55 protein-coding genes and 2 tRNA genes (1 of these 57 cut by a window edge) are annotated in these 57,353 nt (G+C 44.0%); 37 read left to right on the top strand and 20 right to left on the bottom strand.

The window, feature by feature from the left end:
• From G458_RS0104970 to G458_RS0104980, 3 genes are all read left to right on the top strand, one after another.
• A protein-coding gene (locus tag G458_RS0104970) for a sodium-dependent transporter (protein ID WP_026950925.1) crosses the window boundary here: on the top strand, nt 1-779 show its 3' portion. Its footprint begins 607 nt before the window's first position; only the last 779 of its 1,386 coding nucleotides appear in the window; the start codon falls outside the window, past its left edge; the stop codon is at nt 777-779.
• Between the two features lie 96 nt (nt 780-875).
• Nucleotides 876-1,247 carry a response regulator gene (locus G458_RS0104975; RefSeq protein ID WP_026950926.1) on the top strand — a complete coding sequence of 124 codons (372 nt, stop codon included), beginning with the start codon at nt 876-878 and terminating at the stop codon, nt 1,245-1,247.
• 70 nt (nt 1,248-1,317) lie between these two features.
• Nucleotides 1,318-1,917, top strand: coding sequence for a porin family protein (locus G458_RS0104980; protein ID WP_026950927.1), 600 nt, complete (start codon nt 1,318-1,320; stop codon nt 1,915-1,917).
• A gap of 60 nt (nt 1,918-1,977) precedes the next feature.
• On the opposite strand, the gene G458_RS20225 is transcribed toward G458_RS0104980, so the two are convergent.
• The 6 genes from G458_RS20225 to G458_RS0105010 all read right to left on the bottom strand — a co-directional run bounded on the left by G458_RS20225 (nt 1,978) and on the right by G458_RS0105010 (nt 10,346).
• Nucleotides 1,978-4,485 (bottom strand): WD40/YVTN/BNR-like repeat-containing protein, encoded by a 2,508-nt coding sequence (locus tag G458_RS20225; protein WP_084438826.1) that lies wholly within the window; start codon nt 4,483-4,485, stop codon nt 1,978-1,980.
• Between the two features lie 91 nt (nt 4,486-4,576).
• Nucleotides 4,577-5,854: a hypothetical protein gene (locus G458_RS0104990; RefSeq protein ID WP_026950928.1), complete on the bottom strand. Its 1,278-nt coding sequence runs from the start codon at nt 5,852-5,854 to the stop codon at nt 4,577-4,579.
• A 52-nt stretch (nt 5,855-5,906) separates the two neighbouring features.
• The gene (locus tag G458_RS0104995) at nt 5,907-6,968 is read right to left on the bottom strand and encodes a DUF6340 family protein (RefSeq protein ID WP_245579230.1); all 1,062 of its coding nucleotides are present in this window, start codon (nt 6,966-6,968) and stop codon (nt 5,907-5,909) included.
• An 85-nt stretch (nt 6,969-7,053) separates the two neighbouring features.
• Nucleotides 7,054-7,758: a gluconate 2-dehydrogenase subunit 3 family protein gene (locus tag G458_RS0105000; RefSeq protein WP_026950930.1), complete on the bottom strand. Its 705-nt coding sequence runs from the start codon at nt 7,756-7,758 to the stop codon at nt 7,054-7,056.
• 3 nt (nt 7,759-7,761) lie between these two features.
• Nucleotides 7,762-9,504, bottom strand: a complete 1,743-nt coding sequence (locus G458_RS0105005) for a GMC oxidoreductase (protein WP_026950931.1) — start codon at nt 9,502-9,504, stop codon at nt 7,762-7,764.
• A 155-nt stretch (nt 9,505-9,659) separates the two neighbouring features.
• Nucleotides 9,660-10,346, bottom strand: coding sequence for an arylesterase (locus G458_RS0105010; protein ID WP_026950932.1), 687 nt, complete (start codon nt 10,344-10,346; stop codon nt 9,660-9,662).
• A gap of 250 nt (nt 10,347-10,596) precedes the next feature.
• Between G458_RS0105010 and G458_RS0105015 the strand changes: the two genes are divergently transcribed.
• Genes G458_RS0105015 through G458_RS0105025 form a run of 3 tightly spaced genes read left to right on the top strand, consistent with a single transcriptional unit; the run spans nt 10,597 to nt 14,305 of the window.
• On the top strand, nt 10,597-11,274 hold the full coding sequence (locus G458_RS0105015) for an ABC transporter ATP-binding protein (RefSeq protein WP_026950933.1): 678 nt from the start codon (nt 10,597-10,599) through the stop codon (nt 11,272-11,274).
• Entirely contained in the window at nt 11,267-13,792 is a 2,526-nt protein-coding gene (locus G458_RS0105020; protein ID WP_026950934.1) for an ABC transporter permease, read from the top strand. The genes G458_RS0105015 and G458_RS0105020 overlap by 8 nt, the downstream gene beginning before the upstream one ends.
• A gap of 33 nt (nt 13,793-13,825) precedes the next feature.
• Complete coding sequence (locus tag G458_RS0105025) at nt 13,826-14,305, top strand: hypothetical protein (protein ID WP_026950935.1); 480 nt, start codon at nt 13,826-13,828, stop codon at nt 14,303-14,305.
• An 18-nt stretch (nt 14,306-14,323) separates the two neighbouring features.
• Here G458_RS0105025 and G458_RS0105030 read toward each other — a convergent pair whose 3' ends face one another.
• The 4 genes from G458_RS0105030 to G458_RS0105045 all read right to left on the bottom strand — a co-directional run bounded on the left by G458_RS0105030 (nt 14,324) and on the right by G458_RS0105045 (nt 16,954).
• Complete coding sequence (locus tag G458_RS0105030; protein WP_026950936.1) at nt 14,324-15,508, bottom strand: ATP-binding protein; 1,185 nt, start codon at nt 15,506-15,508, stop codon at nt 14,324-14,326.
• 224 nt (nt 15,509-15,732) lie between these two features.
• Nucleotides 15,733-15,816 (bottom strand) — tRNA-Leu (locus G458_RS0105035).
• A gap of 71 nt (nt 15,817-15,887) precedes the next feature.
• Nucleotides 15,888-16,184, bottom strand: a complete 297-nt coding sequence (locus G458_RS0105040; protein WP_026950937.1) for a putative quinol monooxygenase — start codon at nt 16,182-16,184, stop codon at nt 15,888-15,890.
• Entirely contained in the window at nt 16,184-16,954 is a 771-nt protein-coding gene (locus G458_RS0105045) for an SAM hydrolase/SAM-dependent halogenase family protein (protein ID WP_026950938.1), read from the bottom strand. The genes G458_RS0105040 and G458_RS0105045 overlap by 1 nt, the downstream gene beginning before the upstream one ends.
• A 104-nt stretch (nt 16,955-17,058) precedes the next feature.
• Between G458_RS0105045 and G458_RS0105050 the strand changes: the two genes are divergently transcribed.
• The 12 genes from G458_RS0105050 (at nt 17,059) to G458_RS0105105 (ending at nt 28,463) form a co-directional block, all read left to right on the top strand.
• Nucleotides 17,059-18,048, top strand: coding sequence for a PhoH family protein (locus G458_RS0105050; RefSeq protein ID WP_026950939.1), 990 nt, complete (start codon nt 17,059-17,061; stop codon nt 18,046-18,048).
• Nucleotides 18,017-18,451, top strand: coding sequence for a GNAT family N-acetyltransferase (locus tag G458_RS0105055; RefSeq protein WP_026950940.1), 435 nt, complete (start codon nt 18,017-18,019; stop codon nt 18,449-18,451). Before G458_RS0105050 ends, G458_RS0105055 begins: the two co-directional genes overlap by 32 nt.
• A gap of 32 nt (nt 18,452-18,483) precedes the next feature.
• The gene (locus G458_RS0105060) at nt 18,484-19,062 is read left to right on the top strand and encodes a DUF3575 domain-containing protein (protein ID WP_026950941.1); all 579 of its coding nucleotides are present in this window, start codon (nt 18,484-18,486) and stop codon (nt 19,060-19,062) included.
• 85 nt (nt 19,063-19,147) lie between these two features.
• Nucleotides 19,148-21,001: a ComEC/Rec2 family competence protein gene (locus G458_RS21340; protein WP_051287041.1), complete on the top strand. Its 1,854-nt coding sequence runs from the start codon at nt 19,148-19,150 to the stop codon at nt 20,999-21,001.
• 99 nt (nt 21,002-21,100) lie between these two features.
• Nucleotides 21,101-21,880 carry an enoyl-CoA hydratase/isomerase family protein gene (locus G458_RS0105070; protein ID WP_026950942.1) on the top strand — a complete coding sequence of 260 codons (780 nt, stop codon included), beginning with the start codon at nt 21,101-21,103 and terminating at the stop codon, nt 21,878-21,880.
• Complete coding sequence (locus G458_RS0105075; RefSeq protein ID WP_026950943.1) at nt 21,881-23,803, top strand: RecQ family ATP-dependent DNA helicase; 1,923 nt, start codon at nt 21,881-21,883, stop codon at nt 23,801-23,803.
• A complete protein-coding gene (locus tag G458_RS0105080; RefSeq protein WP_026950944.1) occupies nt 23,796-24,389 on the top strand; it encodes a hypothetical protein in 594 nt (197 codons plus the stop codon). The genes G458_RS0105075 and G458_RS0105080 overlap by 8 nt, the downstream gene beginning before the upstream one ends.
• Before the next feature lies 1 nt (nt 24,390).
• Nucleotides 24,391-24,942 (top strand): NUDIX hydrolase, encoded by a 552-nt coding sequence (locus G458_RS0105085; protein WP_026950945.1) that lies wholly within the window; start codon nt 24,391-24,393, stop codon nt 24,940-24,942.
• On the top strand, nt 24,942-25,376 hold the full coding sequence (locus G458_RS0105090) for an acyl-CoA thioesterase (RefSeq protein ID WP_026950946.1): 435 nt from the start codon (nt 24,942-24,944) through the stop codon (nt 25,374-25,376). The genes G458_RS0105085 and G458_RS0105090 overlap by 1 nt, the downstream gene beginning before the upstream one ends.
• A 79-nt stretch (nt 25,377-25,455) precedes the next feature.
• Complete coding sequence (locus tag G458_RS0105095) at nt 25,456-26,124, top strand: tetratricopeptide repeat protein (protein ID WP_051287077.1); 669 nt, start codon at nt 25,456-25,458, stop codon at nt 26,122-26,124.
• Nucleotide 26,125: 1 nt separating this feature from the next.
• Entirely contained in the window at nt 26,126-27,082 is a 957-nt protein-coding gene (locus tag G458_RS0105100) for an L-threonylcarbamoyladenylate synthase (RefSeq protein WP_026950948.1), read from the top strand.
• A 181-nt stretch (nt 27,083-27,263) separates the two neighbouring features.
• Nucleotides 27,264-28,463: a phosphoglycerate kinase gene (locus tag G458_RS0105105; protein ID WP_026950949.1), complete on the top strand. Its 1,200-nt coding sequence runs from the start codon at nt 27,264-27,266 to the stop codon at nt 28,461-28,463.
• A 107-nt stretch (nt 28,464-28,570) separates the two neighbouring features.
• Here the strand turns inward: G458_RS0105105 and G458_RS0105110 are convergent, their stop codons facing one another.
• Nucleotides 28,571-29,419, bottom strand: a complete 849-nt coding sequence (locus tag G458_RS0105110) for an endonuclease/exonuclease/phosphatase family protein (protein WP_026950950.1) — start codon at nt 29,417-29,419, stop codon at nt 28,571-28,573.
• A gap of 150 nt (nt 29,420-29,569) precedes the next feature.
• On the opposite strand from G458_RS0105110, the gene G458_RS0105120 reads away from it, so the two are divergent.
• Entirely contained in the window at nt 29,570-30,463 is an 894-nt protein-coding gene (locus tag G458_RS0105120; RefSeq protein WP_026950951.1) for a flavin reductase family protein, read from the top strand.
• 129 nt (nt 30,464-30,592) lie between these two features.
• On the opposite strand, the gene sppA is transcribed toward G458_RS0105120, so the two are convergent.
• Nucleotides 30,593-32,359 carry a signal peptide peptidase SppA gene (gene sppA, locus G458_RS0105125; RefSeq protein ID WP_026950952.1) on the bottom strand — a complete coding sequence of 589 codons (1,767 nt, stop codon included), beginning with the start codon at nt 32,357-32,359 and terminating at the stop codon, nt 30,593-30,595.
• A gap of 66 nt (nt 32,360-32,425) precedes the next feature.
• On the opposite strand from sppA, the gene folK reads away from it, so the two are divergent.
• Nucleotides 32,426-32,911 carry a 2-amino-4-hydroxy-6-hydroxymethyldihydropteridine diphosphokinase gene (folK, locus tag G458_RS0105130; RefSeq protein WP_026950953.1) on the top strand — a complete coding sequence of 162 codons (486 nt, stop codon included), beginning with the start codon at nt 32,426-32,428 and terminating at the stop codon, nt 32,909-32,911.
• 28 nt (nt 32,912-32,939) lie between these two features.
• On the opposite strand, the gene fabD is transcribed toward folK, so the two are convergent.
• On the bottom strand, nt 32,940-33,815 hold the full coding sequence (gene fabD, locus G458_RS0105135) for an ACP S-malonyltransferase (RefSeq protein WP_026950954.1): 876 nt from the start codon (nt 33,813-33,815) through the stop codon (nt 32,940-32,942).
• Between the two features lie 52 nt (nt 33,816-33,867).
• A complete protein-coding gene (locus G458_RS0105140) occupies nt 33,868-34,794 on the bottom strand; it encodes a LysR substrate-binding domain-containing protein (RefSeq protein ID WP_026950955.1) in 927 nt (308 codons plus the stop codon).
• A 69-nt stretch (nt 34,795-34,863) separates the two neighbouring features.
• Here G458_RS0105140 and G458_RS0105145 point away from each other — a divergent pair, with 69 nt between their 5' ends.
• Entirely contained in the window at nt 34,864-35,826 is a 963-nt protein-coding gene (locus G458_RS0105145) for a sodium-dependent bicarbonate transport family permease (protein WP_026950956.1), read from the top strand.
• Here the strand turns inward: G458_RS0105145 and G458_RS0105150 are convergent.
• On the bottom strand, nt 35,823-36,242 hold the full coding sequence (locus G458_RS0105150) for a thiol-disulfide oxidoreductase DCC family protein (protein WP_026950957.1): 420 nt from the start codon (nt 36,240-36,242) through the stop codon (nt 35,823-35,825). The two genes, G458_RS0105145 and G458_RS0105150, sit on opposite strands and share 4 nt — an antisense overlap.
• Entirely contained in the window at nt 36,239-39,019 is a 2,781-nt protein-coding gene (locus G458_RS0105155) for a T9SS type B sorting domain-containing protein (protein ID WP_026950958.1), read from the bottom strand. Before G458_RS0105155 ends, G458_RS0105150 begins: the two co-directional genes overlap by 4 nt.
• Nucleotides 39,020-39,336: 317 nt before the next feature.
• On the opposite strand from G458_RS0105155, the gene G458_RS0105160 reads away from it, so the two are divergent.
• The 7 genes from G458_RS0105160 to G458_RS0105190 all read left to right on the top strand — a co-directional run bounded on the left by G458_RS0105160 (nt 39,337) and on the right by G458_RS0105190 (nt 46,520).
• On the top strand, nt 39,337-40,017 hold the full coding sequence (locus G458_RS0105160) for a succinate dehydrogenase cytochrome b subunit (RefSeq protein ID WP_026950959.1): 681 nt from the start codon (nt 39,337-39,339) through the stop codon (nt 40,015-40,017).
• A gap of 14 nt (nt 40,018-40,031) precedes the next feature.
• Nucleotides 40,032-41,966, top strand: a complete 1,935-nt coding sequence (locus G458_RS0105165; protein ID WP_026950960.1) for a fumarate reductase/succinate dehydrogenase flavoprotein subunit — start codon at nt 40,032-40,034, stop codon at nt 41,964-41,966.
• Nucleotides 41,967-41,995: 29 nt separating this feature from the next.
• On the top strand, nt 41,996-42,745 hold the full coding sequence (locus G458_RS0105170) for a succinate dehydrogenase/fumarate reductase iron-sulfur subunit (RefSeq protein ID WP_026950961.1): 750 nt from the start codon (nt 41,996-41,998) through the stop codon (nt 42,743-42,745).
• Nucleotides 42,746-42,931: 186 nt separating this feature from the next.
• Nucleotides 42,932-44,359, top strand: coding sequence for a sodium:solute symporter family protein (locus G458_RS0105175; RefSeq protein ID WP_026950962.1), 1,428 nt, complete (start codon nt 42,932-42,934; stop codon nt 44,357-44,359).
• Between the two features lie 3 nt (nt 44,360-44,362).
• Nucleotides 44,363-44,803 (top strand): GNAT family N-acetyltransferase, encoded by a 441-nt coding sequence (locus G458_RS0105180; protein WP_026950963.1) that lies wholly within the window; start codon nt 44,363-44,365, stop codon nt 44,801-44,803.
• A gap of 1 nt (nt 44,804) precedes the next feature.
• Complete coding sequence (locus tag G458_RS0105185; protein WP_026950964.1) at nt 44,805-45,881, top strand: alanine racemase; 1,077 nt, start codon at nt 44,805-44,807, stop codon at nt 45,879-45,881.
• 60 nt (nt 45,882-45,941) lie between these two features.
• Nucleotides 45,942-46,520 (top strand): porin family protein, encoded by a 579-nt coding sequence (locus G458_RS0105190; protein WP_026950965.1) that lies wholly within the window; start codon nt 45,942-45,944, stop codon nt 46,518-46,520.
• 44 nt (nt 46,521-46,564) lie between these two features.
• Here G458_RS0105190 and G458_RS0105195 read toward each other — a convergent pair whose 3' ends face one another.
• The 3 genes from G458_RS0105195 to G458_RS0105210 form a co-directional block, all read right to left on the bottom strand.
• Complete coding sequence (locus G458_RS0105195) at nt 46,565-47,668, bottom strand: SO2930 family diheme c-type cytochrome (RefSeq protein WP_026950966.1); 1,104 nt, start codon at nt 47,666-47,668, stop codon at nt 46,565-46,567.
• A 4-nt stretch (nt 47,669-47,672) separates the two neighbouring features.
• Nucleotides 47,673-48,968, bottom strand: a complete 1,296-nt coding sequence (locus G458_RS0105200) for a parallel beta-helix domain-containing protein (RefSeq protein WP_026950967.1) — start codon at nt 48,966-48,968, stop codon at nt 47,673-47,675.
• A 134-nt stretch (nt 48,969-49,102) separates the two neighbouring features.
• Complete coding sequence (locus G458_RS0105210) at nt 49,103-49,666, bottom strand: Crp/Fnr family transcriptional regulator (protein ID WP_026950968.1); 564 nt, start codon at nt 49,664-49,666, stop codon at nt 49,103-49,105.
• A gap of 71 nt (nt 49,667-49,737) precedes the next feature.
• On the opposite strand from G458_RS0105210, the gene G458_RS0105215 reads away from it, so the two are divergent.
• A complete protein-coding gene (locus tag G458_RS0105215; RefSeq protein WP_026950969.1) occupies nt 49,738-50,286 on the top strand; it encodes a porin family protein in 549 nt (182 codons plus the stop codon).
• A 32-nt stretch (nt 50,287-50,318) separates the two neighbouring features.
• Here G458_RS0105215 and ruvC read toward each other — a convergent pair whose 3' ends face one another.
• Nucleotides 50,319-50,894 (bottom strand): crossover junction endodeoxyribonuclease RuvC, encoded by a 576-nt coding sequence (gene ruvC, locus G458_RS0105220; RefSeq protein ID WP_026950970.1) that lies wholly within the window; start codon nt 50,892-50,894, stop codon nt 50,319-50,321.
• 21 nt (nt 50,895-50,915) lie between these two features.
• On the opposite strand from ruvC, the gene G458_RS0105225 reads away from it, so the two are divergent.
• The 8 genes from G458_RS0105225 (at nt 50,916) to G458_RS0105260 (ending at nt 57,273) form a co-directional block, all read left to right on the top strand.
• Entirely contained in the window at nt 50,916-52,022 is a 1,107-nt protein-coding gene (locus G458_RS0105225; protein ID WP_026950971.1) for a glycosyltransferase, read from the top strand.
• Between the two features lie 34 nt (nt 52,023-52,056).
• A complete protein-coding gene (locus G458_RS0105230; RefSeq protein WP_026950972.1) occupies nt 52,057-52,308 on the top strand; it encodes a hypothetical protein in 252 nt (83 codons plus the stop codon).
• A gap of 2 nt (nt 52,309-52,310) precedes the next feature.
• Entirely contained in the window at nt 52,311-53,522 is a 1,212-nt protein-coding gene (locus tag G458_RS0105235) for a PP2C family protein-serine/threonine phosphatase (protein WP_026950973.1), read from the top strand.
• A gap of 3 nt (nt 53,523-53,525) precedes the next feature.
• Nucleotides 53,526-54,152 (top strand): polysaccharide deacetylase family protein, encoded by a 627-nt coding sequence (locus G458_RS0105240; RefSeq protein WP_026950974.1) that lies wholly within the window; start codon nt 53,526-53,528, stop codon nt 54,150-54,152.
• Nucleotides 54,149-55,258, top strand: a complete 1,110-nt coding sequence (locus G458_RS0105245) for a glycosyltransferase (protein WP_026950975.1) — start codon at nt 54,149-54,151, stop codon at nt 55,256-55,258. Before G458_RS0105240 ends, G458_RS0105245 begins: the two co-directional genes overlap by 4 nt.
• Nucleotides 55,255-56,031 (top strand): TatD family hydrolase, encoded by a 777-nt coding sequence (locus tag G458_RS0105250; RefSeq protein ID WP_035467813.1) that lies wholly within the window; start codon nt 55,255-55,257, stop codon nt 56,029-56,031. Before G458_RS0105245 ends, G458_RS0105250 begins: the two co-directional genes overlap by 4 nt.
• A complete protein-coding gene (locus G458_RS0105255) occupies nt 56,028-57,095 on the top strand; it encodes an asparaginase (protein WP_026950977.1) in 1,068 nt (355 codons plus the stop codon). The genes G458_RS0105250 and G458_RS0105255 overlap by 4 nt, the downstream gene beginning before the upstream one ends.
• Nucleotides 57,096-57,185: 90 nt before the next feature.
• Nucleotides 57,186-57,273 (top strand) — tRNA-Ser (locus G458_RS0105260).
• The last annotated feature ends 80 nt before the right edge of the window (nt 57,274-57,353 follow it).

Here is a 57,353-nt window from a genome sequence, read left to right on the forward strand (position 1 = left end):
ACTTTTCTAAAATCAATGCGACAGTAGTTTTGCAAGCCTTGGGTCAAGCCTTTTTCTCCATGTCTGTAGGATGGGGTTTGATGATCACCTTTGGTTCTTATTTGCCTAAAAACTCCAACATCATTCAGTCTTCCGGATGGATTGCCGGGATGGATACCGCAGTTGCCTTGTTGGGTGGCTTGATGGTTTTCCCAGCGCTATTTGCACTATTGCCAGGTAAAGATCCTGCTGCAGGACCTGCTTTGGTATTTGATGTATTGCCAAAAGTGTTTGATGCGATGCCAGGAGGAAATATCATCGGGGGCTTGTTCTTTATTCTCTTGATGGTGGCGGCATTGACTTCTACCATTTCCATGTTGGAAGTACCAGTAGCTTATTTGATTGATGACAGAAAATGGAACCGAAAGAAAGCTACTTGGACTGTAGGTATTGGAGCGATGTTGCTTTCAATTCCATCGGCACTTTCATCAATTGAAGGAAATTTCTTTGCTGAAATCCGGTTTACTTTCCTGAGCAATGAGTTGGTAGGATTCTTCGGAGCCATGGACTTTATTTTTGGAACATTTGCAGTAATCTTGATCTGTTTGATGCTTTCCCTTTATACCGGTTGGGCTCAGAAGATTTCCGAATATGCGGATGAATTGGCCTTGGGTGCTCCAGGTTTCAAAGGAATATATCGCACTGGTTGGGCCTTCTTTATCAAATGGGTTTGCCCAATTGTAATTATTCTGTTGATCCTAAATATGATAGGGCTATTTGGGGCGCCACAAGCCGCTTAAATAATAAAATTTGGAAAAGGGAGCATTTTGCTCCCTTTTTTTATTTCTATTAAAGAATAAACCGTATCTTAATTAAGTAACTAAGGTTTGGAATACATGAAAGTTCTTCTGGTAGATGATGATCTTATTCACCTGACGATTTTGAGAAGGATATTTGAAAAATCCAATGATGAAGTGGTTACGGCCCGAAACGGGAAAGAAGCCTTAAGATGTCTTGAGTTTGACCCTGGTTTTCAGGTGATCTTGACGGATATCATGATGCCGGAAATGGACGGTGTGGAACTATTGGAGCACATCAGGGAATGTGATTCCACCAAGGATATTCCGACCATCGGCTTTACTTCCGGAGATGTGGAATTTTTTAGAAAACAAACCTCCGAGCATTTTGATCAATTAGTGGCCAAGCCGATGGATTTTTATGATTTATATGCTTTGGCCAGATCCAGTGCCCGTGCAGCCATAAATTAATCGGACTGTTTGGCAAGGGAATTGTGAAAAGAGCGTTTACACATTGATGAAACGCTAAACCACAATTACCATGAAAAAACTCTTTTTAGGCTTGATGCTAGTGCTAGGCACCACTCAGGCATTCTCCCAAAACGGAATCGGAATCAAAGCAGGTCTTAGTAGCACCGAAATTGATTTTAAAAGTAAAGAATTCGTCCCCGCAGATGCGCAGACAGGATACCATGTCGGTTTGTTTGGAAGATTTGGAGGAGCGGGATTTTTTGTTCAGCCAGAATTATTGTTTACCCAAACCAGCGGGAAATTTGCCTTTGTTCCTGGTGGTGTCAGTGGAGGCAATCCTCCAGAAGATTACAAAGCTGAGTTTAACCGCTTAGATATCCCGTTGATGATGGGGATTAGAATGTTTAAGGTAATCCGTCTGATGGCTGGTCCCATTGCCAGTGTAAACATCAATTCCAAACTTGAGAACTCAGCAAATACCGTAAGAGAGGCAAACTTTAAGGAGGCGACTTTTGGATACCAAGCTGGATTAGGAGTGGATATCGGTAATCTTTCAGTCGAAGGAAAATATGAAGGAGGACTGTCCAAAGTCACTGAAAATATTGGTCAATACAGCACTGACAACAGAATCAATCAATGGGTTCTTTCAGTGGGTTTTAGACTGTTCTAAGTCTAAGCGTAACAAAAGAAAAAAGCCTCAGAATCTTAATTCTGAGGCTTTTTTGTGAGATTAATTTTCCATGACTTTCGGACCCGGCACGGCCCATTCGTGAATTTGTTTCAAGTCGATGACATAGACACTTCTTCCGTGAGTACCTACTACGAGATGATTTTCTCTTGGCTGTATCACCATGTCATATATGGCTAAATTCGGAATTTGTCCTTGGAATAGATTCCAGTTTTTGCCTTCGTCAAGACTTACATAAAGGCCATGATCTGTACCTAGATAAAGCAGATTAGGGAATTTTTGATCTTCAATGATGATGTTGGTCGATTCTTCCGGAAGATTGGATTTGATCGAAGTCCAGGTTTTTCCATAATCCTCACTCATGTACACATAGGTGTTGAATTCATCAAACCTATAGCCATTGAGCGTGATGTACACACGTCCTTCTTTATATCGGGAAGGAGAAATGCTGCTCACCCATCGATCTTGAGGAAGGCCAGCATTAAGGCTGATCCAATTGCCCCCGTTATTACGCGTGATCCAGACATTTCCGTCATCTGTACCTGCATAAATGGTCCCAAATTCCAATGGAGATTCCTCTACCACAGTCAAGGTGGCGAAAGGGACATTGCCGCTTTTCTTGTTTTTGGTCAAATCTGGAGAAATGGTCATCCAGGTGTTTCCTTGATCCAGAGATTGATACACGTACTGAGAACCCATGTACACAATATCTTGATTGTGATAACTCAATTCAGCTGGAGTTCTCCAGTTCCAACGATTTGGAGCATTGCCTATGTCATGTCCTGGAGTGATTCTTCTGCGTTCTCCGGTCTTTTTATTGATTCTGAAATAGCTTCCGAACTGAGAGCCGGTGTACACGACGTCATTGTCCCGAGTATCTACCGCCACGACCATTCCGTCTCCTCCCATAAGGGGTTCCCATCGATCTTCAGGTTTATTGGTGGACTTACCATACCAAACTCCATTGTCCTGCATGCCCCCATAGATGTTATACGGAGTGGCATTGTCAACCATAATAGAGTAGAATTGAGATATCGGCATTTGGGTATTTAAGTGGTCCCAAATCGCACCCCCACCATAGCTACGGTACAGGCCTCCGTCATTGCCCAACAAGATATGCTTGCTGTCTTTTGGGTTGATCCACATCGCTTGGTGATCCGAGTGAGGGTCTCCGATGGAGTCGGTTCTGGAGAAATTTTTACCTCCGTCTCTGGAGACCAATAGTGGCACACCCAGGACAAATAGTTCATCCGGATTGCTAGTGCTTACCCGAATTTCTCCAAAGTAATAACCGTACGTATTGTAGAGATTTCGAATGTCTGATTCCGAAACCAACTTCCAGCTTTTGCCTGCATCTTCTGAGCGATAGACTTCCGCACCTTTGATCGGCTGACCAAACATGGCCGCATTGGCATCTACGGCTCCACCGTTGTAGTTGGCAATTTGGGTCGTGGTAATTTTGCCGATTTTGAGCTGACGTTTGATTTCCGCAGCATCGTATTTGGTTGAGAATTGATTTCTTCTTAAAAAGCCGTCGAGTTTTTTATCGTCCAACCCGAGAGCTTCTTCCAAGCTCATAGTCTTGAAGCTTTCAAATGTCAGAGGGTTTTCTTCCTGCTGCTGATTGCCTCTTCTTCGAGGTTCTGGAGTCGGTTTATCAGATTTTCCCTGGTTGTCTAAAAGAGCATAGACTACATTTGGATTGCTCTGGGCAAAATCAAATCCGATTCTTCCGACAAATTCATCCTGAGGGAAGCCTTCTATGGCTTTCTTCCAGGTGTTTCCGCCGTCTTCGGATCTCCAGATTGCGGAGCCTTTTCCATTTCCTACGAAATCATGTGCCTGACGGAATCTTTCCCAGCTGGAAGCCAATAAAATATCCGGATTGGTCGGATGAACTTTGATGTCAATGATCCCGGTATTGTCGTCAATGAAAAGGACTTTTTTCCAGGATTTCCCTCCGTCAGTAGTTTTATAGAGTCCGCGTTCTTTGTTTTTTGAATACAAAGAGCCCATAGAACCCACCCATACAATGTCCGGGTTGGTCGGATGAACCTGGATTTGTCCGATATGGTGGGAGTGGAGCAAGCCCATCATTTCCCAAGTTTGACCTCCGTCCGTGGACTTATAGACGCCGGCACCGGCATAGGTGGAGCGGCTGGAGTTGTTCTCTCCAGTTCCCACCCAAAGAATGTCGTTATTGGATTTGGAAAGGGCCATAGCCCCAATTCCCAAGGCGCCCTGATGGTCAAAGATGGGAGTGAAAGACTGTCCGTTGTCTACAGTTTTCCATACACCACCTGAGGCGGCGGCGACGTAATAGATATTTGGGTTGTTTGCGACTTCGATGTCCACGATTCTGCCGGACATATTGGTAGGGCCTACATTTCTGGCTTTGAAGTCCCGAAGGGGAGTGGAGGTGAAAAGCGCCTTGTGTTTTTCTACAGATTCCTGCAGGGCTTTTTCTGGGGTGGGTTTGATGTCTTGCGCAAAGGATCCATAGGAAATCAGGCCGGCAGCGACAAGAATAAAATAAGAGGAGTTTTTCATGTGGAATTTTTTGATCAGAAGGGAATATAAGCAATCGCGGGGAAAGTCATGTGGCTTTGCTTTTGATCGGAAAAGGGAAGATTCGGATGGTTTATTTTTGGGTAATTTTCAATTCAAATATCAAAAGTCCTTCCGGTTCCGAATCCAAATAATCCGAATTTGGAATTGCCCAAATCCTTCCTTTGGAATCGGATCGGACTATTTTGTATTTAGTACCAAGCTGTTTTTCGGGAGTAAATTCACCGTTTTTCGTTTGGAGAATCCAGAATTCTGGGTTTCTGCGATTGACTTCTTTTCGGAACTCATATCGGTCTTCAATTCCGACAGGAAATCGATCCCTTGTCAGCCCTTTCTTAAATACAATCATATCCAATCCCCCAGCTTGATAAACTCCTTGAATACTTCCTGCCAAAGGACTTCTTTCATCCGGTGTGTTTTTGGAGCCAAATGGGTAACCTTTTTCCAAAATAAAACCTTCAATGGGTAAAGCTTTTCGGCTTGGTTTAAGATCAAAACTAAAAAGATTGACCTCGTAGATACTAGGCTCCAAATGATAAGCATAGGTTAGTCGATTGCCCCTTACTTTAAAATGCGTCACATAATAGTCAAAGCTTGCATTCGCTTTTGCCAAATAACTGGATGGCAAAAGTGGAAGAATAGGCTGAAGTTCCCCTTTGTTGAATTCCAACCATTCCAGGGAGTTGAACTCTTCATAATGCTTTGGAGAATTGGTCGGAAAGTCGTTTTTGGCTAATCCTGTAAATACCAAAATCCCCTCATTCCCCTGAATTTTTGCTGGGGCTATGTTATCTCCACCGCTGATGACTGTCTGGCCAAGAAACTTTTTGGGGTATTTGCGCTTGAAATTCAGACGGAGGTCAAATTCATAAATTCCCTGCATCCCCTGCACAAATATAGATTCTTCGGAAAATATGGCTCCTGAGCATACCCCGCCATATCCGTCTGGAGCATCTTTGGGCTTTTGGTGCTGAGCCAAGATTTTTCCTTTTCGATCAAAAAGAAGCAGCTTTTCTCCCATGATTCCTTCCATCAGAAGAAACAGATCCTGACTTGGATGGACTGAAAGCAAAGTCAATATTCCATTGCTTGGGATAAACACAGAGTCGACAAGGCTTAATTCGAAGTCCTGTTCAGGTTCAGGATCCACTTGTTCAAAAGAATCATGCTGAGATTCACTTTTCCTACTTTCTGAGGGGACAGAATCCTGGGTTTTCAGAATAAGCCCTGTTTCTTTGGTCTCTTCGGAATTGGTTTTGGGGCTTGCGCAAGAGAAAAACAGGACCGAAGAAAAGCCCAAAACAAAAAAGTAAAGAATAGTTGAAAAGTAATTCATAAAAGTATTTTTCATGAATTAATCAATTAGAAAATTAAAAAGCAATTGCTTTTAGTGCTTTTGAGAATTATCTGGAAAGTTGTTGTTCCAAAATCTCCTGTTGTCCGATCAGGTTTTGTAGGGTTTTGACATAGGAACGGCCCTTTTTCAACCCAAAATCCGTGTAGGCCATCCCTGCCCATTCTTTGGCAAGCTCCAAGGAACCCAAAACTTCGTAACCAACGGCAATATTGTAAGCGAGCATTCCTGCGCTTTTTTCATCCGCTTCGGGAATGGCAGCTCTCCATATTTCTATAGCTTCTTCCCATCGATCCACTTCCGCAAGCCTGGCTCCTTTGGCCACCAAGGGCTCGGTTTTGGATTTTGGGAAAAATTCCCGGTTAATTTCGGCAAACATCGGGGCAATTTTGTACGCATATCCAGCTCCGGCCATTTCGCCGACAATTCTGGCAGCATCTGCTTTGGTGATCAGCAGGGCAAGGGCTTGAGCTTTGGTTTCTCCTTCTGCTGACCAAAGATTTCTTTTTTCAAATCTTTGCTGATCAACAATGCTTTTTCCCTTGGGATCATATAGCCGAAATCCCGCACTGACAGTAGAAACTCCTTCTACATAAAATCCAGGAACCTCAATCTGTCGGGTGGTATTCCCTTCTCGGATGGTTTTCTTGATAGTTCTTTGCTGGTCGGAGATGACAAAATCAGAGCTGAAGTTTTCCAGCGAAAGTACCGCGTCTGCCGAGTAGCTTTCAGCAAGTTGGTTCACTGTATTCCAGTCCAAAGGATTGGGGAAAACTTGGCCAAAAAATCCCCCGGTCAAACGCTCATTGGCTCTGACAATCTGATATCTTGGAGAGGAATTCAGAGTCATCTGGAGGGAGGCCAAAGTAGCTTGAATGGAGTTTCTGACTTCAAAGGGAAGTTCTCCGGTGATCAAACCCTCCAAAATGGCAAATCCACCGCTTTGGGGCTTGGTTCTGTCCACCAGCACTATTTTTTGGATATGATTGGGTACGCTTACAGGTGCAGGTACCAATCTGTTCATGGTTACATTTTTGGAACAGGAAGTAAAACATGCCAAGAAAAGAAAAGCCAATAGTATTGATCTGTTGGGAAGGCTTTTGTTCATCATAGAGGGTACTTTTGATTTTAAACTGGAAGTAAAAAAAAATCCACTGTTTATACAGTGGATTTTTATTGAAAAGGCTTTACGAGTATTATCCGATCAGGTTTCCTTCTTCGTCCCATTCCGCTACTTTTCCCCGATCCTCAGGTTTTAAGTAGATGCTGAGGTATTTTTCTGGATTAGAAAGACCGTGTTTTTCAAGGACATTCTGTGGTACGCCGTCCCAGGCATTGGGTTTGTTTCCCATATAGCCCATATATTTCCAGCCGGCTTCCGTGGAGAAATATCCTGAGCAAGTAAGGTTTCTAAGCATGTTAAACCAACGCACCGCACCTGAGTATTCCGGCGTGGCTTTTTCGGGCCAAGCAACCAAATCGACAATTTTGATGACTTCCTCTTGAGAAAGCTCATTGAATTTTTTTCCAAAAAGCTCATCTGCTTCAAAATCCAACCACATCAAACCACCTCTCATCGGTGTCTGCATTCCGGGTTGGTCTTTCATTATGAATTCGATAAAATCGGTCACTTTCAGCTCAGTGGCAGAAGGAGACTCAGAATCTGCAGGCATTATAATGTCCACCAAGGTGTCCAGTTTTTTCCTTTCATCCTCTGTCAAAAAAGTCTCAGAAAGCAACTTGGCGTCACGGGCTTTTTCCTCTTCGGTTCTGCCTCCAGGGGTTCCTCCATTGATCAGCTGACCTTGAACGGCCACTTGCTCGGGTTCGCAGCCAGTCAACAATAAACCAGCACCCACAGAGCCGGTAAAGAGCAATTTTAGATTTTCTCTTCTGTTCATGGCTTAGATGTTTTTTTGTTTCAATTGATCCACAATGTATTCAGAAGTTCTCCAGGACAAGGCCAAAATGGTCCATGTTGGGTTTTTGTCTGCCTGAGACACAAAAGGTCCTGCATCAACCACAAACACGTTTTTACAATCATGAGCCTGGCAGTTGGAATTGACCACGGAAGTTTTTGCATTGTTGCCCATTCGGGTTGTTCCTACTTCGTGAATGATTCTTCCTGGTGCAGCAAGCCCGTACATGGATTCTGGACCTGGTTTGTTGCCCAGCAAAATAGCTCCGGCATTGGTCAGAATTTCTTCGAAAGTGTCCTGCATGTGCTTGGCCTGCTTAATCTCCTGATCAGTCCATTTGTAATGGAATCTTAAGACCGGGATACCATATTTATCGACCACATTCGGGTCAATCTCGCAATAATTGGTGTATTGCGGGATACTTTCACCTCGTCCGGACATGCCCAAAGTGGATCCATAAATCCTGCGGATGTCTTTTTTCAGTCCTTCTCCATAGCCTCCGTTAGGGCTTGGGTTTCCAAATTCATCCTTGAGATATTTTCTCATGGAATCCATGCTTCCTCCTGCTCCGTAGGCTGGCTGACCCATTCCACCCCAGTACTCGATATGGTATCCTCGGGCAAAATCCAATTTTTTGTTATCACCCCACCATGGTGTGTACATATGCATTCCGCCCACACCATCTTCGTTGTACCGCTCACGGTCTATCAGATCAGGAAGAATTCCCATTCTGTCAGCTCCGGTAGAATCATGGAGGTATCGACCCAAAGCATCAGAATCGCCTCCGATTCCGTTTGGATGGGATTTGGATTTAGAATTCATCAAAATACGCGCAGACTCACAGGCGGAGGCACCTAGTACCACCACTCTGGATTTTAGCTTGTATTCTTTCATGTCTATTTTGGACACGAATGAAACTCCAGTTGCCACTCCTTGGTCGTTAGTGGTTACTTTTCTTACCATAGAATAGGTGTAAAGATCCACTTTGCCTTTTTTCATGGCTGGATGAACCAAGCAAGTTCCTGCAGAGAAATCGGCATAAGCCTGACAGGCTCGGTTACATTGGGCGCAGAAAAAGCAGACTCCCCGCTCATTGTTGATTGGTCTGGTCAACATGGAAAGTCGACCTGGGATCATTGGAATTCCTGCTTTGTCAGCTCCCTTTTTGAGGAAAAGTTCGTGAAGTCTAGGTTTCGGAGGGGGAAGGAAAAAGCCATCCGGCTCATTGTAGATACCTTCTTTGGAGCCAAAAACTCCGATTAGCTTATCTACTTTATCATAATAGGGCTTCAGATCTTCATAGCCAATAGGCCAATCGTCTCCCATGCCATCTATGCTTGCTCTTTTGAAATCATTTGGGCCAAATCTCAAAGAAATCCTTCCCCAGTGGTTGGTTCTTCCACCTACCATTCTGGATCTAAACCAATCAAATTGGGTTCCGTCTTTTCGGGTATAAGGTTCTCCATCAATATCCCAGCCACCGATGGCCTGGTCAAAGTCCCCAAAAGGACGAATTCTTGTGCCGGCTCCTCGGCGAGGAGATTCCCATGGTGGTCTCAGCTGAGTTCGGTCTTCATCTTTGGCAGGATCAAAATCTCCCCCTGCTTCAACTACAGCAACACTTAGGCCAGCTTCAGAGAGGATTTTGGAGGCCATTCCACCGCCTGCTCCGGAACCCACGATGATCACATCATAGGAGTCTGGAGTTTCTTTGATTTGAAAGCTCATTTTCCAAAATTTTTAATTAAGTCGAAAATATAGAGTAAAAAATTCGAGTATGGAAAGGAATTATTGCCGGAATTGGAATTTCAGGCGAAGAATCTAGAAAAAATAATATTTGGTAAACCAGGAGAGTTAAAAAAAACAAAATGCCATAATAAGAATTATAATAATATTTTGGATTCGATATAAGGCCAGACAGTTTCAAACACAATTTTGTGCCCTTCCTCAGTAGGATGAATTCCATCGGGCAGGTTGAGTTCTGGGTTTCCGGCTACTCCTTCCAAGAGGAAAGGTATCAAGGTTACTTTCTTTTCCTTCGCCACAGTGGGGTAGATTTCCTTAAACTCCTCAGTGTAATCGGTTCCCATATTGGGTGGAATTTGCATTCCTGCGAGGATGATCTTTGTGTTGGGGTATTTGGTTTGAACTTTATCGATAATGGCAAGAAGGTTGTTTTTGGTTTCACTGAGTTGAATTCCGCGAAGACCGTCATTTCCTCCTAATTCCAGGACAAACAAGTAAGGCTCTTCCTCTAAAAACCAATCCAGACGACTCAGCCCACCAGCGGTGGTTTCACCGCTAAGGCCTCCATTGATTACCCGGTACTCCATTCCAAGACTGTCCAGCCTTTGTTGTGTCAAGCCTGCAAAAGCATCCTCAGGATCAATGCCGTAGCCCGCTGTCAGACTGTTTCCGAAAAACAGGATGGACTTTTGATCATTCTTGGGGGATTGAACTTCAGTGTTTTCGGACGTTTCCTGCTTCTTTTCAGAAGTGGTGCTGCAGGCAGCAGCCAGGATAAAAAGCGATAGGGTAAATAAACTTTTGGCGAAAGAGCTGAATTTCATATTTATTTTTTTTCTACTAATGCATTTACAGGCAAAAGGTTCCGGTAAATTGTGAAATTGTATAAAATCAGGACCTTTTGCCCTTGATTTTTAAGTTGGTCGACCGAATTGCCTCCTTTGTCGAGTGTCTTTGGCGAAGCATGCTAAATTTTATTTCTTTACTATCCTTTGGAAGTCAAACCCATCCTCCGGTTAACATTTGATTCGCTGAAGGCGTTTGACTTTAGAATTCCTAACCCACAAGCTTTCCATGAGCATCTTATCCATTCGCAAGTTAAGTAAAACCTATCAGAGCGGTAGCCGCAAGCTGACCGTTTTGGAAAATGTAAATATTGATATCAAAGAAGGGGAAATGATTGCCATTGTAGGTCCTTCCGGAAGCGGTAAAACCACTCTTTTGGGCCTTTGCGCAGGTCTCGACTCCGGCACTGAAGGTTCGGTAGTTCTGAATGGCCATCCTCTGGAAAAGCTCAATGAAGACCAGCGTGCATCAGTTCGGAACAAAGATGTCGGATTTATCTTCCAAAACTTCCAACTCCTTCCGACTCTTACAGCTCTGGAAAATGTCATGGTGCCTTTGGAACTAAAAAAACGGAAAGATGCCAAAGAGAAAGCTCTGGAACTATTGGAAAAGGTGGGACTGAAGGATCGTGCGACACATTATCCCACTCAGCTTTCCGGTGGAGAGCAGCAGCGGGTGTCTATTGCGAGGGCTTTTGCCAATGAACCCAAGATACTTTTTGCCGATGAGCCAACAGGTAACCTGGATACTGAGACGGGGGAAATGATCGAAAAATTGATTTTTGACCTAAACAAAGAAAAAGGAACCACTTTGGTCTTGGTGACCCATGATCTGGAGTTGGCTGCCAAAACCCAACGAATCATTCATATTAAAGGAGGAAAAATCCAGGAGGATGCCCATGCCTGATTTTAATTGGATTCTTAAAATGGCCATCCGGGATTTCCGGAAAAACCTCTCCCGCCTACTTTTATTCGTTTCCTCCATTGTAGTCGGGATTGCAGCTTTGGTGGCCATAAGTAGCTTTGGGGAAAATCTGGTCAAAGACATCGATAACCAAGCCAAAGAGCTCTTAGGAGCCGATTTGGTATTGGAAAACAACAAGCCTTTGGGCGAGCAGCAAGTGGATTCTATGGCGATCCAGATTGCCTCCGAGGTTAATTTTGCTTCCATGGTGGCCTTTCCCCAGACGGGTGCCAGTAGGCTGACTCAGGTAAGAGCGCTGGAGGGCGATTTTCCTTTCTATGGAAAATTGGAAACCATCCCGGCCTCAGGAGATGCTGATTTCAGAAGCGGCGGCCAAAAAGCCTTGGTAGAAAAGACCCTGATGGCGCAGTTTAATGCCGAAGTTGGTGACTCTATCAAAGTCGGAGCTTTGAGCTTTGTGATTGTAGGTGAGCTTCAGAAGGTGCCCGGCCAGACCGGAATCACCGCAACGGTGGCACCTGCCGTGTATATTCCCTTGGAATATCTGGAAGGAACTGGCCTAGTTCAGTATGGGAGCCGAGTAGAATACAATCGATACCTCCAGTTTACTCCTGAAACCGATGTAGAAGCACTGATCAAGCCTTTCGAGGATCAATGGGAAATTGACCGGGTGGATGCGGATACGGTAGAAGACCGAAAAAGATCTACGGGCCGTTCATTTGGAAACTTGTCCAACTTCCTGAGTTTGGTAGCCTTTATCGCCTTGCTTTTGGGATGTGTGGGTGTGGCCTCTGCAGTAAATGTTTTTGTCAAGGAAAAATTGGCCTCGGTGGCTGTCTTACGTTGTCTGGGTGTTGCCTCCAGAGATGTGCTTTTGATATACCTGTCCGAGATCATGGTCATGGGTTTGGTAGGAGCGGTTTTAGGGTCTTTCTTAGGGACCCTCCTGCAGTTTGTCCTTCCTGTGGTATTCTCCGATTTTCTTCCGGTGGAAGTCACCGTGGGAATTTCATGGAAGTCAGTGGCCTTTGGAATTATTACTGGTCTTTTTGTCTCCGTTCTTTTTGCCCTATTGCCACTTCTTAAAGTAAGGAATGTTTCTCCGATGGCGACTTTGCGTCCTGAGACAGCCGATTCCACCTTGATCAAGGATCCAGTTCGCTGGTTGGTGATGTTAGGCATTTTGCTTTTTATTTTCGGATTTAGCTGGTATCTCCTCAAGCAAGTGACTTGGGCCGTAGGGTTTACAGGATTTGTCTTGGTGGCCTTTGGGGCCCTTTGGGGTGTTGGCAACTTGATCATGTGGGCAGTGAGGAAGTTTCTGCCGATTTCCCTGAGTTATCCTTGGCGCCAGGCTTTGGCCAATTTGTACCGCCCGAACAACCAGACAATTTCGCTGATTGCTACTATAGGTCTGGGCACGGCGATGATCAGCACTTTGTTTTTTCTCCAAAATCAACTCCTCGAAGAAGCGAGGTTTGCCGATAAGGAGGATCAGCCCAATATGTTGATGTTTGATATTCAAACCGCTCAGCTGGACGCTGTGAGAGGAAGAGTTACCAACCGAAAAATGCGGATTATTCAGGAAGTGCCTATCGTCACCATGAATCTGAACGAGATCAATGGCATCGACAAGCGAGAAAATGAGGAATTGCCTGATGAGGAAAATTACAGCCGCTGGCTTTACAACCGGGAGTTTAGAGTGACTTACCGGGATACCTTGATTTCCTCAGAGACTTTGACTTCCGGGGATTTGATACCGCTGGGAGCCAGAGGAGACAGTATTTTTGTTTCTCTGGAAAAAGGTTTTGGAGAAGGAAATGGCTTGAAGATCGGAGATGAATTGGAATTTAACGTCCAAGGTCGCCCGATCAAAACCTACATTGGTAGCTTCCGGGATGTGAAGTTTAATCAAGTTTCTACCAATTTTCTGGTACTATTTCCAAATGGAGTGTTGGAACAAGCCCCCAAATTCCATGTGATCATCACCAAAACCAAAAATGACAGAGAGGCGGCCGATGTGCAGTCGGAGATTGTGCGGGAGTTTCCAAACATTTCCATCATCAATCTTGGTACTATCGTAGAGACTTTGGAAGATATTCTGGGGAAAATCAGCTTTGTGATTCAGTTTATGGCATTTTTCTCTATAGCCACAGGCCTTTTGGTTTTGATCAGTTCTCTGATCATCAGCAAATACCAGCGGATGCGGGAGAGTATTTTGTTACGCACTTTGGGTGCCAGCTCTAGCATTGTCCGTCTAATCAATACTTTGGAATATTTCTTCCTTGGTTCCCTTGCTTCCCTGTCCGGGATTCTGTTGTCCTTTATGGCGACATTTCTATTGGGTGAGTTTGTCTTCAATATGGATTTTAGCTTGGCCTGGAAAGAAGGTTTGGTAATCTATTTAGCCTTGACAGGACTAACAATCGTGTTGGGTTGGCTCAATGGCCGCAGAATTATCAATCAACCTCCGATGGAGATTCTCCGCGGGAATGGGTAAAACGAAATAAGCCTCCGGAAGGGGGCTTATTTCATGATCTTTCGCTATGTTTCTGATATGAAGGCATATGTCAAGTATCTTTTGGAAGATATTCAGGCAGCATTTAGGCCTGATGATTTTTTCAAGTCGGAAGAGAAAGATAGTTCCCGGGATCCCATGGAAGCTCATTTTGCAGAAATTGAGCGTTGGCTGAATCAGGATTCAGAGCCGACTTTTGGGAGTTTCTGCGGGCTAAAAAGAGAGGATTTTCCCCCAATAGAATTCTACACTTACAGGGAGTTGAGGGCTGTAGTGACTCTTTTTGAGAAAATGATGTTTTCGTGGAATCTTACTTTGGATGTTCCTAAGAAGCTACCTATTACCAGAAAATATGAGTTGATGATGGGTGTGCTAGATACCCCAACCCTGATTGTGGAAGATGGATTTGTGGGATTTGATTATTGTACCGGAAATCCTGAAGGCTGTGAACTGAGGGAATACTGCTCATGTATCAAGTTTTGGGAAGAAAAGTGATCTACTATTCTTCCCGGTTTATTCCTTTGTCAAGCTCAAAAACTCGATCAAACCAATCACTTCCGTTTCATTTTTGATCGGGAAACGCTCCTTTTCTGAGTAAATAACCCATTTTTTGGTGGCGCCGATATCCTCACAGGCATTATGAAAGCCTGCAGAAAGCGAAGGTGCTATGGATCTTTTTACTTCAATTGCCCACACCTCCTGGTTGTTTCTTTCCAAGATCAAATCAATTTCGGCTTGGTTGCTCGAGCGATAGTAGCTTGGAGTCCAGGTGGAGGACATCGTGTTCAGGATATTTTCTATCACAAAACCTTCCCAGCTGGCTCCTAGGATCGGATGACCATGCAGCTGGTCGAAATTTTGAATACTTAGCAGGCCATGAAGTAAGCCCGTGTCTCGAATGAAAATTTTTGGTGTCTTGACCAGCCTTTTTTTGATGTTTCCTGACCAAGGCTGCACTTGTCTTACCATAAAGAAATCCTGAAGCGTGTCCAAGTACGTTTTGACAGTGGTATGACTCACGTCCAGACTTTTGCCAATATTGCTCAGATTGGCCTGCTGACCATGAAAGTGGGCTAACATTGTCCAAAATCGCTTCATCCGGGTGGCAGGAACCTGAGGTCCAAATAGCGGGATATCTTTTTCTACATAAGTGGTGATAAAGTCCTGTCTCCAGTTCCAGCTTTCCTGATCGCTTTCAGCCAGATAGCTATCCGGAAATCCTCCTCTAAACCAAAGTTTCTCCACACTGAACCCTAGAGGATCATTTTGTTGGAGTTCAGTGGCGGTGAAGGGAGTCAGTTCCAGGTATCGGATTCTCCCAGCCAAAGTCTCAGATGACTGCTGAAGCAATTCTTTGGAGGCAGAGCCCAGAAGTAGGAAATGTCCAGCCTTTTCTCCTGCCCGTTTTCGGATATCGACAAGGCCTCGGATAATTCGAAAAAGGTCCGGCTTACGCTGCACCTCATCGATGACCAAAAGTTGATTTTCAAATTGCCGAAGGTAGCTTTCCGGGTCATTCAACTTGGCTAAGTCGGAATCCAACTCCAAGTCGAGGTAATGAATAGGTTTATCCAAAAGAGGCTTGGCAAACTCCAAAGCCAACGTAGTTTTGCCCACCTGCCTAGGTCCCAAAATGACCACCACAGGCATGGATTTCAGGCCTTGGATAAGCTTGTTTTCAAGAGCTCGGTGGATCATGGGATTCTGGATTGACTTTCAAATTTCAAGAAAATTAATCAAAAAGTATGTAAATTGAAAGTTTAACTTTCAATTTACATGGTTTTTTTATCCAGAAAGTATGAAATCTGAAAGTTTGATGCTCAGCTCAACAAAACTTTTCCTAAGATTTAAACTTTGGAAAAGCTTCTGCCAGCAAGAGGCTGAAAACAAAAAAAGCCCGCATTCCTGCGAGCTTTACGGAGTACCCAGGGCCGGAGTCGAACCGGCACGAGTGTAACCTCATTGGTGTTTGAGACCAACGCGTCTACCAATTCCGCCACCTGGGCATTTCAATTATCTCCGTTCCTTCCTGAACGGGCTGCAAATATGAAAACATTTTCTTTTCCCTCCAATACCCTTACTTCACTTCTTGCAATTTTTTTGTGCTAAAAGCCATAGGTTTTTCTGCAAAAAGGCTCTTGGTAAAACCCCAGACCGATTTAAATAACTCAGAATCACGATACTTATTCAGTGCTTCCTCGCTTTCCCAAAAACTATAGGTCATAAAAATATTTTTTTCAGAATGGTCCTGCCAAAGCTCCAAATGCCGACAGCCGGGGAAATTTCTGATGGAATTTTTATGTTCCTCGAAGTTTTCCAGAAAAGCATCCACCTTTTCGGGCTGAAAAGTCATGCGGACAATACGGATCAACATCAGGATTCAAAGTTTATATAGATCACACTGTCACGCTTCAAGCCCAGCAAGTTTCCTGCATGGCCATGGTGAATGCCAATTTCCAATAAATTCAGGCTATTGAAGAATGCATAAGCATCTCCTGCTTCCACTTGATCATAGCCGGTTTGAAGTTTGGAGACCGTTTCCCGACCGAATTGCAAGGTGAATTTTCCGGGATTCAGCTTGTCAAAAATATCTTTGTGGATATTGGTGATGAAATTCCCATAGCGATCGATTCGGATCACATGCCCGATGATATGTTCTTTGGTCGCTTTGGCCTGACGGGACATTAGCTTTTTGAAATTAGTCAATGGGCCACCAAAATCATGGATAGCGGCACCTGAGGCTACCTTTGCGGCAATTGGGGCCAAAATATCCTTGGTAGGAAAAGTAGTGTCACGCAGATGGATGTCAGCAAACTGAACCATTATCCCGGGATCATGATCTGCCAGCAGGCTCAAAATTCCATTATTGGGTCCGACAAAAATATGGTCCTCCAATTTGACACCGATATAGCCTTGAGTCATGGCTCCGGTGGTGTTGATCCCGACTAGATGCACGGTGCCTTTGGGAAATTCACGGAAGGAATACCTCAGCACAAAAGCTGCATGCTCCAAATCATAGGGCTCAATTTTATGGGAAATATCAATGATGTTCAGCTGTGGATTAATCGAAAGCATTTTCGCCTTCACCGCTGAAACGTAATAATCTTGATCCCCAAAATCCGAGAGGAAAGTAACCAATGCCATACCAGCAAGTAGATTAAAATTGTGTAATTTTGTTTGAGTGGGGCGAACAAAAATAGAAATTTTATCCTTTTGCCTTCAAGGTTTCATTAAATCAAAAAATAAGTTTGGTCGAAAAAATCATCACCTTAGAAAATGTCCCCTTGGCTGAGTTTTTAGGAACAGCCAATGAAAATATACGGCAGATTGCGCAGGCTTTTCCTCAGAGCAAAATTGTCTCCCGGGGAAACGAAATCCGGATTCAGGGCGGTGCACCCGAGATTCTCCGAATCAACGATCTCATTAATCTCCTTCTGGAGCACTTTGACCGATTTGGCCATTTGACGCCTGAAAATGTCAAAGACTACCTGGACATTGAGGGAATTCCTTTCGAAGAAGCCAGCAGGGATCAGGTCATCGTTTTTGGCAACAAGGGTCTGGTGATCAAGCCCAAGTCTCCCAACCAGCGCAAATTGGTGGAGGCAGCCATGAAGAATGATTTGGTTTTTGCCCTAGGTCCCGCAGGTACAGGAAAGACTTACATCGCAGTTGCCTTGGCAGTACGAGCACTGAAAAACCGTGAAGTAAAGCGGATCATCATCACCAGACCAGCTGTGGAGGCCGGAGAAAACCTGGGGTTTTTGCCTGGAGATCTTCAGGAAAAACTCGATCCATACCTAAGGCCAATCTATGATGCCTTGGCTGATATGGTTCCGCCAGAAAAGCTCAAGTATTATCAAGAAACCCGAGTTATCGAAATTGCACCTTTGGCGTATATGCGTGGCAGAACCCTGCATGATGCCTATGTGCTGCTCGACGAAGCCCAAAATACGACAAGTGAGCAGATCAAGATGTTTTTGACCCGAATGGGCCCTAATTCCAAAGTGATCATCACAGGAGACCAAACTCAGGTCGATTTGCCGGTGAGACAAAAGTCCGGCTTGTCAGAAGCTCTGAGAATCCTTAAGGACGTGAAAGGGATTGGGATCGTCAGCTTGAGTGGTAGAGATGTAATCCGGCACAAATTGGTCAAGGCCATCATCGAAGCCTACGAAAAAACCGAGCAGGAAAAAGATCAAAATAGAAATGACGCCAACAGCAGAAAAAATAACGGATAAGGAGTCCCTTCAAAAGGCCTTCAAAATCCGTGAGACTGTGTTTGTCGTAGAACAAGGAGTAGATTCCAGAGATGAGTATGATGGGTTTGAGGAAAGCTCTTTCCATTTTCTGGCCAAATTGAATGGAAAAGCTGTTGGAACAGCCCGTTGGAGATTCACCGATAAAGGAATCAAATTGGAGCGTTTTGCAGTCTTGAAAGAAGCCCGTGGAAAGGGTGTCGGGCAGGCTTTGGTAAAAGCGGTTCTTGAGGATATTTCTTCGGTTCCTGAGTCAAAAGGGAAAACGAAATACCTTCATGCACAACTGGATGCTGTGCCCCTCTATTCAAAATTCGGCTTCGAAAAAGTCGGAGAAATGTTCGAAGAATGTAATATCAAGCATTTCAAAATGGAATTGGCTTAATCCTTGACCTATCAGTATTAAATGAATTACCTATGAAAAAAATAATCTTAACCCTATCCTCGATTTGTGCCATTTCTTTAATGTCTTTTGGCCAGCAGGTGATTTCTTCTTCCTCCGGGAATACAAGCAATCCCTATATCAGTTCTTTTGACAATGAGGTTAAAATCAACTTTCTAAACCTCATCATGCAGGGCTCTTTCGAAGTGGGATATGAAAAATTTCTAAGCGAAAGCCATTCCATAGAGATCCAGGGGCTTTTTAATGATCGATTTGGATACAATAGTGAGAGTAGTGGGAAAAAGTACAAAACCAATTCAGTCCAGGCCGCAATGCATTTCTACTTTGGAAATAATCTGAATGGCAGGTATCATGTTTTCCCATTATTGAAATTCAGGGTAGGAGATTTTGAGGAAGTCGTCAACGGAGCGATCAAGACCACAGATATGACGGCCTTTATTCTTGGTGCCGGATTCGGGTACAAGTGGGAGGTTTCTGAGCATTTTGCTTTTGGACCCTATGTTAGCATTGCAAGAGGATTTAGCGAGCAGGTAAATCAGAGATTCTCTGAAATTGAACTTAATGGAGGATTCAGCCTGGGTTACAGGTTTTAAATCTATTCCTTCCTAATTCTAGAGCCTTTCGAGGCTCTTTTTTTTGCCCAAATCTTTTTACCTTAAGGTTTAATTTTTTTCAGTCATGAGGTTCTCTGATTTTCCATTTTTAAGGTATTTGCCGTTTTTCATCCTGGGGATATTATCAAATTCCTATTTCCATATATCCTGGTCTATTGGGCTACTTATTTTGGGGGTTCTTTGGGGAGCATATTGGCTTTTGCTTTTCCTAAAAAGTAAGGGCTCTACTTTTCTTCAATCTTCGCTGGCTTATCTGATTTTGGTGATTTTGGGATTTTGGATTTCCTCATTCCAGGAAGAAGTCAAAAGGACTCCACACCGCTTACAAGAATCCAAAGGGTACTTCGCAAAGGCATTACGGTATGATATTCCAAAGCCTAATTCCCGGGAAAATCTTCTGGAAGTCATCGCCTATCGAGACAGCTTGGGCTGGAATAGGGCATCAAACAAGGTAATTCTGTACCATCAGGCTGAGCTCAAGCCCGGCCAACTTTTGTTTGTGGGCCAAAGTCCAGAGCAAATTGATCCTCCCACTTTTCCGGGTGAATTTGACTACCGGGCTTTTCTGGCCAGAAAGGGAGTTCATTACCGGCAGTTTGTCCGGAAAGGACCGACTATTCTGGGAATAGAAGCATACAATTCCATGGAGTTTTGGATTTTGAATCTCAGGAAATCGCTGAGTCAGGTTTTGGAAAAGTTTATGGAAATTCCTGAGTCCAGGCAAATAGCATCAGCGCTTTTATTGGGAGAAAAAGAAGCTTTGGACCGGGAGGTGAGAAGGGCTTATTCCGAAACCGGGACGATGCATATTTTGGCGGTTTCCGGACTTCATGTAGGTATAATTTATGCCATTTTGCTGTTTCCGCTCAAGCGGGTAAAGACCAAGTCCAGAATCAGAAAAGGCAATCTCTTGGGGGTGATTTTGTTGATCTGGATTTATGCCTTGCTGACAGGATTTTCCCCTTCTGTAATCCGAGCTTCGTTTATGTTCACTTTGTTTTCTTTGGGGCAAATGCGGGAAAGAAAGCCTTCAATTTGGAATATCTTGGCTTTTTCGGCTTTGGTCATGATTGCCATTAATCCAGAGGTGATGTATGAAGTTGGTTTTCAGCTTTCCTATACGGCAGTAGCGGGAATTGTAGGATTGCAACCGCTAATCGTCCGATGGTGGGAGCCGCAAAGTCGAGTATTGGAATATTTCTGGCAGCTGGCAGCAGTAAGTTTGGCAGCCCAACTGGCTACTTTCCCTTTGACGTTATATTATTTTCATATTTTCCCCACTTACTTCCTTTTGGTCAATTTGGTAATCATTCCGATGGCCTTTGTCGCCATGATTTTGGGATTGGGTTTGTTGAGCCTAAGTTGGATTCCGGGTGTAGGAACTGGCTTGGGGTATGTTTTGGACCATTGGATTTTATCCCAGAATTCAGTGAACTCCTTTTTTCAAAACCTGCCGGGAGGGGTACAGGAAAGACTCACCATTTCCCTATTTGCTATGGTTTCTGTATGGGGGATGTTGTTGATCTGGGGAAATTGGGAATGGGGAAATCGGAGAAGGTTGATGTATTTTGCGGCGATTCTTTTGGGACTCTGGAGGCTGGAAGCGTTGGTTTGGGAAATTTCAAAGCCAAAGGATGAAATCCTGATTTTTTCAAAAGGGGGCAAGACATTGATTCAATCTCAGGTTGGGTCTCATTACTTGGTTTGGAATCAGGATTTTCCACCGGAACAAATCAGCTTTTCCCTTGACCCTCTTCGGATCCAGCAGGGAATTCCCAAAATGCCTGAAATCCTCCGGGGTATTTCAACTGAAACAGGGGTTTGTTTTCCCGGTTTGGGCTTTTCTTATTCTTTACAGCAAAAAGAAATTCTACTAGACTCCGAAAGCAATTTTCAGATTCGAAAATTTGGAAACTGATCCCAGCTTTTTGCTGACTTAATTTATTCAGATTTGTGAGAGGAGGTTTGGCGATCCTACCTTGATGATCTAATTTACTCTATCGAAAACCCGTTTCTGATGCAAGAATCTATCATACAAACCCAAATAATTGACCGAGTGGGCTTTATTACTTTAAACAGGCCCGAAAAAAGAAATGCGCTAAACCCTAATATGGTCAGGGAGTTGGGAAGGGCTTTTTCCGAATTGGAGACCAAGGAGGAGGCTAAAGTAATTGTGCTTCGTGCTGAAGGAAAAGCCTTCTGCGCCGGGGCTGATTTGGATTATATCCAGCAGCTTCAAAATTTTTCCTATGAGGAAAATCTTCAGGACAGTCAAAACTTGAGAGCTCTTTTTCAGCAGATTTACGAATATCCAAAGGTAGTGATAGCCCAAGTTGAAGGACATGCCCTTGCAGGAGGTTGTGGTTTAATGACTGTTTGTGATTTTACATTTGCAGTTCCGGAGGCACTTTTTGGCTATACCGAAGTGAAAATCGGCTTTATTCCCGCTTTGGTTTCAGTCTTTCTTCAGGAAAAAATCGGGACAGGAAAAGCTGGAGAACTATTGCTTTCCGGGGAGGTTTTTTCAGCCGAGAAGGCTTTTCAATACAAATTGCTTACTGAGGTGAAAGAGAAAGATCACATTCAAAGCGCGGTTATGGAATTCTCCCAATTGCTGGTGCATAACAATTCTGCGTTTTCAATGCAGGAAACCAAAAAGCTTCTTCGGTCCATTGGAAAGGCCGAACGGGATCGTTCACTGGATTTGGCAGCTCAACTCAACGCGAAGGCAAGGGCTCATGAAGATTGCCAGCGGGGAATTGCCGCATTTTTATCCAAGACCAAACCAGCCTGGTAAATGGAAAACAGGCTCAGGGAAATTCTGAAGCAGGTTTTTGGGTTTGATGATTTTCGTCCTATCCAAAAAAAGGTCATCGATTCAGTCATGGCAGGGAACAATACGCTTGCTCTTTTGCCTACCGGCGGAGGGAAAAGTTTGTGTTATCAGATTCCCGGATTGGCCAAAGAGGGGATCTGTTTGGTGATTTCACCTTTGATCGCCTTGATGAAAGACCAGGTAGATCAGCTTAGATCCCGAGGAGTGAAGGCCGCTGCGATTTTTTCCGGAATGAGCCACCGGGAAATAGATACTACGCTGGACAATTGTATTTATGGGGATTTTAAGTTTTTGTATGTGTCTCCAGAGCGGTTAAAAACTGAACTTTTTATTGAGCGTTTTCGGCAGATGAAAGTCAACCTAATCGCCGTGGATGAAGCTCATTGTATTTCCCAATGGGGCTATGATTTTCGTCCGGCCTATTTAGAAATTGCACAGATCAGGGCATTTCATTCAAAAGTAAATGTGCTGGCTTTGACTGCCACGGCTACCCCTAAAGTAACTGAGGATATCTCGGAAAAACTTGAAATGAAGTCCCCTCAGGTATTCCAGCAGAGTTTTGCAAGGGAGAATCTGAGTTTTAGCGTGAGAAAGGTGGAGAACAAACTCGAAAAGGGAGTGGAAGTACTTCGAAGGATTCCCGGAACAGCCATATGGTATGTCCGAAATCGTCAAGCCACTCACCATATTTCAAAATCCTTAGTGCAAATGGGGATCTCTGCAGCGCCTTATCACGCGGGACTTTCGGCAGAGGAAAGATCCAGTAGGCAAGATGCTTGGAAATCCAATCAAGTGCGTGTGATGGTCAGCACCAATGCATTTGGAATGGGAATAGACAAACCGGATGTCCGGGTGGTAATCCATAGTGACTTGCCAGAAAACTTGGAGAATTATTACCAAGAAGCCGGTCGGGCTGGAAGAGACGGGCAAAAGGCTTTTGCTGTCCTGATCTGCAATGAACAGGATTTTGAGCAGGTGTTGAATAGGGCGGAGCTGGTGTATCCACCCACTGACTTTCTCAAAAAGGTGTATCAGTGCCTGGCTAATTATTATCAGTTGGCGGTAGGGACGAATATGCTCAGCAGCTTTGATTTTGATATTTCAAACTTTGGAGACACCTACAGTCTTCCGGTTTTGGAGACTTTTTATGCTATGAAAGTTCTGGAGGAGGAGGGATTTTTGGAGCTGAATGAAAGTTTTTTTGCTCCATCCAGATTCCATTTTCGAGTGGACCCGAGTCATTTGTATGAAATTCAAATCAAATACGCTAAGCTGGATCCAGTCATCAAAATCCTGTTGCGAACCTATGGCGGGAATCTTTTTTCGGAATATCTCAAAATTCAGGAAGGAAAGCTTGCCAAAAGTTTGGGGATTCCTGAGCGGGAATTCATTCAGGCCCTAAACCAGCTTGTCAAGTTGGAGGTGGCAGACTACGATGCCCGAAAGGATACTCCGCAACTGACTTTTCTGACACAGCGATACGATGCAGGAAAGCTACCGCTCAATTTCAAGCGAATTGCGGAAAGAAAGGCACTCACCGAGTCCAAGGCAAAATCGATGGTAGAATATGCCACTCAGAGCAGGATTTGCAGGACGCAGTTTATCCAGGAATACTTCGGGGAGAGTACGGACCGGGAGTGTGGAGTCTGCGATATTTGTCTTGAAAATAAAAAATCCAAGCAGCCTGTGGCTACTGAGGACAAGCTGAAGAAATTAATCTTGGAAACTTTAGCCCAAGGGGATGAGTTAACAGAAAAGGAATTGTTTGACCGAATCCGAAAGCCTGCTTCTTCTAAAAACCTGGCACTTCTGAGACAACTGGTCGACCAAGGGCAAGTGCAGTTAGACAATTCCGGACACCTTAAACTTATCTCCAATGGGTAATTTTCTCGATGATTTGTTCAAAAAAGTCTTCAAAAGTGAGACTAAGCCTGAAGTAAATTTCAAGGAGAATTACACCTACAAAGAAGAGGATTGGCAAGAAGCTGAAATGTGGGCGGAATCCCCAGAAGGACAGGAATTGTTAGCTGTTGTTTACCGAAATTACCATTTGAAGCGAACCCAAATTCTTGAGCTTCCGGAAGTTCATGTTTTTAGTTCTCCTTATGCAAATGGTTTTGCACTCAGCTATGATCCACCTTTGGATGCCAAATCTTTTTTGAATCTTTTCTTGGCATTCAGCCGGCGAATTTTAGCTTTGGGTTATCGTCAGGTGAGTTTGGATCGAAAATTCGAAGAAATCAACGATCAGGTTAGGCTTACAGAGAAGTTTTATTTCAAGCCACCTTTGCAGGCTTTGGAGGAAGGAAGTTTAATTTCCCAGCTATTTGGGAATATTTCTTTGGAGAAAATTTCAGTTAACAATCAACCCAGCTATATTAAACTTCTGGCGACGGTATATTCCGATCGTCTGTATCAAAACGCCGGATCCTTTGATGACCTCATGGATAGGTTGTTTGAAACAAATTAGCATGAACAGATCTACACTAAAAAACCAACTACAAGTTTACCGAACTCCTTACGAAGAGGAGGCTGATTTCATCCCGGATTTCATCGAATTGACGGAAGATGAGTTGGCTTACAAAAGAGAAAGGCTGGAAGGTCATTTCACGGCTTCCGCTTGGATAGTAAATAGGAAGCGAACCCACACGCTTTTGACCCTTCACCGCAAGCTGGGCAGATGGCTTCAATTAGGCGGACATGCCGATGGGAATGAAAACCTCCTTGAGGTAGCCCTGACAGAAGCCCGGGAGGAAAGTGGTCTTCAAACCCTCAAATTGGTAGATTCGACCATATTCGATATTGATAAGCACATCATTCCGGAGCGCCCCCATGTGCCGGAGCATTTTCATTATGATGTTCGCTACCTGCTGGAGGCAGATATTCAAGAACCCCTTCAAATCAGCAATGAGAGCATTTCTTTGGCTTGGATTGCTTTTGATTCTGTGGAGGACATGATTGGCTATAATCCTTCCATTCTCCGCATGCTGGAGAAAACCAGTAAATCCGAAATTTTGCTTTAATGCAAGCACTAGACCCCGAAAAACTGAAAGAAGATTTTCAGTTTTCCACACCTATACAGCTTCGATTCTCCGATATCGATGGATACCTCCATGTGAATAATGGAGTTTATTTCAACTATTTTGAGCACGCCCGGGCGGTTTATCTTTATAAGGTCTGCAAATGGGACATCATGAAAGTGGGCACTGTTGTGGGCAGGATCGAAATTGATTACCTCCGTCCCATTCACTTGACGGATCAAGTCGAGGCTTTGGTGAGATGCTCTAAAATCGGCAATACCTCCTTTCATTTGGAACAAATTCTCCTTGGGAAAAGCGAAACAGGCGAAAGTCTGATTTTTGCAAAATGCACCTGCATCATGGTCTCAGTAGACATGCGGTCGATGAAGCCGGTCCCAGTACCAGAGGAGTATCGGGAAAAGTTAGCCGCCTCCTAATTCACAATTCCCTATCTTTGCCGAAAAAATTACCCTAGTGAGAAATCTTTGGATTCTTGGCTTGCTATTCGTAAGCCTCATGTCATGTGCTCCCAGCGAGGAGGAATTGCTTCAAGCAGGAATTGAACAAATGGATGCACAGGCCTGGCCTCAGGCTGTCAAAATTTTTGACCAATTGCTGGAAAAATACCCCTCCAATCCCACCGCCTTGAACGCTAAAGGTGTGGCGCTTTTTCAACAGGGTAAAATCAATGAGGCGATTACAGTTTTCGACATGGCCATTCAGGCCGATTCTACCAGCTATAAACCTTGGTTTAATCGGGGAAATGCCAAAATGGAAGAGGAAAACTACAAAGCTGCTTTGGCAGATTTCAACATTGCTTCGGCCTTAGATCCTTCCCAAACTGACATTTATTTTAACCGGGGTACCGCTCTTTTGAATATGGAAGAGTATGAAGACGCGCTTCTAGACTTTCAGACTGTTCTTCAATCCAATCCAAATCAGGCCGAAGCCCAGTTTCGCAAAGCCAAGGCTGAATTGGGAATGAATGACCCCTTACACGGCATGGAGTCCCTGACCAACACCGTCAATCTGGATCCCAATAATGCAGAGGCTTATTACTTGCTGGGGATTACCCGAATGAGTGCCTTGGGACAAAAAAATGAGGGTTGTGCTGATCTAAAAATGGCGCTTTCTCTTGGTTATTCTCAAGCCGAAACCTGGATCAAAGACTTCTGCGAAAACTAAAATGGCGCAAATCGGCAAAGATATTCAACAGGCAAAAGCCTTTTTGGAACATGGGCAGCTCGTGGGAATACCCACAGAAACGGTCTATGGACTTGCCGGAAATGCTCTCGATCCGGAAGCGGTGGCTTTGATTTTTGAGACCAAAAACAGACCGAGTTTCGATCCGCTGATTCTTCACACCTCCTCTCTGAAACGGGTTGGGCAATTTGCGAAAGAAATCCCCGCACCTTTGGCCAAGCTGGCCAATCAGTTTTGGCCTGGGCCCTTGACATTATTGTTACCAAGAAAAGCCATAGTCCCGGATTTAGTAACCTCAGGTTTGGAAAGAGTAGCAGTTCGCGTTCCTAATCATCCGCTGACCTTGGCGCTTTTGGAGAGCTTGGAATTTCCCCTTGCCGCCCCGAGTGCAAATCCTTTTGGCTATATCAGTCCTACTCAAGCCTCCCATGTGAATGCCCAGTTGGGAAGTCAGATTCCGTATATTTTGGATGGAGGTTCCTGTGAAGTGGGGTTGGAAAGTACGATAGTGGGGATGGAAAACGAGGAAATAGTCATTTATCGCCTAGGGGGATTGGATATTCAGGAAGTGGAAAAATTGCTTGGGCCGGTCAAAGTCAAAGACTACAGTTCCAGCAATCCAGCGGCTCCCGGACAATTGGAAAGCCATTATGCTCCCCGGAAGCCTTTTGTCTTGGGAAATCTCAAGGACTTGATTGCCGACAAAATCGAAAAGGGAGAGGACTTCGGGGTTTTGAGCTTTTCTGAACATTTTCCGGAGGTAAAAAATCAAATTGCACTAAGTCCTGAGAAAAATCTCCACGAGGCCGCAAAGAATTTGTTTGCAGCAATGCGAACCCTAGATGAAAGCGATGCTGAACTTATTCTCGCCGAATTGATGCCTGAAGAAGGCCTAGGGAGGGCGATAAACGACCGGCTAAAACGCGCGGCCGCAAAGTAAATCGGGGTAAAGAAGATGCAATCGGAAGTTTCATCGCAGGAGATTTAAGACAAGCCTTTCGCACTTTAAACAATAAGTAAGGGATTTTAAACTTTGAACTTTTCCGTTCCCTTTTGGCTGAAATTGCCTTAACTTGAGGCTCGCTTTTAAAAACCAATCATAAATCTATTAGACTAAAACCATGAGTTTGAATGTAAAAAACGTGGATAGCCTGAATTTTTCAGGTAAAAAGGCCCTGATTCGGGTAGATTTTAATGTTCCTCTAGGAGAAAACTTAGAGGTAACGGACGACACCAGAATCCAAGCGGCTGTCCCTACGATCAAGAAAATCCTAAAGGATGGAGGTTCTGCTATTTTGATGTCCCACTTGGGCCGGCCAAAAGGTGGTCCCGAGGATAAATATTCCTTGAAACATATCATCTCGGCAGTGGAAGCTGCTTTGGGTCAGAAAATCAAATTCGCCGTAGACTGTATCGGTTCAGAAGCGGCTGAATTGGCAGCTGGACTCGGTGCGGGTGAGGTGTTATTGCTTGAAAATCTCCGTTTTTACAAAGAAGAGGAAAAAGGTGACAAAGAATTTGCAGCCAAATTGGCCAAGCTTGGGGATGTTTATGTAAATGATGCCTTTGGAACAGCCCACAGAGCGCATGCTTCTACGGCTGTGATTGCTGAGAATTTTTCTCAAAAAGTGGCAGGATACCTGATGGAATCCGAATTGACCAATGCGGATAAAGTCTTGGGAAATCCGGAAAGACCTTATACTGCGATCATGGGTGGAGCTAAGATTGCCGATAAAATTCTGATTATTGAGCGATTGCTGGAAAAGGTTGACAACCTGATTATCGGTGGAGGAATGTCCTACACTTTTGCAAAAGCTCAAGGAGGCTCTATTGGAACCTCTTTGTTGGAAGAAGACAAACTTGATTTCGTTTTGGAATTGATGGCAATAGCCAAAGCCAAGGGCGTAAATCTGGTGCTGCCGGTAGATACGGTGATCGCCGATAAATTTTCCAATGAAGCTGAGCAGGGTATGGCCAACAGTGGAGAGATTCCAGACAACTGGATGGGATTGGACATCGGGCCTAAAACACGAGAACTATTCGGCAAAGTGATTTTGGAATCCAAAACTATCCTATGGAATGGTCCAATGGGCGTTTTTGAAATGGAGTCCTTTGACAAAGGAACCAAAGCAATTGCTGAATATGTGGCAGAAGCTACTCGAAAGGGTGCATTCTCACTGATCGGTGGAGGTGACTCTGCAGCTGCCGTCAACAAGTTTGGCTATACAGACCAGGTTTCCTATGTCTCTACTGGAGGTGGCGCCCTTCTGGAGCATATGGAGGGAAAAGTACTTCCTGGAGTAGCTGCTTTGGCAGAATAAAACTCAATAGGATTGTAAAAATGAAGGCCGGCTTAATAGCTGGCCTTTTCTTTTTGAGCGTTTTACTTTTCCAAAGTTCAAAACTTTAGAAAAGTTTAATTTTTATTTCAAAAGCTCAACTCAATCATCACCGGAAAATGATCTGAAGGGTACTTTTTACCATAGTTGTCAGTCAGAATTCCATGTCGGACGACATTAAGATTTCCTTTCACAAAAATATGATCGATAATTCCCTCGGGCATTTTTTCCCAATCAAATCCTGTGAAAGTTCCAGCAGGTCCATAGGCAGGTATTTTGGAAACTAAGCGGGCATCTTTCCAGAGTGAATCAGAAACAATCGTCAGGTAAGCAGGATTGTCTGGAGTGACATTAAAATCTCCCATCCAGACGACTGGAAGGTTTTCGGAATTGATTTCTTTGATTTTTATCGCGACTAGTTTGCTACTTTCTTCTCGGGCTTGCTGCCCGATGTGGTCGTAGTGGATGTTGAAGACATAAAATCGTTTCCCTGAAAGATCTTTAAATCTTCCCCAAGAGCAAATTCGATTAAGAGCTGCGTCCCAGCCTTTGCTGGGCTTTTCTGGGGTGGGAGAGAGCCAAAAGGTCCCGGATTCCTCCAGTTGATATAATTTGGGATCAAACAGGATAGCAGTGTACTCCCCTTTTTTGGCTCCATCATCTCGGCCGACACCTAGGTATTCGTACCCCAGTCCTTTACTCATTTCTTCTATTTGATGAGTGAGTCCTTCTTGAGTGCCAAAGAGGCCGATTTGGTGAAATTGGATAAGCCGGATCACATGAGGAGCTCGGTCTTTCCAAAGATTCCCCAAGTCATTGGGATTGTCCCAGCGGATATTGAAAGTGGCAAACCGATGGCTTTGGGAATAACCACTCCCGAATAGAGTGAAAATTAATGGGAGGGCGAAGAAGATTTTTTTCAGGGTCTGAAATCGCATAAAATCTGAACTAATTGGTGAAAAAAGGCTTATTGTTTCTAAAAATGCATGCTATTTTGATCAAATGAAATGTCAAGACCAAAAACTTCCATTGAGGAAACATGATTTGATGGACATTTCACTGGATCAAGTACGTATAGAACTAAACAGATGAAAACCTTTTACCCCAAAGACCTACCAACCCCAAATCTTCAGGCTATCCTACAGAGTGTGATTGTTCCCCGACCAATTGCATTTGCAAGTACGGTGGATAAGGCTGGAAATGTAAATCTTAGCCCGTTCAGCTTTTTCAACCTATTCAGTGCCAATCCTCCTGTGTTGGTATTTTCCCCATCCCGCAGAGTAAGAGATAAATCCACTAAGCATACCTTAGAAAATGTTCTGGAAGTGCCCGAAGTGGTGGTTCATATTGTGGGCTATGACTTGGTAGAGCAAATGTCTTTGGCCAGTACGGAATATCCCAAAGAAGTTAACGAGTTCGAAAAGGCAGGTTTGACTGCCGTGAAATCAGACTTGGTTGCTCCTCCGAGGGTGAAGGAAGCTCCTGTGGCGCTGGAGTGTAAGGTCCTGGAAATTAAATCACTCGGAGAAGAAGGCGGAGCGGGAAATCTGGTGATTTGTGAAATTATCCGGGTGCATATAGATGAAAAAATTCTAGACGAAAACGGGATGGCGGATCCTCATAAACTTGAACCTGTGGCAAGATTGGGAGGAAGCTGGTATTCCAAGGTCATTCCGGAGTCTCTTTTTCAAATTCCTAAGCCTTTGACCACTCTGGGGATCGGTGTGGATCAGATTCCTTCGGAAATAAGAAATAGCCCCGTGCTTACCGGAAACAATTTAGGGAGACTGGGAAATGTGGAGATTTTACCCTCAGAGGAAGAAATCAGTGCATTTTCCCAAACCGGGGAAATCGTGGACATGAGAATCAGGTTCCAAAATGATCAGGACTCCTGGATCGATCACCTCCATCGCTGGGCCAAGGAAGAACTGGAAAAAGGGAATATTGACTTGGCTTGGAAAATTCTTTTGCAAAAGCCTTAATCAAAAGCCTCTGCCGGTAAAAAAGCTAGTGTAATAGCTTGAGCGGAGTCGAAATCGGCCCTGTTCCTTCGGGAATGGTCCATGACTCCGCTCAAGCAGACACTAGGATAAATCGGATATCGCTTTGATTTATTTGATTTTGATTTCCTGAGGCATTCTTACCTGTACTCCTTGGTAATTTTTGAGTTTTTGGATGTCTTGGATCACTTTGTAGTTTTCTCCGAGCTTGGCTTCCAGGACTTTCGTCTGAACCTTGTCAGAGAAATTGCTCATGAATTCCTCAAACCAAGGTTTTTTCTCAGGATAATAGACTACACGGTAATCGTCCCCGGCGCCAATTTTTGCAGCAGCGATTTCGATGGTAGTTTCTAATCCACCCAAGACATCTACCAAGCCTCTTTCCTTGGCCTGATTTCCTGTCCAAACTCGCCCGGAGGCAATTTTTCGAACTGAGTCAGGGTGCATGCCTCTGCCTTCAGCCACTCTGGAAATGAAGGTTTCATAGCCATCTTCCACACTGGACTGAATGATATTTCGCTCCACCTCAGTCAAAGGTCTGGTAGGATTCATAAAGTCGGAAAGTTGACCGGTAGAAACGACATCCGTGGTGATGCCCAGCTTGTCGTTGAGCAATTCTTCTACATTGAACCACAGACCGAAAATCCCAATGGATCCGGTAATGGTATTGGGCTGGGCCACAATGGTGTCCGCTGGAGCAGAAATATAATAGCCACCAGAAGCGGCTACCTCTCCCATGGACACGAAGAGAGGCTTGGCCTTTTTGGCTTCAGCCATTTCTCTCCAAATCACTTCCGAAGCTAAGATAGAACCTCCCGGAGAATTAACCCTGAGAACAATGGCTTTGATATTTTCGTCTTTTCTGGCCTTTCTGATTTCCTTGGCAAACTTTTCTGAGCTGATGACTCCGTTGACATTTCCATCCACGATTTCACCTTCTGCTAAGATCACAGCGATTCGGTTTTTGGAAGTGATATTTTTGCTTTTGGTCAAGGAGCCCAAATCAGCCGCATTGATTGTTGGGATTTCCTCATCCTCGCCAAGGCCTAGTTTCTCTCTTAGAATGGCATGCACTTCATCCTCGTACTTAAGAGCTGTAGCCAGCCCATAAGTGACCGCATCTTTAGGCTTTCTGACCAGCATCTCCTGATTGATTTTCATGAGGCTGTCTTTGCTCATGCCTTTGCTTTCAGCAATTCTTGTAATGGCTTCTGTATTGATGTCTTCCAGAAAATACTGCGTTTGAAGACGATTTTCCGGACTCATTTTGTCCAAAATAAATGGTTCCACAGCACTTTTGAACTCACCCACTCGGAAGACTTCCGGTTTGATTCCGACTTTCTCGAATAATCCTTTGAAGAAAATAGATTCTGAAGAAAACCCGTTGAAATCAATTCCACCAAGAGGATTTAGATATAATTCATCCGCAACAGAGGCCAGAAAATATCCTCCCTCACCGTAAGCTTCGTCATAGGCAATAATGAATTTTCCAGATTCTTTGAAGTCCAGTAGTGCCTCCCGAAGTTCCAGGAGATTGGCCTGCCCTGCCATGATCAGACCTGCATTGAGGTAGATTCCTTTGACTTTATCATTGGTTTTGGCTTCCGCAATGGCTTTTTTCAGATTGACCAACCCGGCAGTTAATTGTTCACCGAAAGGATTTCCAAGACTGCTGAAATCAAAGTCATCGTCTGTGGTTCTTTCCACCAACATCCTTCCGTTCAATTTGAGGTGAAGAATGGAATTTTCTTTCAGTGAGACTTCCTTTTCAGATGAGGAGGCAATCATACCGATAATCCCCAAAAAAAGCAGAAAACTTAGAATGCTGAAGATGAAAAGGCCTACAATGACCGCCAGCACATTACCGAGAAATTTCATAGTTGAATATTTTGCCTTGAAAATAACCTAATTTGGGCTAGGATTAAAATAAATAGCACATCGAGCATGCAGAATGAAGTGGTCTTATGCCTTGGAGGGAATCAAGGAGATCGGGAAAAGTTGCTTTTTCGGGCTATTGAAGCATTGAATGATCATTTTCAGCTGATCCGAGTTTCCAAAATTTACGAAAGTGAGGCCTGGGGAGGAGTGGCACAAGGAAATTTTTTGAATCAGGTTGCGTTGATTTCTACCCAGTTTTCGGCTCAGGATGTCTTGGAGATTATTCAGCAAATTGAACATGATCTCGGGAGGAAAAGAGAGGATCATTGGGGGAACAGAACCATGGATATTGATATTTTGTATTTCGGAAATGAGATTATTTCCACTCAAAATCTGAAGATCCCACATCCTTTTATTGCGGAGCGAAGATTTGTATTAGCACCTTTGGCAGATATTCTTCCCGATTTCAAAAATCCCATCACGGGCAAAACAAGCTTGGAAATGCTTCAGGAATGCCAGGACGATAGTTTGGTCGTTTTGTACAAAAAATAAATCCCGCCTTTTGAGCGGGATTTGAAGTTTAGACACCGGATACCTCAGCTTCCGGATGGATTTTTTTCACCAATCCCTGTAATACTTTGCCAGGACCGCATTCTACAAAATGCGTGGCACCGTCTTTCACCATGTTTTGAACAGATTGAGTCCATTTCACAGGAGCCGTCAGTTGGGCTATTAGATTTGCCTTGATTTCATTGACATCCGAAATGGCAGTAGTGCTCACATTTTGGTAAACAGGACAGCTTGGGGTGCTGAATTGAGTCGCTTCGATAGCCTTTTGGAGTTTCTCGCGTGCGGGTTCCATTAAAGGAGAGTGGAATGCTCCGCCTACCGGAAGTGGTAAGGCTCTTTTGGCACCAGCAGCCTTCATTTTTTCGCAGGCGATTTCGATGCCTTTGTTGTAGCCTGAAATTACCAATTGCCCAGGGCAGTTGTAGTTTGCAGGAACGACAATTTCGTCGGTGATTTCGGTACAGATTTCTTCTACTTTTTCATCTGGAAGACCCAAGATGGCCGCCATGGTGGAAGGATTTATTTCGCAGGCCTCCTGCATTGCCATTGCCCGCTGATAAACCAGCTTCAGTCCATCCTCAAAGGCCAGGGCTCCATTGGCCACCAAAGCAGAAAATTCTCCCAAAGAATGACCTGCGACCATGTCGGGAGCAAAGTCAGGGGTAGTTTTAGCTAGGACGACGGAATGCAAAAAGATCGCAGGTTGGGTGACTTTGGTCTGCTTTAGCTCTTCTTCGGTTCCTTCAAACATGATATCAGTGATCCGGAATCCCAAAATTTCATTCGCCTTCTCGAAAAGCGCTTTTGCTTCGGCATTTTCTTCGTAAAGGGATTTTCCCATACCTGGGAACTGGGCGCCTTGGCCCGGGAAAACAAATGCTTTCATTGATCGATGATTTTTGACAGTTCAAATATAGGTCTTTTGGATAAACTCGAGTTCAAACTCTGTCTGCCCAAGCAAAGTGCTCCTCCAGGATTGATTGATGGTTTTCCCTTAGCCATTGCAGAAAGGCTGCGGATGCGGGGGAGAGTTTTTTGGACTTTAGCCAGATTAAGTTCCACTCGGCCTCCAATGGAAACCCGGGCGCAGGAAGGGTCTCGATAAGGTTGTCTTCCAATTCTTTTGGCATGGAAAAAACGGAAAGAACCGATACTCCTAAACCGGCCATGACAGCATGTTTTGCCCCTTCATTCGTAGAGAATTCCATTTTTCGCTTAATCTGGATTTGGTGTTCCGAAAAATAATTTTCCATCATAGTCCGGGTTCCAGAGCCTTTCTCACGAAGAATAAAGGGGATGTTTTCCCAGTTTCCTTGGTTAATCTCTTTCAGATAAGCAGCCTTCTTTTTTGGGGCACAGGCCATGACCCAGGTGTTTTTGACCAAGGAAAATTTCTCGATAGAAATATTCTCCGGTAAAATGGATACCAGCGCGAGGTCCAGGCTGTTGTCAAGCAATTCCCGAATTACTTGGCCTCTGTTGGAGACTTCAAGGCTGATTTCAATTTGTGGGTGCTTATTCATGAAGTCGGCCATGATGTAGGGAATGATGTATTTTCCAGTAGAGACCGAAGAAATCCTGATTTTTCCTCCTAGAAGTCCATCGATTTCCATGTTCTTTTGCTGAATTCGGTCCATTTCTTCGAAGATTCTTCGAGAAGATTCTGCGATTTCCTGCCCAAAATCAGTCAGAAAGATTTTTTTTCGGACTATTTCAAAGAGTGGGGCAGAGAACTGGTCCTGAAGGTTTTTCAACTGGATGGACACCCCTGGTTGGGTTAGATGTAGGGCTTCGGCGGCTCTGGTGAGACTTTTATTTTCCACGACCGAAAGGAAAATCCGGAGCTGCTGCAAAGTAAGGTTCATAAGTATTTGTTATGACTGAAAAAATAATATAAATTTTTATTATGTAAAAAGCCATATCATCTTTGCAGCATGGATTTTCAAATACTGATCAACAATCTGACTAACCCTAGTCTACTGTTCTTTGTCCTAGGTATTCTTGCAGTTCGCTTCAAAAGTGACTTGGAGATTCCGGCCACCAGTGCCAAGTTTATCGCGCTTTACCTCATGTTGTCCATTGGATTTAAAGGTGGACAAGAACTTTCCCATAGCGAATTCAATGCGGGAATCCTTTGGGCCTTGTTGTTTGGATTAGTGCTTTCGGGAAGTATTCCTTTCTATACCTTCTTTATCCTCAAAAAACGCTTGGGCGTAGCCAATGCAGCGGCGATTTCAGCGGCGTATGGGTCAATTTCTGCAGTCACTTTCGTGGCGGCAGTTTCATTTTTGGAAATCCAGGGAAGTACCTTTGGAGGGCATATGGTGGCAGTAATGGCACTCATGGAAGCTCCTGCAATTATTTCAGGGGTGATTTTATTGAGGAAATATTCTGAGCGGCAATCTGAGGAAGGAGGATTAAAACAAATTATAATCCATGCGGTGACCAATAGCTCGGTGTTTTTGATCCTTGGAAGTTTGGTCATCGGATTGATAGCTGATGAGCAACAAGCCGAAGGGATTAAGCCCTTTGTAACGGATATTTTCAAAGGATTCTTGGCAGTGTTTCTCCTGGACATGGGGATCAACAGTGGGAGAAAATTGAAATCCTTTTTCAAAACAGGTTACTTCTCTGCCATTTTCGCCATTGTAGTTCCTTTGATTAATGGCTGTGCAGTGGCAGTGCTCAGTGGATGGATTAGTACAGAACCGGGAGACCGATTGATTTTTGCAATTCTTGCTGCTTCGGCTTCCTACATCGCAGTACCTGCTGCGATGAAGTTGGCCAATCCCGAAGCAGATGAGGGGCTATATGTTCCAATGGCTCTTGCGATCACTTTCCCATTCAACATCACCTTCGGGATGCCGCTTTATTGGATGATAATTCAGGTAATCTAAAGCTGAATTTTATCCAGGGTTAAGAATTTTGCTTTTTCCTCCGGAGTTGGAATTCGGCAGGTGTTCTTTTTCCCAAACCATCGGTACCTGTTTTTTCCGATCCAGTCATAAACCGGATCCCGCAAAAAGGCCGGAATAAAAATAAAGCCATAAAATAAAGGCCACAGCCCTGAAAGATTTTTCGCAATTTTCAGGGCTGCGGTGCTTCTGAAGAAGATTTTTTCATTTTCCACCACGACCAAAGAATCCAGGTAATCAGGTTTGGCCTGATATCTTGCAAGAATAGCTTTTCCAGGTTCTTCCTGAAGCGCACCAACCAAAAACCGGTTGCTTTTGTCCCGCTTCAGAATAAAGTCAATGGACGAATTGCAAAGGTTGCAGACCCCATCAAATAGAATGATGGATTTCTGGTTCATCGAAGAATCTGGATAGTTCCTTTGAGTTCTCGTTCCTTCTGGCTAGGATCCAAAACATCGAAGTACACTCTTCCTGAATAGAAATAGGTTCCTGCAGGAAGTTCATTTCCGTTTTGATCTCTTCCATCCCAGCGGATGAAAACATCATTTTCATTGCTTTGAAGGCTGTTGTAGCGGAATACTTCTGCCCCCCAACGGTTGACAATGAATATCTCCACTCCATTCACAAATCTTGGACACGCCGAGAATGGATTGTCAAAGGCCATGAAGCTGTCATTGATTCCATCTCCGTTTGGAGTGAATGCATTTGGAAGATTGTAAACTGGGCAGTTGTCCACGCATACTACATTGCTTGGTTCACTTTCATTTCCTGATCGGTCAACGGCAGTGATGTAATAGCATCCTCGGTAATTTGGAAGATTGGAAATTCGGGTAGCGGTCTGGATATTGGGGTATTGTCCTACTAGATTAAAGGTGCCATCTTCACCCTCAGGCGTGAAATACAAGCGATATCCGCTGAGTTCGTCATCACAGTCTCCTGAGAAATTAGGCTCCCAGCTCAAATCATGCACATAATTGTTTTGACCACAAGGCTGCTCTGCCACAAAGGCGGAACATTCAGGACCTTCGAAGGTCAACACAGGAGGGCAAGGCAAGCGATTGTCATCAGGTTTGGCGCAAGTGATTTGGGATTTGTTTTCCAATGGGTAAACCAATCCATCCACATTGTAGGCACCCTTCGTGATGACATAATAACAGTACTCCAGGTCCTTTTTGAGAGCAACTCCATTGAAACTACCGTCATCCAAGTATTTGAAGCCATTCGTGGTCACATCGACTTCAGCGATTTTCTCAAATATAGTTTCATTGGAAGCCTGAGGATCAGTTCTGTTTCTCCAGACTTCATGCTTGTACTGAGATATTTCATTATTCCAAGGAACGTTGAAAGACCATTTCAACTCGATAGCCTCATTGATGATCGTTGGCTCCAGTCTCACAGAAGAAGCTGTGGAGGAGGTGTCCACCCTGGTATTTTGATCCAGCAGGACTACTTTATAATTGTAGACCAAATTTTCAGTGTTCAGTCCGGTATCCGTGAATAAGGTATCAGCCATAATCCCCAGAGAAGTTCGATTCTGAGTCCCGGTAAACCCTTCGCTCCTCAACAATTCATAGGAATATGGTCCTGGAAACTGAGTCTTGTCGATGTCATAGGGAGGAGTCCACTTAATGAATATTTGCCCAGTTTGGGTGTCTGTGGCCTCTATGCTGACATTGGTAATGATCGGTACATTGACATCTATAGTGATACAGATTTCTTCTGAGACGATACTTTCCCCGGATCTAGGAGCCGGATAAGCGGCGACCAGTCGGTAGCAATAGGTATTGCCTGGGGCAAGTCCTTCTCCGCTATTGAGATCTGTAAAAGAGAAGGTTTGCATATCGGTAATCCCGACTAAGGTATATCCTGGGCGAATCCCTGTTTCGCAGGAGTCAGGCACATAAGGGTCCGAGTTGATTCTTCTCCAGATTTGCATTTCAGAAGCCGAGTTGGCACAGACATAAGGATCCCAATTAAGTTCTACTGTTCTGCCGGGTTGCTGGACTAATTCGTCCCAAACCGGAGGAGGACCGACTATTTTAATTCTCCAAGTTTGGATATCTACCAATGAAGGCCCTGACCTAGGTCTATCAGAAATCCGGACCCGCACCTCGTATTCTCTTGCCCTAACATGGTTGCAGACAGTTTGCCATCTGAAATTCACAATTCCCGGCTGTGGCTGGAAGGTGTTTTTGGGAGAATAATCTGCTGGAGATGTGTTGATGGAAATTGGTTCTCCAAAAATTTCAATTTTGATGGGGTCACCATCAGGATCGGACCCTTGGATGATTTCTTGGATATTAGTGCCTGCTTCCACGCATAGGTCAGGAGGTAAGATCAGCACCGGACGCCTGTTATTCGAATTTTCGATAATAATCTGCATGTCCCGGACCACATAGCCAATCTGCTGATAAACTCCGTTTATTTTCCTCCATTCGATGATCCTGAAAGCAATGTTAAATTGCCCAGCAGTCCCGGGAGCATCCCAAATCATATCTCCAAAAACCGGATCAATGTCCAGGAAGGCTGGAGTTGACCCATCTTCCTTATTTCTGCTGAATTCCGGGCTGGCAGGACTTCTATAGTTATTAACCTCCCGTTGAAAGGCTTGCTTGGGTCGGTCCATGATGTAAGAAAGGCTGTCTCCATCTGGATCATATGCACCCGGATTATGGATATAGCGGACATTTACTGCGCCGTTATCTACTGGCGGAATGGTCAATACCGGAGAATTATTCACTCCTATAAAAGGGTCAATGGTAATTTCGGTTTCTACATAAAAGGGAGTTTCTACCGAATTGTCCATATTCAGGGTCAGGTCATTCCGGTTTTGTTCCAAAAATCGAATCTTATACTTTCCTGGGCCTTGAAAGGTGTGGGTGATCACGAAGGTGTTTTTCTCAATTTGATTTCCCAAGTCTTCTACCAAAGAAAAAGCACTTTCAGTATTGAGTCCTTCCACAATTCTTCCATCCCCAAAATTGATGGTACCTGGGCCAAAAACTACGCTGGACCTGGTATCAGTATAGCCGACTACTGTAATTCGGTAGGTAAGGGTCTGAACAGAGATCCGCTCTGCGATAATTTCACCCGCTCTGATATGGGTAGCGTAAGATTCAGTGATAAACCCTAGTATGGAGAATAAAAATGCGAGTAGCGGAAGTTTAAGCTTCATGTGGTTCTGCTTTGGTCTTTGTTTTTGAAAAACGCCTCTGCCCAGTTAAAAGTTACTTGAGTAGGGACAGTATTTCTACTTCTTTACTAATTAACTAGAAGAAAAGAGATTTTCCAGAGTTTTTCAAACAATAAAAATAAACAGCCTGTTGGGAAGTCAGAGAATAATTTTGGAAAACCTAGGGTCCAATCTTATTTAGAACCAATTAAAATAGATGTGTGGTATGGGATTCGATTGTTTGCTGTTGCTCCCGCGTGTAAATTTGGCGGCAACAATCAAGCAAAAGAATTTCGTTTTAAACTAATCCTAAAACCTGTATGAGTTGGGTTACAAAAACCTTAAGCAGCACACTGGGTCGAAAACTAATCATGGCCTTGACGGGTCTATTTCTGATCCTATTCCTTACCGGACACGTTTCCGGCAACCTGCTTCTTTTCAAAGGAGATGGTGGCGAGGCATTTAATATCTATGCCAAGTTTATGACTACCAATCCCGCGGTAAAGTTGCTTTCTTACCTCACCTACATTTCAGTAATAGCCCACGTGATCTACTCGATCATTTTGACACAGATGAACAAGTCTGCTCGTCCAGTGGGATATTCAGAATCCAAGGCTTCCACCAATAGCACTTGGTCTTCCAGAAACATGGGTGTTTTAGGCACAATAATCTTGATTTTCCTCGTAGTCCACCTTCAGGGATTTTGGGCACAGATGCATTGGGGAGAAATTCCGACGGTGACTTATGAAGGAGAGGAATACAAAGACTTGTACCTGATTGTTTCAGAAGCATTCAAGCAAGAATGGCTCGTGGCGCTTTACGTGATTTCCATGGGTTTCTTGGGTTATCACCTGTCTCATGGCTTCTCTTCAGCCTTCCAGACTTTGGGCTTGAACCATAAGAAGTACACTCCGGCAATCAAAACCATAGGGAAGCTTTACTGCATTGTGGTTCCAGTATTGTTCGCTTCGATGCCGCTTTACATTTATTTCACTAGCTAATCTATCGTCACACTATGATACTAGATTCCAAAATACCCGCCGGTCCTTTGGCAGAAAAATGGACTAAACATAAATTTTCAAGTAAGCTGGTCAACCCAGCCAATAAAAGAAAGTATGATGTCATCGTTGTCGGTACTGGCTTAGCTGGTGCTTCAGCAGCTGCTTCTTTGGCAGAATTGGGCTACAATGTCAAGGCATTCTGTTTCCAGGATAGCCCTAGAAGAGCTCACTCCATCGCTGCACAGGGTGGTATCAATGCTGCCAAAAACTATCAAAACGACGGCGACTCAGTTTACAGACTTTTTTATGATACGATCAAAGGTGGTGACTACCGTGCCCGAGAGGCAAACGTTTACCGTCTGGCTGAAGTATCTGTCAATATCATTGACCAATGCGTGGCCCAAGGTGTTCCTTTCGCCCGTGAATATGGGGGATTGCTTGCGAACCGTTCCTTTGGTGGTGCGCAGGTATCCAGAACCTTCTATGCCCGAGGCCAAACCGGACAGCAGCTACTTTTAGGTGCTTATTCAGCTTTGAGCCGTCAGGTAGCTACGGGGAAAGTGAAGCTTTACCCAAGAACAGAAATGATGGATGTGGTTGTCATCGACGGCCAAGCCAAGGGAATCGTAACTCGTAACCTGATTACCGGAGCAGTAGAGACTCATGCTGCACACGCAGTGTTGTTGTGTACCGGTGGTTATGGTAACGTGTTCTTCCTTTCTACCAATGCAATGGGTTCCAATGTGACAGCGGCTTGGAGAGCTCACAAGCGCGGTGCTCACTTTGCGAACCCTTGCTTTACTCAGATTCACCCTACCTGTATTCCAGTCTCCGGAGATCATCAGTCCAAGCTGACCTTGATGTCTGAATCTCTTCGCAATGACGGTAGAGTTTGGGTTCCAAAAACCCAAGAGACAGCAGAGAAGCTTCGCAAAGGCCAGATCAAGGCAAATGATATCAAAGATGAAGACAGAGATTACTTCCTAGAAAGAAAGTATCCTTCTTTCGGAAACTTGGTGCCTCGTGACGTGGCTTCCAGAAATGCGAAATATGTCTGTGATGAAGGTCGCGGGGTTAACGAAACCGGTGAGGCTGTATTTCTTGACTTCCGTGATGCGATCAAGCGTGATGGAAGAGATGTGATCGAGCAGAAGTATGGCAACTTGTTTGACATGTACATGCAGATCACTGGAGAGAATCCTTACGAAGTACCAATGATGATCTATCCGGCAGTTCACTATACCATGGGTGGACTTTGGGTTGATTATAACTTGATGACTTCCGTTCCAGGGCTTTATGCTTTGGGAGAAGCTAACTTCTCTGATCACGGCGCTAACCGATTGGGAGCTTCTGCCTTGATGCAGGGTCTGGCCGATGGATATTTCGTGATTCCATATACACTTGGAGATTATCTAGCATCTATTCCACCTAAAAAAGTGGAAGAAGATCATCCTGAGTTCGCCAAAGTAAAGGCTGAAGTCGAAGGAAGAATCCAGAAGCTTTTGAGCATCAATGGAACCAAGACTGTTGACTATTTCCACAAGAAACTTGGTAAAATCATGTGGAATGAGTGCGGAATGGCAAGAACCGCTGAAGGTCTGAAAAAGGCTAAAAGCGAAATTCAAGCCTTGCGTAAGGAGTTCTGGTCTGATGTGAAAGTATTGGGGGCCAATGAAGAATTGAACCAGTCTTTGGAAAAAGCACACCGAGTGGCTGATTTCTTGGAATTGGGCGAATTGATGGTCGACGATGCCTTGAACAGAAATGAATCCTGTGGAGGTCACTTCAGAGAAGAATATCAAACTCCGGAAGGTGAAGCACTTCGCGATGACGAAAACTACGCCTATGTAGCCGCTTGGAAGTATATGGGAGAAGGTGTACAAGAGGAGCTTGACAAAGAACCTCTGGTATTTGAAAATGTGAAATTGACCCAGCGTTCCTACAAATAATCAATCTTGAATTCATAGACTATAGCGATATGAAACTGACTTTAAAAATTTGGAGACAAAAGAATGCTTCTGACAAAGGAGGCTTTGTAGCTTATCCGATTGACGGAATCTCCAAGGACATGTCCTTCCTCGAGATGCTGGATGTGTTGAATGAACATTTGACTGAAAAAGGAGAAGATCCTGTGCATTTTGATCACGATTGCCGTGAAGGTATCTGTGGAATGTGCTCTCTATACATCAACGGTAAGCCTCATGGTCCTCAGCAGACAACTACCTGTCAGTTGCACATGAGATCCTTCAATGATGGAGATACCATTACAATCGAACCTTGGAGGGCGAAAGCTTTCCCAGTGGTGAAAGATTTGGTGGTGGACAGAAGTGCGTTTGACCGAATCATCCAGGCTGGTGGATATGTATCTGTCAGAACCGGCGGTGTTCCTGATGCCAACGAAATTCCAATCCCTAAGACCATTGCGGATTTGGCAATGGATGCAGCTCAGTGTATCGGTTGCGGCGCTTGCGTGGCAGCTTGTAAAAATGCCTCAGCGATGCTATTTACCTCAGCTAAAATCTCTCAATTGGCCTTGTTACCTCAAGGACAGGTAGAAAGAAAAACCAGAGCTGAGAAAATGGTCGCTCAAATGGATGCTGAAGGTTTTGGATCTTGTACCAACACCGGAGCTTGTGAAGCTGAGTGTCCAAAAGGTATTTCCATTACCAACATCGCCCGGATGAACAGAGAATATTTCTCTGCCGTAGTGAGCAGCGACAATCTCTAAAATCAGAATTGAATACTTTGAAAAGCCGGAGAGATCCGGCTTTTTTGTTTTGTATTATTTTAAGTAAAAAATGCATTATAAATCAATTTTTTCGATAAAAACCCAATAAAATTTCAATTTTAAGTCATCTTACTTACCTTTGAAAAATTATATTCTAAAAAAGTTTGATACAAATCCAATTACATAATGCATTTGATAGATCTTCTGATCTTCCTGGTTTACATGTTGGCCATGCTGGGTGTGGGCTATTTTTTCATGAGAAAAAACACAGGTCAGGAGGATTATTATGTGGGTGGCAGGAGTATAGGTAGTCTTCATATTGGTTTATCGGTAGTAGCCACTGATGTCGGTGGTGGTTTTTCCATTGGTTTGGGAGGTCTGGGTTTTGCCATGGGGATCTCCGGATCTTGGATGCTTTTTACCGGCTTAGTGGGGGCCTGGATTGCTGCTGTAATCCTGATCCCGAGAGTGAAGTCAGATTCAGCCTTCGCTAAATTTTTTACTTTCCCACAAATCCTTGGTTACCTCTATAATTCAGCAACCGCCAAGGTGGCGGCCTTGATCTGCTTCCTCGGGTATCTGGGCTTCACTTCCTCCCAGCTTTTAGCGGGAGCAAAGTTAGCTTCAGGAACCTTCGAGGCACTGGATTTACAGACCGCTCTCTTGGTGATGGGGGCTATTGCGGTCATTTATACCGTCATGGGAGGCCTGAAAGCGGTGATTTATACCGATACCATCCAGTGGATCATTTTGATGTTGGGATTGATGTTCATTGGTATTCCAATCTCCTATCATTTTGTTGGAGGGTGGGAAGGTATCCATTCTACTTTACCCAAGGAGTTTTTCTCCTTTACCAATCTCGCTTGGCAGGATATAGTGAATTGGGGGATTACCATCATCCCGATTTGGTTCGTGGGAATGACGCTTTACCAGCGAATTTTTGCTGCCAGAGATGTCAAGACCGCCAAAAGGGCATGGTTCATCGCTGGGCTTTTTGAATGGCCGATCATGGCCATGATGGGAGTGACTTTGGGGCTTTTGTCCCGAGTGGCCGTTGAGCAGGGAGCCTTGGAAGGTTTCACTGCCAACATGGATCCGGAAATGGGTTTGCCGGTATTGCTCAGTCAGATTCTCCCTGCAGGAATCCTCGGCTTGATGATGTCGGCATATTTCTCAGCAGTACTTTCCACGGCCGATTCCTGCCTTATGGCGGCATCCGGAAACTTGACGACTGACCTTTTGGATAAATTTCTGAAAGGAAAATCTCATAAAACAGAACTTCGCTTTTCACAGATTTTTACGCTGTGCATAGGTGTTTTGGCCATTGTGATTGCCTGGCAAATGACGGAAGTACTGAGTTTGATGCTATATTCCTATGCCTTCATGGTTTCCGGATTATTGGTCCCGGTTTTTGCAGGGCTGTTTTTTGGGAAAAGTAATTCCAAAGCAGCGATTACTTCCATGATTGTCGGGGGAACCTTGACCGCAACTTTGACCTTTTTAGAAGTACAAATGCCATTTGGGCTGGATCCCAACCTTTATGGACTTACGGCATCTTTTTTGGCCTTTGGGATCACTTATCAAATTGATAAATTACTTAACTCTAGAACTTAAGATATGATCAAATTAGAATCTCTTTCTGCTATAGACAATGCTACTTTCTTGCAGAAAAATGAAATCGCAGACTTCCTCGTTCATCACCTTGGGAAATACGGTGATCCTAAAGAAGACATCATGAAGTGTCTTGACTATGCCTTGGATCAGAGTTTACATGCCGGAGGCTTCGTGGTTCTGGCTCGGGAAAATGGAAAAATCGTAGGCGCTTTGGTCATGAATAAGACTGGAATGTCAGGATATATCCCGGAGAATATTCTGGTGTATATCGCCGTGGATGCTTCGCAAAGAGGAAAGGGTATTGGAGGCAAAATCATGGATTTGGCGATTAAAATGGCCAATGGGGCAATTGCACTGCATGTAGAACCGGATAATCCTGCCAAGAAACTTTACGAAAGACTCGGATTTACCAATAAATATCTCGAGATGAGATTGACCAAGTAAAATGGCGTACCTGACTTTAAATAAAACCAAGCTTAGGGAGAATTTTGAGCATCTTCGAAAAACTTTTAACGATGCCGGAATTGCCTGGGGAGTGGTGTCCAAATTGCTTTGTGGCAATCGACTTTTTCTCCAAGAACTGATCAATCTGGGCGTCAAAGAAATTCATGACAGCCGGATTAGTAATCTCGCCATGGTCAAAAAGCTCAATTCTGAGGTTCAAACCGTGTACATAAAACCCGTTTCTAAAAGAAATGTGGGAAAAATGGTGGAGTTTGCCGATGTGAGTCTGAACAGTGAGTTGAAAACCATCCACTGGATCAGCGAAGAGGCTGTCAGACAAAATAAAAAGCATAAAATCATCATCATGGTGGAAACCGGTGATCTCCGGGAAGGGGTGATGGGAGAGCAATTGGTGGATTTTTATTCGGAGGTATTCCGATTGCCGAACATAGAAATCATCGGCTTGGGCACCAATCTCAACTGCCTAAACGGTGTCATGCCGTCCACAGACAAATTGATCCAGCTTTCTCTCTACAAGCAGATTATTGAGCTGAAGTTTGATAAAAAAATCCCTTGGGTGTCCGCAGGAACCTCAGTGACGATACCCTTGATGCTTACCCATCAGCTTCCGAAAGGAATCAACCATTTTCGGGTAGGCGAGACCCTCTATTTTGGAGTGGATTTATTTGAGGAAAAGGTCATCGAAGGCATGCATGGGGATGTGTTTGAATTGCATACCGAAATCATCGAAATGCAGGAAAAGCCACTCCTACCAGTAGGGAATCTGGCCGCAAATCCACAGGGTAATATCAAAGAAATTGATGAATCTCTCTACGGACAGACCTCATTTCGTGGAATTCTTGACATAGGTTTGCTGGATGTGGACCCCAAATATCTGATTAGTACTGACCCGGATCTTGAGATTATCGGGGCCAGTTCTGATATGCTGATTGTCAACCTTGGAGAGAACAAAAAAGGCTATAAAGTAGGCGAAACGCTTACTTTTCACCTAAAATACATGGGAGCATTAGGCTTGCTCAATTCCAATTACATCGATAAAACAGTGGTCGAAGATTAAGGATCTGTTCATTTGGCATTTCGTTGGATTGTGGAAAAAGCAACCAACAATTGTTTACCTATGAAAAAAGTTCTTGTATTTATCCTTGTTTCCGCCTTTGGAATCACCTTCGCCTCGGCTCAGTCCAGTGTAGGATTTAGAGGAGGCGTGAATATGTTCAACTTCGGGGGAAACGATGTCTCCGAAAATTCTTACACTAACCGAGCTGGATTTCACGCAGGGATCTATGCGGATTTGATGAGCAACAGTGCAGTTTCCATAGAGCCGGGGATCTTTTATTCAGTGAAGGGAACTCAAAATGACGATGCGATCAATAGCCGGTCTATCTTGAGTTACATCGATGTGCCGGTATTATTGCGATTGAGAGTAGGAGAGGGATTTAACTTCTTTGCTGGACCTCAGTTCTCGTTTCTGACTGATTCCAGATTTGAAGGAGATTTCGGGAATTCCACAGTTTCCTTGGATACCGAGTCCATCAAGGAAAATGATTCTGCATTGGTGTTTGGTCTGGGCTACAACTTGCCGAAAGGATTCAATATCCAGGGCTCCTATGATTATGGCTTGACGCCGATCTTTAAAGACAGCGATGCGGATGTTTATAACCGCGGATTTAAGATTTCTTTGGGCTATTCTTTTTAAAAGGAAAAAACTCTATAAAAAAAGGTACGGTGACGTGCCTTTTTTTATTTCTTTTCCAATTGACTGATCCATTCTCGGATCAAATCGACGCCTTCTTGGTGAATGGTGGTTCTGCCTAGTTCTGGCATGGCAATCCCAACTTCTGTAGAATTCATCCGATAGATGAGGATTGATTCGTCGGGTTTTCCGGGGACGACGTCGTATTTAAAACTTCCGGCTCCCTTTCCAGCGGCCACAGGAGGTTTATTCACACCCAATTTCATTTTGTCCGTTTGATCAAATGTGAGGAAAAGCCCAGAGGTGCTGGCTGGACCTTCTGCTCTATGGCAATGAGCACAGTTAATGTCCAAATAGGCCATGGCTCGCTCCGCTAAGGCTTGATTTTTATCTTCATAATTGATCAGGCTTGGATACGATTCCGGTCCCTCGAAGCCTTCCAGTTTTTCGGCTGCTGTCCAATAAACCAATTGATTTTCTTTAGCTTTTCCATAATCAAAGGTATTGTTGAGATGCTTAACCTGCACTCCGATGGGAGCCAAGCTTTCATTTTGATTATGGCAGCTTTTGCATTGGTTTTTATTTGGGACGATGTAATTGATGATTTGGTCTTTGCCGGAGTAATCCTTGTATTTAACTTCCATTTCACCTCCGACAATCTTCAAAATGGCATCTGTCTGCTCCTCGTTCCAAATGTAGGGATAAGCCTGCCAGCCTTTTTCCTCATGAATCATTAGTCGAGTTTCGATGATTCTCCTTCCTTTATCTGGATTTCTGAAATCGGAAGGATAATAGAAATTCTTGATCAGAACTGTCCCGATTGGAAATGCGATTTCATCGTCGGTCAATGAGGCTTTTTCTCCCTCAGGGAAATAGATGAATCTGCTTTTCCAGGCATAATCTGTGAAGAGAGAGGAAGCTGGAGCATATGGTAGTACCTCATCTGTCGGAGTCAGTTCCTTTATTTCTCCTTCAAAAAAGCCATAGGTGGAAAGCCGTCTGTAAGGAAATAGGCCTGTAGCATCCTCTGGTGCCAAAGCTCGGGAAGTCGGAGGTGGAGGCGTCTTTTCTTCTGACTTTTGACAGGAAACCATCGCCAAGGCCAGCAAGAGAGCAAGTGTTGTTTTTTGGAAGCTTTGTTGAAAAGACATTGGTTTATTGGATTAAAGCAAGGCTGCCGACGTTGGTGTCGACCTGAACAGTACAATTTTGGAATTTTTCATGGTCCTTAAAAGAGGTCAAGTTGTCCTGTCCATCCATCAGATAAAATCGGGTAAATCTCAGTCCTTCCATCTGTTCAGAGATACAGATTCTCATAGGATTAGAGTCAATGGTTGAGCTTATCTTTTCATCCCAAATGCCATCGTAAACAATGTCCTGAGCCTTCCCAAAGCCATGCGCATTGTATATGGCAACCAGTTTTCCCAACTCTTTGGAGAAGTCAGGGAAGGAAAGCTTTTTCCTTTCGTAGGTATTGTCATGGAGATAGATTCCTGTGGTATAAGGAGACCAGTTGGGAGCATTAGCTGGGAACCCGGTCACTTGATAGCTGGCAATCGCTACACCGGTTGTCTTGTTTCTGAGAATTCGGTTGTTGTAGATTTCCACATCCTTGGCTGCCAAAAGGACAATTCCTGAGCCAGGAGGAATCATAGTGACGGTATTTCCATTCGGATCTTGGCTGAGAGGGATGGCGAAATTGGTGTGATTGTTATCCCGAACTTCATTGTTGTAGATTTTGGTGTTTTTTCCGTCAGACTTGGGTAGTCCGGGGAGATTGAATACCAAAATCCCTCCGGAATTATCTCGGGCGACATTTCCAAATACCTCAGCGTTGTCACAGTTTTCAATTTCGATTCCTGCCACATTTCCGAAGGCAAGGGAGTTTTTGACTACAATGTTTTCAGACTGTCCGACATATATTCCTGCATCCTTAGAGTGGGAGGCGATGCATTCGTCAATTACCACATTTTTGCATTGAACAGGATAGATGGCGTAGGTGCCATTTTTGGATTTGTCTCCATTGGTCCAGGTTACGTTGATTCTTCGAAAGGTGATTCCGTCTGAATGCTGGGCCTTTAAACCGTCTCCTGGAGCATCTTCAATACTCAAGTCCTCAACCCGGATGTCATTGCCGACGATTTTCACCCCTTCTCCTCCGGATTTTAGGCCTCTGAAGGAAAGGACTGTTTTATCCATTCCGGCGCCTTTAATCATAATATGCTTTTTGTTATCCAAAATCAGCTGGGTCTGAAGGGCATAAAAACCTTCTGGGATGGTGATGGTGGTGGAGTCCTCCGCAAGAATAAAATCTTCGACAATTTTGTCGATTTCATCTTGGGATGCTCTTCTGAGTTTTGAGGAGTCAAAGGTCTGCTCGGTTGTAGAGCTGCCACAGGAGAAGTTTGCCAAAATAATAATAGCAAGAAGGCTTTTCAGCAGAGTTTTCATAGGCTTTCGTTTGGGGTTGAAAGCCAAAATTAGTTATTGCCTAAAAATTACTCCTTGAGAAAAGTCAAATTATCAGAAATTGATTTCGTAGAAATTGTAAAAAACGAATGGATTTTTTTTTTATGGTAAAAGCCTCAGATTTTTCCTCGAATTCGGGAAAGTGTCTCAATGCTCATGTCCAAATAGGAGGCGATTTGTCCCACTGAGGCTTTGTGGATTATTTTGGGTCTGGATTCCATCAGGCTGAGATACCGGTCTTTTGCTGATTTAAACTTTGTAAAAATCAACTGTTCTTCCAATGCAATATAATACTGCTCGAGGATGATTCGATAGCCCCTTTCCAGGATTGGATGGGTCTCAAACAGCTCCTTCAATTCCGTATGGCTGATCTTACCGACGAGAGAATATTCCATCGCTTCTATGTTTTCATACCCAGGTTGCCGGGAAATAAAAGAATACATAGAGGTCGTAAATTCTCCCTCCAAAGCAAAAGAAACGGTGATGTCTTTATTGTCTTTTAAATAAAAGCTTCGCAAGGACCCTTCCACCACTAGGTAAAGGTGATCACAAACTGCCCCTGCTTTTTCTACCAAATCTCCCCGTCCCAGCTCCAGAACTTGAAGTTTGTTTGAAAAGGCAAGTTTTGCATCTTCCTCAATTTCAGGGAAGCGACTAAAGAGATTTAAGATTCTTTCCATTGGTCAAAAAAAATACAAGAGAATTAATGGGCCAAGCGTTACTATTGCGAAAAAATAAAAGGAATTGAGCTATGAAAAAAGTTTTGTGGGTTTTCTTTATGGTCTTTATCACCAATATAGCACACGCCCAGTTTGGAATTAGGGCAGGGTATAGTTCTGCAAACTTTTCCGACACCAACTTCAGTCCAAAATCGGGGTTTCATGCCGGGGTTTACTTTACCGCTGGCTCGGATTTGATTCAAGTGGAACCTGGAATTCAGTTTGCAGGGAAAGGATATACCGGAGAAGATGACAATGGAACGGCCATCGACGAGCAATTGAATTACTTGGACCTTCCTGTTTTGGTCAGACTGAGTTTGATGCCGATTCTTAATGTTTTTGCTGGTCCTCAGGCTTCTTTTTTGCTCTCCAGAAATTATCAGCTTGGGCAGGTTTCTTCCAATAGTTTGGAGGTGATATCAGCATATGATTTGGGAGGTGTGGTTGGCGCCCAGCTTCAACTTCCGGCCGGAATTAATTTCCAGGCCAGTTATGATATCGGCCTGAAGTCTCTGAATTATTTCGATACGGATGTCAAAAACAGAGTTTTCAAAATATCGCTTGGATACACGCTAAAGTAAATGAATAGAAATCCCGGACTTCAGTTCGGGATTTATTTTTTGATTCGGTCGGGGTTTTCTTCCAGAAAGGATTTCCAACCTTCATTTCTGCCTCGGGTCTGAACTCTTCCTTCATGAAAATGATGGCACAATGCCACTGCCAGCGCATCCGTGGCATCCAAAAGTTTGGGTAATTCCGCTATTCCCAAGAGGTTTTGGAGCATGGCGGCCACCTGTTCCTTAGAGGCATTTCCATTTCCGGTGACGGATTGTTTTACTTTCTTGGGGGAGTATTCAGTGATAGGGATTTCTTTGGAAAGTGCTGCTGCCATGGCCACCCCCTGAGCCCTTCCCAGCTTCAGCATGGATTGGACATTGACACCATAAAAAGGGGCTTCCAAAGCCACAGAATCGGGAGCAAACTCCTCGATAATCCCAGAAATCCGCTCAAAAATCTTTTTGAGCTTCAGCTCATGGGTTTCATATTTTTTCAGGTGAATTACTCCGTATTGGAGGATTTTGTACTTTTTTCCTTCAGTCAAAATCAATCCATATCCCATCACCGTAGTTCCCGGGTCTATTCCTAATATGATTTTTTCTTTCGGGGCTTTTTGTTCTTCTTTACTCACCTCCGCAAGTTAGCCGAAAAGATGATCTGTTTTTACCTCATTTGGTGTTTTGGATATTTCTTGACTTTGGCCTGGCTTTCTAAGTATTGGCCTTCCAAAACCTCAGCTATCAAGCCCGAGGGTTCAAATTCCCAGCTGATTTCTTTAATTATTCCTTTCCGAAATGAATCTGATTTGGTCTCCCAATTGATTCAGGAACTCCAGAAAATAAGCGATTCGGTCCATGAAATAATAGTAGTGGATGATCAAAGCGAGGATGATTCATGGGTGAAGTTTTCTTTGGCCGCAGAAAAACTTCCGAATCTTCGCGTTCTAAGAAGCCCAGGCTTAGGGAAAAAAGCGGCCTTGGAATTTGGAATTCTGCAGGCAAAAGGAAGCCTGATCGTGACTTCTGATGCGGATTGTATGTTTTCAGAAACTTGGGTTTCGGAGTTAACCTCTTACTTTGAAAATTCTCAAATCCAGTTGGTGGCAGGACCGGTTATTTCTGAAGGTCTTGATGATAATTTTTTTACCCGTTTTCAGCAATTCGAATGGGTGAGTATTCTCCTTTTGACCCAGTTTACTTTTCAAAAAGGTAATCCGCTTATGTGTAGCGGAGCCAATTTGGCCTTTCGGAAATCAGCTTTCGAGCATGTGAACGGATATTCGGGAAATGAGCACTTACTTTCCGGAGACGATGAATTTTTGCTGAAGAAAATCCATCGGGAATTTGGTACCTCCTCCTGCCACTATATACCGACTGGGAAAGCTCTGGTGAAAACTCTTCCCCAAGCCAGTTGGAAAGCCCTCATCAATCAGCGGGTGAGATGGGCTGGAAAATGGAAATTACATCGATCTTTGGCTCACTCTTTAGCAACACTCTTTGCTTTTTTTATCCAATTGGGATGGGTGGCTAGTGTCTTTTTATGGTTTGGAGGCAAGTTGTCGATTTTGGAATTCCTGGGAATTTGGATCTTGAAATTCATGGCTGAATCTTGGGCATTTCTGAGAGTGCTGAGGTCGTTCGGGCTGTCTTTTTCACTTTTAGCCCTTTTTTGGACAAGCTTGATTCATCCATTTTATGTCATTTGGGTTGGGATCAGCACCATTCAGGGAAAATTTACCTGGAAAGGCCGGTCCAACTGAAGTTTGATTAATTTTAGGGTTCAAACTTTGAAAAATGAGCGACGAAGAATTTGACCTGCTGGATGAATTGTACTTTGTGCAGCCTTTTGAATATCTCCAATCCTCTTTGGGCTGGGAGGATGAATTGATCTTAAAAACTCTTGATTCGCTTTACCAAAAAGGGATGATCAAATGTCTTACTCAGCCAGATGATGAAAGGTTTGATGTTGTAAATATTGTTCAAGAGGGAAAAAACCTATTCTTTCTTGCTACCAAAAAAGGCCTAATGGCTCATAATACCCTTTGACTTTGACTAACACCTCTTATAAATATCAGCGTAAGGAACTGGAGCTAAAAGCGCTCTTGGAAATCACTCAGGCGATCAATGAAAATCAGTCAGAGGCGGTTTTGCTGAATATTTTCAAATTCACCTGCCTGGTACACCTAGAGATCAAGTCCCTGATTCTTTATGTGGCCAAAGAGGATGTTTTTGAAAAGAAAATAGCCCATGGAATAAAGGGAAGCATTCCAGCCGAACTCAAATCCAGCCAAGTAATAGATCACAAAGAAACCGGAGAATTGCAGTTGGAGTTGGAGGAAGGATATTCATTTGCTGAATTGGAAACCTACCTTCCGGTGTACCACAAAGACAAAATGCTGGCGATCTTGTTTCTGAAGAGAAAGTCTGAAGAGCATGAGCTGGACTTGGATTTCACCCAGGCGATTGCGAATATTTTGGTGGTAGCGCTTGAAAATAAGCGCTTTGCCCGGAAGCAGTTGCAACAGGAAGTGCTCAATCGGGAAGTAGCGATTGCATCTCAGGTTCAGCAGATGTTATTTCCTGCGGAATTGCCCAATTCAGAAGAGCTCAAAGGGAAAGTGACCTATTTTCCCCATAGCTTGGTAGGGGGAGATTACTACGATCTGATCCGAAAAGGGAAGGAGAAAGTGTATTTCTGTATAGCAGATGTTTCGGGCAAAGGAATCTCCGCGGCTTTGCTGATGTCCAACTTCCAAGCTACCCTCCGCACGATGCTTCGGAGCGATGCGGATTTGGAGGTGATTGTCCATCAGTTGAATTACACCTTGTTTGACAATACGAAGGGAGAACGCTTCATCACCTTCTTTCTTGGGGAATATGATTATGCCAAAAAGCGGCTTCGTTTTGTAAATGCTGGGCATAATCCGCCTATTTTATGCTGTGAGAAATCCCAAAAAACCGAACTGTTGCAAGCAGGAACAACCATTTTGGGGGCTTTTGAAGAACTTCCATTTTTGGAAATCGGAGAAAGGAATTCCTTGGAAAAATTCATCATTCATCTCTACACCGATGGACTGACTGAGGCCATGAATCCTGAGGATGAAGAATATGGAGATGAAAGGTTTTTTGGCTTTGTGGAAGAAAACCTCTGTGTGGATCCGGAAGAATTCCATCAGAAGTTTTTCAGAAAGCTGGAGAAATTTTCCCAAAATGTGCCACTTCGGGATGATCTCACGCTGTTATCGGTTCGATTTGCGTAAGCTATGATTTTCCATTCCGTTCCCAAGGCAGTTCAAGTACTTTTTCCCAACAGGAAGTGGAGTGGGGATCCTTCCGGAAACAAGGTTTATTTGACCTTTGACGATGGGCCTGTTCCCGGAGTCACAACCTATGTATTGGAGCAGCTAAAGATCCGGAATCAAAAAGCCACTTTTTTCATGGTAGGGGATAATGTTCGGAAACATCCAGAACTAGCGAGAGCGGTGTTGGCAGATGGACATTTGATAGGAAATCATACCTATCATCATCTGAAAGGATTCAAAACCAGTAAAGAAGAGTACTACCGGGATTTTCAAAAATCAGAAGATATCTTTCGTGAGGTGTTGGGAATTGAGTCTAGGTTGTTTCGGCCGCCCTATGGAAGTCTGACCATGGCACAGTCTAGTCCCATTAGGCGCAGCCATCAAATAATTATGTGGGATGTGTTGAGTGGAGACTACCATCCCAAGGCTGACCCGGAAAAGATTCTTTTTGAAACTAAAAAAAGGACCAAGGCGGGGAGTATTATAGTCTTTCATGACCAGCAGAAAACTGCGGATATGCTTCCAAAAATTCTTCCCCAATTCCTCGATTTTTTACTGGAAAAGGAATTTAAAACTTCCTTGCTATGATCTTTTGGATTGCCATCGGAATCTGCATCTGGATGGTTTTGCAGCTTATTTTACAGGTGATTCTGTTGGCAACTAACTGGAAAAACCATCGCGAAATTCCGCCGGAAAATTTACCTCAGGTTTCTGTGTGGATTGCCCTGCGGAATGAAGAGCGAGAACTCCCTCGATTGCTCAAGAGCTTGGACGATCTGGATTACCCTTCTGACAAAATAGAGTTTTTGCTAGCAGATGACGGAAGTGAGGATCAGACCTGGTCAATGCTTGATTCTTGGGCGAAAAAGGAGGATAACAAAACTCTGGTAAAGTTAACCGAGAAAGATTTTGGAAGATATCACCCAAATGGGAAGGCCAATGCTCTTGCAATTTTGGGGAAAATGGCTACCGGTGATTTTTACTTTTTCACTGATGGGGATTGCAAAGTTACCAAAAACTGGATCAGAGCCGGAGTTTCCAGTATTCATGAAAATACCGGCATGTTGATCGGAGTCACTCGGGTAAGGAGAGGGACTCTTTGGGATCAAATGCAGGAATTAGACTGGTGGAATACGCTTGGGCTGGTGAAGGTGGTTACAGATTTGGGGCTTCCTACCACGGGATTGGGCAATAATATGGTCATGACCAAAGAAGCCTATGAAAGTGGTGGAGGATTTGAAAGCCTTGGAAAAAGCTTGACCGAAGATCTGGAAATATCCAAGGCAGTACGGAAGGCTGGTTATAGTATTCGGCAGCAGGTTTCTGAAGACTTGTTGGTGGAGACCAAGGCTGAGTATTCGATCCCTTCTTTGCTGGATCAGCGCAAGCGCTGGGTGACGGGAGCCATGACTTTATCCTTGGGCTGGAAAATTCTTTTGGCCATTCAGGTTTTTTTCTTTCCGGCAATCATTTGGCTGATTTTTGAAAATTTGGAATTGGGAATTCGATTGTGGGTTTTGAAAATCGCAATGCAGTCTATTTTTATTGGTTTTTTTGCAAAAAGGGCAAAATGCAAACCTCCCTTTCTTTCCCTTTTTCTTTATGATTTTTACCTCCTTGTCTCCTACTGCCTAACAATTCTTTATTACTTTTGGCCTTCCTCTGTTCAATGGAAAGCAAGAAAATACCCATGAACTTAATCGATACCCACGCACACATCTATTCCACCAAGTTTGATTCAGACCGAGATCAGGTAATTGAAGAAATCCTTCAAGCAGGAATAGAGCGGATTTACATGCCGAATGTAGATGTAGAAACTATCGACCGAATGCTGGAGTGTGAGTCCCGGTACGGCAACCTCTGTATTCCGATGATGGGACTTCATCCCTGTGATGTGAAGGAGGATTTTGAGGAGCAGCTTGCTGTCATGGAAGACTGGCTCAACAAAAGGGCTTTCGCAGCAGTAGGGGAGATTGGAACAGATTTATACTGGGACAAAACTACCTTCGAGATTCAAAAACAAGCCTTGAATATCCAATTGGGATGGGCCATGGAAAGGGATCTGCCGGTGGTTTTGCATTGTAGAGAATCCATCGACCAGACCATTGAGCTTATTCAAAAAGCACATAATGGCGAGCTTAAAGGGATTTTTCACTGCTTCACTGGCACCTTGGATCAAGCTAAACAAATTATTGAAATGGGCTTTTTGTTGGGGATTGGTGGGGTGGTCACTTATAAAAATGGAGGCTTGGATCAGGTTATTCCCCATGTGGGCTTGGATCATTTGGTTTTGGAGACCGATGCACCCTATTTGGCTCCAGTTCCCTTTCGCGGGAAGAGAAATACCCCTGCCTATTTACCCTATATTGCAGAAAAAGTAGGGGATTTGGTTGGATGTTCTAAAGAAGAAGTCGCCCAAAAAACCAAACAAAATGCCTTGAGCCTATTTAAAGAGATCAAGCTATGAACTATAAAATCGTAAGGCTAAAGACCAGTGGCAAAATAGGAAAGACCGCCTCGGTCTTGATCGTTTATACCGGAGGTACTTTGGGAATGGCCTATGACGAGTCAGGATCTTTGGTTCCTTTCAACTTTGGCTTGATTCTGGAAAAAATCCCGATTCTTTCCAATTTGAACATTGCCATTACGGTGATCTCCTTTCCCGAACCTATTGACTCATCCAACGTGACCACACGTCACTGGAGGGATATGGCTTATATCATCTATGAAAACTACGATAGCTACGATGGCTTTGTAGTATTGCATGGCACGGATACCATGGCCTACTCAGCTTCGATGTTGAGTTACATGCTCCATGGCTTGAATAAGCCGGTGATTTTTACTGGAGCTCAGCTGCCGATTTCAGCGATGCGTTCAGACGCCAGGGAAAACTTGGTGACTTCTCTGGAAATAGCGACTGCAAAAGTTAATGGACATCCTATCGTGCCGGAGGTTTGTATTTTCTTCAACCACATGTTACTACGTGGAAATAGGGCTAAAAAAGTCCAGAGTATCCACTTTGATGCGTTTGAATCCGAAAACTATCCCCCTTTGGCTGAGGCAGGAATTGTAATTGATTACAACACCAACGCGATTCGGCCTTATGAGTCTCAAAAGAAACTGGTCAACTTGAATCAGTTGGACAATAATGTGATGGTCCTTAAACTGTTCCCTGGAATTACGGATAAGATTTTGGATTCCTGTTTTTCAATTCCGGGACTAAAGGGCGTAGTTTTGGAAACCTACGGTTCAGGAAATAGCCCTTCTGAGGAGTGGTTTATGAAATCTTTGGAGAAAGCCATTAAAAAAGGACTGATTATCCTGAATGTGTCCCAATGCAATGGTGGCCGGGTAATTCAGGGAAGGTATGAAACGAGTAAGGAATTGCTTGCGGTGGGAGTAGTGAGTGGGGCAGACATGACTACAGAAGCGGCGGTGACCAAGCTGATGTTTTTATTGGGGCAGGATTATTCCCGATCAGAAGTCTGCGCCAAGCTCACCCAATCCCTATCTGGAGAAATTACAGCCTGATTTTTCAGGTTTTTTTCAAGACAGCTTGGATTCGGGAGGAATAATTTTTTTCTTTGCACTCCGATTCAGAAATGGGTCGTCAATCAACACAGAGAGGTGTCCGAGTGGTTGAAGGAGCACGCCTGGAAAGTGTGTATACCCCTAAAGGGTATCGAGGGTTCGAATCCCTTCCTCTCTGCATAAAAAGCCAACTTTAGTAATAAGGTTGGCTTTTTCATTATGGTCTGAATTTTATAATAGCATGAAGGGATGAGAACC

Origin of the sequence: Algoriphagus mannitolivorans DSM 15301, from assembly GCF_000429425.1 — a bacterium.
GTDB lineage: Bacteria > Bacteroidota > Bacteroidia > Cytophagales > Cyclobacteriaceae > Algoriphagus > Algoriphagus mannitolivorans.

Bases quoted from the DNA above. Each gene is read 5' to 3' on its own strand.
- G458_RS0104975 (WP_026950926.1), top strand. From the start codon at position 876: ATGAAAGTTCTTCTGGTAGATGATGATCTTATTCACCTGACGATTTTG.
- G458_RS0104980 (WP_026950927.1), top strand. From the start codon at position 1,318: ATGAAAAAACTCTTTTTAGGCTTGATGCTAGTGCTAGGCACCACTCAG.
- G458_RS20225 (WP_084438826.1), bottom strand. From the start codon at position 4,485: ATGAAAAACTCCTCTTATTTTATTCTTGTCGCTGCCGGCCTGATTTCC.
- G458_RS0104990 (WP_026950928.1), bottom strand. From the start codon at position 5,854: ATGAAAAATACTTTTATGAATTACTTTTCAACTATTCTTTACTTTTTT.
- G458_RS0104995 (WP_245579230.1), bottom strand. From the start codon at position 6,968: ATGATGAACAAAAGCCTTCCCAACAGATCAATACTATTGGCTTTTCTT.
- G458_RS0105000 (WP_026950930.1), bottom strand. From the start codon at position 7,758: ATGAACAGAAGAGAAAATCTAAAATTGCTCTTTACCGGCTCTGTGGGT.
- G458_RS0105005 (WP_026950931.1), bottom strand. From the start codon at position 9,504: ATGAGCTTTCAAATCAAAGAAACTCCAGACTCCTATGATGTGATCATC.
- G458_RS0105010 (WP_026950932.1), bottom strand. From the start codon at position 10,346: ATGAAATTCAGCTCTTTCGCCAAAAGTTTATTTACCCTATCGCTTTTT.
- G458_RS0105015 (WP_026950933.1), top strand. From the start codon at position 10,597: ATGAGCATCTTATCCATTCGCAAGTTAAGTAAAACCTATCAGAGCGGT.
- G458_RS0105020 (WP_026950934.1), top strand. From the start codon at position 11,267: ATGCCTGATTTTAATTGGATTCTTAAAATGGCCATCCGGGATTTCCGG.
- G458_RS0105025 (WP_026950935.1), top strand. From the start codon at position 13,826: ATGATCTTTCGCTATGTTTCTGATATGAAGGCATATGTCAAGTATCTT.
- G458_RS0105030 (WP_026950936.1), bottom strand. From the start codon at position 15,508: ATGATCCACCGAGCTCTTGAAAACAAGCTTATCCAAGGCCTGAAATCC.
- G458_RS0105040 (WP_026950937.1), bottom strand. From the start codon at position 16,184: ATGTTGATCCGTATTGTCCGCATGACTTTTCAGCCCGAAAAGGTGGAT.
- G458_RS0105045 (WP_026950938.1), bottom strand. From the start codon at position 16,954: ATGGCATTGGTTACTTTCCTCTCGGATTTTGGGGATCAAGATTATTAC.
- G458_RS0105055 (WP_026950940.1), top strand. From the start codon at position 18,017: ATGACGCCAACAGCAGAAAAAATAACGGATAAGGAGTCCCTTCAAAAG.
- G458_RS0105060 (WP_026950941.1), top strand. From the start codon at position 18,484: ATGAAAAAAATAATCTTAACCCTATCCTCGATTTGTGCCATTTCTTTA.
- G458_RS21340 (WP_051287041.1), top strand. From the start codon at position 19,148: ATGAGGTTCTCTGATTTTCCATTTTTAAGGTATTTGCCGTTTTTCATC.
- G458_RS0105070 (WP_026950942.1), top strand. From the start codon at position 21,101: ATGCAAGAATCTATCATACAAACCCAAATAATTGACCGAGTGGGCTTT.
- G458_RS0105075 (WP_026950943.1), top strand. From the start codon at position 21,881: ATGGAAAACAGGCTCAGGGAAATTCTGAAGCAGGTTTTTGGGTTTGAT.
- G458_RS0105080 (WP_026950944.1), top strand. From the start codon at position 23,796: ATGGGTAATTTTCTCGATGATTTGTTCAAAAAAGTCTTCAAAAGTGAG.
- G458_RS0105085 (WP_026950945.1), top strand. From the start codon at position 24,391: ATGAACAGATCTACACTAAAAAACCAACTACAAGTTTACCGAACTCCT.
- G458_RS0105090 (WP_026950946.1), top strand. From the start codon at position 24,942: ATGCAAGCACTAGACCCCGAAAAACTGAAAGAAGATTTTCAGTTTTCC.
- G458_RS0105095 (WP_051287077.1), top strand. From the start codon at position 25,456: ATGTCATGTGCTCCCAGCGAGGAGGAATTGCTTCAAGCAGGAATTGAA.
- G458_RS0105100 (WP_026950948.1), top strand. From the start codon at position 26,126: ATGGCGCAAATCGGCAAAGATATTCAACAGGCAAAAGCCTTTTTGGAA.
- G458_RS0105105 (WP_026950949.1), top strand. From the start codon at position 27,264: ATGAGTTTGAATGTAAAAAACGTGGATAGCCTGAATTTTTCAGGTAAA.
- G458_RS0105110 (WP_026950950.1), bottom strand. From the start codon at position 29,419: ATGCGATTTCAGACCCTGAAAAAAATCTTCTTCGCCCTCCCATTAATT.
- G458_RS0105120 (WP_026950951.1), top strand. From the start codon at position 29,570: ATGAAAACCTTTTACCCCAAAGACCTACCAACCCCAAATCTTCAGGCT.
- sppA (WP_026950952.1), bottom strand. From the start codon at position 32,359: ATGAAATTTCTCGGTAATGTGCTGGCGGTCATTGTAGGCCTTTTCATC.
- folK (WP_026950953.1), top strand. From the start codon at position 32,426: ATGCAGAATGAAGTGGTCTTATGCCTTGGAGGGAATCAAGGAGATCGG.
- fabD (WP_026950954.1), bottom strand. From the start codon at position 33,815: ATGAAAGCATTTGTTTTCCCGGGCCAAGGCGCCCAGTTCCCAGGTATG.
- G458_RS0105140 (WP_026950955.1), bottom strand. From the start codon at position 34,794: ATGAACCTTACTTTGCAGCAGCTCCGGATTTTCCTTTCGGTCGTGGAA.
- G458_RS0105145 (WP_026950956.1), top strand. From the start codon at position 34,864: ATGGATTTTCAAATACTGATCAACAATCTGACTAACCCTAGTCTACTG.
- G458_RS0105150 (WP_026950957.1), bottom strand. From the start codon at position 36,242: ATGAACCAGAAATCCATCATTCTATTTGATGGGGTCTGCAACCTTTGC.
- G458_RS0105155 (WP_026950958.1), bottom strand. From the start codon at position 39,019: ATGAAGCTTAAACTTCCGCTACTCGCATTTTTATTCTCCATACTAGGG.
- G458_RS0105160 (WP_026950959.1), top strand. From the start codon at position 39,337: ATGAGTTGGGTTACAAAAACCTTAAGCAGCACACTGGGTCGAAAACTA.
- G458_RS0105165 (WP_026950960.1), top strand. From the start codon at position 40,032: ATGATACTAGATTCCAAAATACCCGCCGGTCCTTTGGCAGAAAAATGG.
- G458_RS0105170 (WP_026950961.1), top strand. From the start codon at position 41,996: ATGAAACTGACTTTAAAAATTTGGAGACAAAAGAATGCTTCTGACAAA.
- G458_RS0105175 (WP_026950962.1), top strand. From the start codon at position 42,932: ATGCATTTGATAGATCTTCTGATCTTCCTGGTTTACATGTTGGCCATG.
- G458_RS0105180 (WP_026950963.1), top strand. From the start codon at position 44,363: ATGATCAAATTAGAATCTCTTTCTGCTATAGACAATGCTACTTTCTTG.
- G458_RS0105185 (WP_026950964.1), top strand. From the start codon at position 44,805: ATGGCGTACCTGACTTTAAATAAAACCAAGCTTAGGGAGAATTTTGAG.
- G458_RS0105190 (WP_026950965.1), top strand. From the start codon at position 45,942: ATGAAAAAAGTTCTTGTATTTATCCTTGTTTCCGCCTTTGGAATCACC.
- G458_RS0105195 (WP_026950966.1), bottom strand. From the start codon at position 47,668: ATGTCTTTTCAACAAAGCTTCCAAAAAACAACACTTGCTCTCTTGCTG.
- G458_RS0105200 (WP_026950967.1), bottom strand. From the start codon at position 48,968: ATGAAAACTCTGCTGAAAAGCCTTCTTGCTATTATTATTTTGGCAAAC.
- G458_RS0105210 (WP_026950968.1), bottom strand. From the start codon at position 49,666: ATGGAAAGAATCTTAAATCTCTTTAGTCGCTTCCCTGAAATTGAGGAA.
- G458_RS0105215 (WP_026950969.1), top strand. From the start codon at position 49,738: ATGAAAAAAGTTTTGTGGGTTTTCTTTATGGTCTTTATCACCAATATA.
- G458_RS0105225 (WP_026950971.1), top strand. From the start codon at position 50,916: ATGATCTGTTTTTACCTCATTTGGTGTTTTGGATATTTCTTGACTTTG.
- G458_RS0105230 (WP_026950972.1), top strand. From the start codon at position 52,057: ATGAGCGACGAAGAATTTGACCTGCTGGATGAATTGTACTTTGTGCAG.
- G458_RS0105240 (WP_026950974.1), top strand. From the start codon at position 53,526: ATGATTTTCCATTCCGTTCCCAAGGCAGTTCAAGTACTTTTTCCCAAC.
- G458_RS0105245 (WP_026950975.1), top strand. From the start codon at position 54,149: ATGATCTTTTGGATTGCCATCGGAATCTGCATCTGGATGGTTTTGCAG.
- G458_RS0105250 (WP_035467813.1), top strand. From the start codon at position 55,255: ATGAACTTAATCGATACCCACGCACACATCTATTCCACCAAGTTTGAT.
- G458_RS0105255 (WP_026950977.1), top strand. From the start codon at position 56,028: ATGAACTATAAAATCGTAAGGCTAAAGACCAGTGGCAAAATAGGAAAG.